The sequence below is a fragment of the Lignipirellula cremea genome (genome assembly GCF_056501455.1).
Window position 1 is genome coordinate 3787844 of sequence record NZ_CM151415.1, and the last position, 57671, is coordinate 3845514.

The 57671-nt window shown below is 64.9% G+C and carries 46 protein-coding genes (2 of these 46 running past the window's edge); 20 read left to right on the forward strand and 26 right to left on the reverse strand.

Annotation, left to right across the window (positions count from 1 at the left end; genetic code table 11):
- From SH602x_RS15005 to SH602x_RS15030, 6 genes are all read left to right on the forward strand, one after another.
- Nucleotides 1-133, forward strand: partial view of a prenyltransferase/squalene oxidase repeat-containing protein gene (locus tag SH602x_RS15005; RefSeq protein WP_479473074.1) — the 3' end only. 989 nt of this gene lie to the left of the window's left edge; 133 of the gene's 1122 nt are visible here — the last part of the coding sequence; its start codon lies off the left edge, out of view; it ends in the stop codon at nt 131-133.
- 163 nt (nt 134-296) lie between these two features.
- Nucleotides 297-1202, forward strand: coding sequence for a site-2 protease family protein (locus SH602x_RS15010; protein ID WP_479473075.1), 906 nt, complete (start codon nt 297-299; stop codon nt 1200-1202).
- 31 nt (nt 1203-1233) lie between these two features.
- The gene (locus tag SH602x_RS15015) at nt 1234-2070 is read left to right on the forward strand and encodes a hypothetical protein (protein ID WP_479473076.1); all 837 of its coding nucleotides are present in this window, start codon (nt 1234-1236) and stop codon (nt 2068-2070) included.
- 97 nt (nt 2071-2167) lie between these two features.
- Nucleotides 2168-5194, forward strand: a complete 3027-nt coding sequence (locus SH602x_RS15020) for a PVC-type heme-binding CxxCH protein (RefSeq protein ID WP_479473077.1) — start codon at nt 2168-2170, stop codon at nt 5192-5194.
- A 497-nt stretch (nt 5195-5691) separates the two neighbouring features.
- Entirely contained in the window at nt 5692-7356 is a 1665-nt protein-coding gene (locus SH602x_RS15025) for a DUF1549 domain-containing protein (protein ID WP_479473078.1), read from the forward strand.
- 35 nt (nt 7357-7391) lie between these two features.
- On the forward strand, nt 7392-8657 hold the full coding sequence (locus tag SH602x_RS15030; protein ID WP_479473079.1) for a DUF1501 domain-containing protein: 1266 nt from the start codon (nt 7392-7394) through the stop codon (nt 8655-8657).
- Between the two features lie 138 nt (nt 8658-8795).
- On the opposite strand, the gene SH602x_RS15035 is transcribed toward SH602x_RS15030, so the two are convergent.
- From SH602x_RS15035 to SH602x_RS15050, 4 genes are all read right to left on the reverse strand, one after another.
- A complete protein-coding gene (locus SH602x_RS15035; RefSeq protein WP_479473080.1) occupies nt 8796-10607 on the reverse strand; it encodes a 30S ribosomal protein S1 in 1812 nt (603 codons plus the stop codon).
- A 264-nt stretch (nt 10608-10871) separates the two neighbouring features.
- Entirely contained in the window at nt 10872-11996 is a 1125-nt protein-coding gene (locus tag SH602x_RS15040; protein ID WP_479473081.1) for a hypothetical protein, read from the reverse strand.
- A 21-nt stretch (nt 11997-12017) separates the two neighbouring features.
- On the reverse strand, nt 12018-13469 hold the full coding sequence (locus SH602x_RS15045) for an ABC transporter substrate-binding protein (RefSeq protein WP_479473082.1): 1452 nt from the start codon (nt 13467-13469) through the stop codon (nt 12018-12020).
- Nucleotides 13466-14404, reverse strand: a complete 939-nt coding sequence (locus SH602x_RS15050; protein ID WP_479473083.1) for a phytanoyl-CoA dioxygenase family protein — start codon at nt 14402-14404, stop codon at nt 13466-13468. Before SH602x_RS15050 ends, SH602x_RS15045 begins: the two co-directional genes overlap by 4 nt.
- Nucleotides 14405-14481: 77 nt before the next feature.
- Between SH602x_RS15050 and SH602x_RS15055 the strand changes: the two genes are divergently transcribed.
- The 5 genes from SH602x_RS15055 to SH602x_RS15075 all read left to right on the forward strand — a co-directional run bounded on the left by SH602x_RS15055 (nt 14482) and on the right by SH602x_RS15075 (nt 19788).
- The gene (locus tag SH602x_RS15055) at nt 14482-15294 is read left to right on the forward strand and encodes a class I SAM-dependent methyltransferase (RefSeq protein ID WP_479473084.1); all 813 of its coding nucleotides are present in this window, start codon (nt 14482-14484) and stop codon (nt 15292-15294) included.
- Nucleotides 15295-15495: 201 nt separating this feature from the next.
- A complete protein-coding gene (locus SH602x_RS15060) occupies nt 15496-17109 on the forward strand; it encodes a hypothetical protein (RefSeq protein WP_479473085.1) in 1614 nt (537 codons plus the stop codon).
- A 195-nt stretch (nt 17110-17304) separates the two neighbouring features.
- Entirely contained in the window at nt 17305-17604 is a 300-nt protein-coding gene (locus SH602x_RS15065) for a Rho termination factor N-terminal domain-containing protein (RefSeq protein ID WP_479473086.1), read from the forward strand.
- 311 nt (nt 17605-17915) lie between these two features.
- Nucleotides 17916-18824: a class I SAM-dependent methyltransferase gene (locus tag SH602x_RS15070; protein ID WP_479473087.1), complete on the forward strand. Its 909-nt coding sequence runs from the start codon at nt 17916-17918 to the stop codon at nt 18822-18824.
- A gap of 37 nt (nt 18825-18861) precedes the next feature.
- Nucleotides 18862-19788 (forward strand): class I SAM-dependent methyltransferase, encoded by a 927-nt coding sequence (locus SH602x_RS15075; protein ID WP_479473088.1) that lies wholly within the window; start codon nt 18862-18864, stop codon nt 19786-19788.
- A 154-nt stretch (nt 19789-19942) separates the two neighbouring features.
- Here SH602x_RS15075 and SH602x_RS15080 read toward each other — a convergent pair whose 3' ends face one another.
- Nucleotides 19943-21481 (reverse strand): DEAD/DEAH box helicase, encoded by a 1539-nt coding sequence (locus tag SH602x_RS15080; protein ID WP_479473089.1) that lies wholly within the window; start codon nt 21479-21481, stop codon nt 19943-19945.
- A gap of 404 nt (nt 21482-21885) precedes the next feature.
- Between SH602x_RS15080 and SH602x_RS15085 the strand changes: the two genes are divergently transcribed.
- Nucleotides 21886-23241, forward strand: a complete 1356-nt coding sequence (locus tag SH602x_RS15085; RefSeq protein WP_479473090.1) for an AI-2E family transporter — start codon at nt 21886-21888, stop codon at nt 23239-23241.
- Between the two features lie 45 nt (nt 23242-23286).
- Here SH602x_RS15085 and SH602x_RS15090 read toward each other — a convergent pair whose 3' ends face one another.
- Nucleotides 23287-23916 carry a DUF7691 family protein gene (locus SH602x_RS15090; RefSeq protein ID WP_479473091.1) on the reverse strand — a complete coding sequence of 210 codons (630 nt, stop codon included), beginning with the start codon at nt 23914-23916 and terminating at the stop codon, nt 23287-23289.
- Between the two features lie 282 nt (nt 23917-24198).
- Between SH602x_RS15090 and ilvD the strand changes: the two genes are divergently transcribed.
- Nucleotides 24199-25881 carry a dihydroxy-acid dehydratase gene (gene ilvD, locus SH602x_RS15095; protein ID WP_479473092.1) on the forward strand — a complete coding sequence of 561 codons (1683 nt, stop codon included), beginning with the start codon at nt 24199-24201 and terminating at the stop codon, nt 25879-25881.
- A gap of 143 nt (nt 25882-26024) precedes the next feature.
- On the opposite strand, the gene SH602x_RS15100 is transcribed toward ilvD, so the two are convergent.
- From SH602x_RS15100 to SH602x_RS15140, 9 genes are all read right to left on the reverse strand, one after another.
- The gene (locus tag SH602x_RS15100; protein WP_479473093.1) at nt 26025-29651 is read right to left on the reverse strand and encodes a toll/interleukin-1 receptor domain-containing protein; all 3627 of its coding nucleotides are present in this window, start codon (nt 29649-29651) and stop codon (nt 26025-26027) included.
- A gap of 141 nt (nt 29652-29792) precedes the next feature.
- Nucleotides 29793-30380, reverse strand: a complete 588-nt coding sequence (locus SH602x_RS15105) for a DUF2513 domain-containing protein (RefSeq protein WP_479473094.1) — start codon at nt 30378-30380, stop codon at nt 29793-29795.
- A 136-nt stretch (nt 30381-30516) separates the two neighbouring features.
- Entirely contained in the window at nt 30517-32247 is a 1731-nt protein-coding gene (locus SH602x_RS15110; protein WP_479473095.1) for a recombinase family protein, read from the reverse strand.
- A 276-nt stretch (nt 32248-32523) separates the two neighbouring features.
- A complete protein-coding gene (locus SH602x_RS15115) occupies nt 32524-33084 on the reverse strand; it encodes a hypothetical protein (protein WP_479473096.1) in 561 nt (186 codons plus the stop codon).
- Between the two features lie 11 nt (nt 33085-33095).
- Nucleotides 33096-33308 (reverse strand): hypothetical protein, encoded by a 213-nt coding sequence (locus SH602x_RS15120; RefSeq protein ID WP_479473097.1) that lies wholly within the window; start codon nt 33306-33308, stop codon nt 33096-33098.
- A gap of 34 nt (nt 33309-33342) precedes the next feature.
- A complete protein-coding gene (locus SH602x_RS15125; protein WP_479473098.1) occupies nt 33343-33801 on the reverse strand; it encodes a hypothetical protein in 459 nt (152 codons plus the stop codon).
- 15 nt (nt 33802-33816) lie between these two features.
- A complete protein-coding gene (locus SH602x_RS15130) occupies nt 33817-35217 on the reverse strand; it encodes a hypothetical protein (protein WP_479473099.1) in 1401 nt (466 codons plus the stop codon).
- Nucleotides 35217-35588, reverse strand: coding sequence for a hypothetical protein (locus SH602x_RS15135; RefSeq protein ID WP_479473100.1), 372 nt, complete (start codon nt 35586-35588; stop codon nt 35217-35219). The genes SH602x_RS15130 and SH602x_RS15135 overlap by 1 nt, the downstream gene beginning before the upstream one ends.
- 380 nt (nt 35589-35968) lie before the next feature.
- Nucleotides 35969-36595 (reverse strand): recombinase family protein, encoded by a 627-nt coding sequence (locus tag SH602x_RS15140; RefSeq protein ID WP_479473101.1) that lies wholly within the window; start codon nt 36593-36595, stop codon nt 35969-35971.
- A gap of 380 nt (nt 36596-36975) precedes the next feature.
- Between SH602x_RS15140 and SH602x_RS15145 the strand changes: the two genes are divergently transcribed.
- Nucleotides 36976-37893, forward strand: coding sequence for a restriction endonuclease (locus SH602x_RS15145; RefSeq protein ID WP_479473102.1), 918 nt, complete (start codon nt 36976-36978; stop codon nt 37891-37893).
- Nucleotides 37894-37907: 14 nt separating this feature from the next.
- Here the strand turns inward: SH602x_RS15145 and SH602x_RS15150 are convergent, their stop codons facing one another.
- Nucleotides 37908-38156 (reverse strand): hypothetical protein, encoded by a 249-nt coding sequence (locus SH602x_RS15150; RefSeq protein ID WP_479473103.1) that lies wholly within the window; start codon nt 38154-38156, stop codon nt 37908-37910.
- A gap of 43 nt (nt 38157-38199) precedes the next feature.
- Between SH602x_RS15150 and SH602x_RS15155 the strand changes: the two genes are divergently transcribed.
- On the forward strand, nt 38200-39234 hold the full coding sequence (locus SH602x_RS15155; RefSeq protein WP_479473104.1) for an AbiTii domain-containing protein: 1035 nt from the start codon (nt 38200-38202) through the stop codon (nt 39232-39234).
- 4 nt (nt 39235-39238) lie between these two features.
- On the opposite strand, the gene SH602x_RS15160 is transcribed toward SH602x_RS15155, so the two are convergent.
- Nucleotides 39239-40606: a transposase gene (locus SH602x_RS15160; RefSeq protein WP_479472661.1), complete on the reverse strand. Its 1368-nt coding sequence runs from the start codon at nt 40604-40606 to the stop codon at nt 39239-39241.
- A gap of 108 nt (nt 40607-40714) precedes the next feature.
- Here SH602x_RS15160 and SH602x_RS15165 point away from each other — a divergent pair, with 108 nt between their 5' ends.
- Nucleotides 40715-41245, forward strand: a complete 531-nt coding sequence (locus tag SH602x_RS15165) for a DUF4145 domain-containing protein (protein WP_479473105.1) — start codon at nt 40715-40717, stop codon at nt 41243-41245.
- Nucleotides 41246-41372: 127 nt separating this feature from the next.
- On the opposite strand, the gene SH602x_RS15170 is transcribed toward SH602x_RS15165, so the two are convergent.
- The 4 genes from SH602x_RS15170 to hemL all read right to left on the reverse strand — a co-directional run bounded on the left by SH602x_RS15170 (nt 41373) and on the right by hemL (nt 47361).
- On the reverse strand, nt 41373-42233 hold the full coding sequence (locus tag SH602x_RS15170; RefSeq protein ID WP_479473106.1) for a hypothetical protein: 861 nt from the start codon (nt 42231-42233) through the stop codon (nt 41373-41375).
- Nucleotides 42234-42568: 335 nt separating this feature from the next.
- On the reverse strand, nt 42569-43387 hold the full coding sequence (locus tag SH602x_RS15175) for a hypothetical protein (protein WP_479473107.1): 819 nt from the start codon (nt 43385-43387) through the stop codon (nt 42569-42571).
- A 676-nt stretch (nt 43388-44063) separates the two neighbouring features.
- Nucleotides 44064-45989, reverse strand: a complete 1926-nt coding sequence (locus SH602x_RS15180; protein WP_479473108.1) for a heavy metal translocating P-type ATPase — start codon at nt 45987-45989, stop codon at nt 44064-44066.
- 70 nt (nt 45990-46059) lie between these two features.
- Entirely contained in the window at nt 46060-47361 is a 1302-nt protein-coding gene (gene hemL / locus SH602x_RS15185; RefSeq protein WP_479473109.1) for a glutamate-1-semialdehyde 2,1-aminomutase, read from the reverse strand.
- 231 nt (nt 47362-47592) lie between these two features.
- Here hemL and SH602x_RS15190 point away from each other — a divergent pair, with 231 nt between their 5' ends.
- Nucleotides 47593-49554, forward strand: a complete 1962-nt coding sequence (locus SH602x_RS15190) for an SHD1 domain-containing protein (RefSeq protein WP_479473110.1) — start codon at nt 47593-47595, stop codon at nt 49552-49554.
- Nucleotides 49555-49683: 129 nt separating this feature from the next.
- Here SH602x_RS15190 and SH602x_RS15195 read toward each other — a convergent pair whose 3' ends face one another.
- The 3 genes from SH602x_RS15195 to SH602x_RS15205 form a co-directional block, all read right to left on the reverse strand.
- The gene (locus SH602x_RS15195) at nt 49684-51600 is read right to left on the reverse strand and encodes an Nramp family divalent metal transporter (protein WP_479473111.1); all 1917 of its coding nucleotides are present in this window, start codon (nt 51598-51600) and stop codon (nt 49684-49686) included.
- Between the two features lie 113 nt (nt 51601-51713).
- On the reverse strand, nt 51714-52067 hold the full coding sequence (locus SH602x_RS15200) for a hypothetical protein (RefSeq protein WP_479473112.1): 354 nt from the start codon (nt 52065-52067) through the stop codon (nt 51714-51716).
- A gap of 223 nt (nt 52068-52290) precedes the next feature.
- The gene (locus SH602x_RS15205; protein WP_479473113.1) at nt 52291-53022 is read right to left on the reverse strand and encodes a hypothetical protein; all 732 of its coding nucleotides are present in this window, start codon (nt 53020-53022) and stop codon (nt 52291-52293) included.
- A gap of 260 nt (nt 53023-53282) precedes the next feature.
- On the opposite strand from SH602x_RS15205, the gene SH602x_RS15210 reads away from it, so the two are divergent.
- Both SH602x_RS15210 and SH602x_RS15215 read left to right on the forward strand, forming a co-directional pair.
- Nucleotides 53283-54563: a hypothetical protein gene (locus tag SH602x_RS15210; RefSeq protein ID WP_479473114.1), complete on the forward strand. Its 1281-nt coding sequence runs from the start codon at nt 53283-53285 to the stop codon at nt 54561-54563.
- A 52-nt stretch (nt 54564-54615) separates the two neighbouring features.
- Nucleotides 54616-55839, forward strand: a complete 1224-nt coding sequence (locus tag SH602x_RS15215; RefSeq protein ID WP_479473115.1) for a PQQ-like beta-propeller repeat protein — start codon at nt 54616-54618, stop codon at nt 55837-55839.
- A 29-nt stretch (nt 55840-55868) separates the two neighbouring features.
- Here the strand turns inward: SH602x_RS15215 and SH602x_RS15220 are convergent, their stop codons facing one another.
- Both SH602x_RS15220 and SH602x_RS15225 read right to left on the reverse strand, forming a co-directional pair.
- Nucleotides 55869-56081, reverse strand: coding sequence for a type II toxin-antitoxin system HicB family antitoxin (locus SH602x_RS15220; protein WP_479473116.1), 213 nt, complete (start codon nt 56079-56081; stop codon nt 55869-55871).
- 136 nt (nt 56082-56217) lie between these two features.
- The gene (locus tag SH602x_RS15225; RefSeq protein WP_479473117.1) at nt 56218-56724 is read right to left on the reverse strand and encodes a hypothetical protein; all 507 of its coding nucleotides are present in this window, start codon (nt 56722-56724) and stop codon (nt 56218-56220) included.
- A gap of 189 nt (nt 56725-56913) precedes the next feature.
- On the opposite strand from SH602x_RS15225, the gene aroA reads away from it, so the two are divergent.
- Nucleotides 56914-57671, forward strand: the 5' portion of a protein-coding gene (gene aroA / locus SH602x_RS15230) for a 3-phosphoshikimate 1-carboxyvinyltransferase (protein ID WP_479473118.1). 550 nt of this gene lie beyond the right edge of the window; only the first 758 of its 1308 coding nucleotides appear in the window; its start codon is at nt 56914-56916; its stop codon lies off the right edge, out of view.

Sequence of the window (57671 nt, forward strand, 5' to 3'; positions counted from 1 at the left end):
CGAACTCGTCGCCGAACTGGCCAAGCGTCAGAAGCCGGACGGCTCCTGGAGCAACGAGGCCGAGCGCTGGTATGAGGGCGATCCGAACCTCGCGACGGCCTATTCGCTGCTCGCGCTGTCGTACGCCGACTGACGTCGCGTACTTCCCGCTGTCGCAGTCCTCTGCCGACGGACTTCGCCCGCTCCCGCCGATGCGACGTATCGGCTAAGTTCTGACAGAGTTAAAAGGCCCCGCCGGTCTGTTCGCGGCGGGGCCTTTTTTCTGGCCGGCTCCCGCTCCACCGCTGTTCCACGCGATGCCCCTCCACGCCGTCCGTACGCTCCGGCTGCCGCTGATCCTGTTCGTAGCGACGTGCGGCCTGACCTTTCTGGCGGGGGCCACGCGATGGAACCTGCACGAGTACCTGTTCGTTCCCTCGACCTGGAGCGGGTTGCCGGTCCGGGCCACGATCCTCGAGAACTGGCAGAACGGGCTCATCTACTCGATCTGCGTGATGACGATCCTGCTCTGCCATGAGATGGGGCATTACGTCACGTCGAAGATCCACCGCGTTCCGGCTTCGCTCCCCTATTTCCTTCCAGTCCCGAACTTCTTCGGCACGATGGGCGCCGTGATCCGCATGGACGGCCTGAAGGCCGACCGGCGGGAGATCTTCGACATCGGCCTGGCGGGACCGATCGCGGGGCTGATCGCGATCGCGCCGGTGGTCTACCTGGGCGTGCGATCGCTCGATCTGACGCTCCCCGCGCAGGGGGCGCTGTCGTTCGATATGCCCCTGCTGCTCCGCGCCTGGTTCTGGATCGAGCCGCCGGTCGGGTATCAGGAGGGGCAGTTCGTCGCGCTCTCGCAGATGAATCCGTACTTCATGGCCGCGTGGATGGGCCTGCTCGTCACGGGGCTGAACATGATCCCGGTCAGCCAACTCGACGGCGGTCACGTCACCCATGCGCTGTTCGGCCCCAAGGCGAAGTGGATCGGCAGGGCGCTTCTCGCGATCGCGCCGATCTACGCCCTCTATTTTCAGTCGACCTGGACGATCTCCTGGATGATCATGATCGGGCTGTTGCTGCTGATCGGCATCGACCATCCGCCGACCCGCGACGACACGGCTAAGATCGGTCCCGTCCGCTGGACGATCGGCTTCCTCTGCCTCGCGATTCCGATTCTCTGCTTCCCGCTGGGCGGCGTGATCGTGAAGTGACTTCTGCCGCTCCGCGGAGCGCACGACGCCCATGCGATTCGGTCCTTTCGAACTTCGCCCGGCACGATCGATCGCTCGCCGGGTGATGGGATTCCTGGCCCTCGCGATCGGAGTGCCGGCCGCGATCCTGTTCTGCTGCGTCTGCGGCCCGATCATCGGGTTCTTCGTCGAGTCGGATCTCGAGCGCGCCGAAAAGCTCTGGAGCGCCGGGAATCAGGCCGAAGCGGTCGAACTCTACTCCGTCGCGCTGCCCAACGCGATGCGTCCGAACGCGCTCGCGCTCAAGCGGACGATCGAATGGCACTGGACTCACGACGACCAGGCCCAGGCGATCCGCTTCTGCGAACTGGCAGCCGAGAAGGAGATCAAGCTCTCGCTCACCCCCGCCGAGCTGCATGAGCGTTACGAAGAGGCCCGCCGGCGCTTCGAGCGGTCGGAAGAAAAACGCGCGGCCGAAGAGGCACGCCTGCGACAGGCTCGTTCCGCCGAATCGACCGCGGACGTCGACTACGTCGGAGCCTGGATCGCGGCGCAGCGCTACGTCGAGGGGCGTATCGAGCGGGGCGCCGTCGCTGATTTCGGCGACGTGGGTCGCGATTATCAGAACCCTGAGGACAATGTCCGATCGATCGGCAAGGATCGCTTCCGGGCCGTCGGATGGGTCGACGTCACCGACGCCGCCGGCGAGACGGTTCGTTCCGACTTCGAGGTCGATCTGAAGTGGGATCGGTTCGATCGCTCCTGGAGTCTCGACGGCGAGCCGCTTCTAATGCCTCGCGATCCGCCGAACGTCGATCAGGCGTCCGCCGCGGAGCAGGGCGGGCAGGAATCGCCGCCCGACGCCGACTCCACGACGACGATCAAGTAATCTAGTAGCTCGGTCGACTAGGGTCTGCGCGCCGACTGCGCGCGCCGGCTCAAATCCGCCGACGGCCCCTTCTCCCTCATCCTCCCGCATTCCCGCCATGAACCTAGCGACTCTGCGCCGCCGGTCGGCTCTGCTTCTGAGCCTCGCTCTCCTCGCGCCTGCTTCGTCCCTTTTCGCGCAGGAGCCGCACGTTCAGGAGACCGAGCCGCTCACCCCGGCGGAGGCGCTCAAGTCGTTTCATCTGCCGGAGGGGTTCACGATCGAACTGGTCGCGTCGGAGCCGCTGATCGCCAAGCCGATCAACCTCCAGTTCGACGCGAAGGGGCGTCTGCTCGTCACGACGACGAGCGACTATCCCTACGCCCAGATCGACAAGCCGGGCGATCAGTTGCAGATCCTGGAGGATCGCGACGCCGACGGCACGTTCGAGGCGGCGGCGGGCGAAGTTCCGGACCTGTCCATTCCGATCGGGGTCACGCCGGTCGGTCGCGACCTCGTCGTGTACGGCATTCCGAACATCTACCGCGCGAGCGATCCCGACGGCGACGTCGTCTTTCAGGAGAAGCAGGTTCTATTCGGCCCGCTCGGTTACGACGACACCCACGGCATGCAGAACGGCTTCGTCCGCTGGTACGACGGCTGGATCTACGCCTGTCACGGCTTTCGAAACGATTCGAAGTTCGTCGCGTCCGACGGCAGCCAGATCGAACTGAACTCCGGCAACACCTATCGCTTCCGCCCCGACGGCTCGCGGGTGGAGGTCGTCTCCCGCGGGCAGGTCAATCCGTTCGGCCTGGCATTCGATGACTGGGGTAACCAGTACACCGCCGACTGCCACAGTCAGCCGCTCTACCAGATCATCCCGGGCGCTCATTACCCCAGCTTCGGCAAGCCGCACGACGGGCTCGGCTTCGGTCCGACGATCGTCGAACATAGCCACGGCTCGACCGGCATCGCGGGCGTCGCGTTCTACGACGATCCGAATGCACCGGAGGAGTTCCGCGGCGACGCGTTCATCTGCAATCCGATCACGCACCGCGTGAACCGCGATAACGTCGTCCGAACGGGCGCGAGCTTCCGCGGCGAAGAAATGCCCGACTTCCTGACGTGCGACGACCCGTGGTTCCGCCCCGTCGACATAAAGCTGGGCCCCGACGGCTGCCTTTACGTCGCCGACTTTTACAACCGGATCATCGGTCATTACGAAGTGCCGCTCGATCACCCGGGCCGCGACAAGACCAGCGGACGGATCTGGCGGATCTCCTACGGCGCTCCGAAGGATCGCCAGCAGACCGACTTCACGCAGCTTTCGCTCGAAGAGCTCTGGAACGAACTCGACTCGGCCAACTCGACCCGCCGACTGATCGCGACGCACGAACTGGTCGACCGGTTCGGCGACGAGGCGGGAGCGATGGTCTCCGAATCGTTCGAGAACGCGAGCGATCGCCAGAAGGTCGCCGCGATCTGGATCCTGCATCGCACGACCGGCATGGACGAGCAACTCGTCTCGGCGGCCGCGAAGCTATCCCCTGTCGTTCGCGGCCACCTGGTCACGGCCCTGCGCGATCGGTCGGAGGAAGACTGGCAGTCGCAGCCCTGGATCGCGGAGTTCGTCGTCGGCGCCCTTGCCGACGAAGAGCCGATGGTCCGGCGCCTCGCCGCGCAGGCCCTCGCGTATCGACCGCGAGGCGAGTGGTTCGATCCGTTGATGGAATGCTGGAAGTCAGCCCAGGAGGACGCGTACTTGGGTCATGCGCTCAAGATCGCTGTCCGTAACTCGCTCGCGGCGCCCGGCGGGTTCGATGCGGCGCGCAGATTTCGCACGACCGCTGCGGCGAGCGAGCTGCCGACGCGACGGTTCCTGATCGACGCGGCGCTCGGCGTCGACGACGCCTCGGCGGCGGAGTTCCTGCTCGAGCATGGTCAGGCGACGCAAATCGACGACGCCCAGATCGGCGCCGTCGGGGTCAAGATCGGTCGCTGGCTGCCGGCTGGCCGCGACGCCGAAACCGAAGCCTGGCTCGCCGGGTTCGACCAGAAGATCCCCCGCGATTGGCCCAACGCCATTCAATCGGTCGCACGCGGCGCCCAGATGCGCGGGCAATCGCTGCCTGATTCGCTGTCGCAGTACGGCAAGGAAGTCTGCGAGACCCGACTCGCGAGCGACGACGGATCGCTCGCGACGCCGTTGCTCGACACGGCGATCCAGTTCGGCTGGAAGCTCGACAGCGCTTCTGTAGCTAAGCTGCTCGCGGATGATCGACCGATCGACGTGCGCGAGAAGGCCTGCACGCTCCTCGCCCGTTCGGATGCGACGGCGTACAAGCTGATGGCGGCGTACGCGCTGTCGAACCCGGATCTCGCTCCCGCGTTGCGGAAGCGATTCGCCGTGACGCTGGCCACGCTCGACGACGCGGAGAGTCGCGAACTGTTCGCCGCCGGCCTGGCCGCCATGCCCTATAGCCTTGCTCACGAGACGATCAGAGAGACCGGCTACTCAGCGGACCGCGTGAAGTTTCTCGTCGCTTCGATGCAGGCGGGCAAGCTGCCGGACGGACTGCTGCGCGAGAAGGACGTGCAGGAAGGGATTCGCCAGAGCGGCGTCGCGGAGGCGATCGCCTTCCTCGACGAGCGCCTGCCGAAGTTGCCGCCGCTCGATCAGGAACTCGACCGCCGAATCGCGACGCTCGCTGAACGGTCGGTCTATGACGGCCAGCCGATCGAGAAGGGGGCGCTTCTGTTCGAGCAGAAGTGCGGCAAGTGCCATCAACTCGCCGGCAAGGGGGAGAAGATCGGGCCGCAGCTCGACGGCGTCGGGCATCGCGGTTCGCTGCGATTGCTCGAGGACATTCTCGACCCCAACCGCAACGTCGACCCCGCTTTCCGTTCGACCACGTTCGTGATGTCCGACGGTCAGGTGAAGTCGGCGCTCGTTCTCAAGGAAGAGGGGGAGACGATCACCCTCGCCGATCCGGAAGGGAAGCTCTCGACGATCTCGGCTGGCGACGTCGAACAGCGTCGCACGTCGACGCTTTCCCCCATGCCCGCGAACTGGCGGGAGGTCCTGAGCGACGACGATCTGGTCGAACTGACGCGGTTCCTCGCGTCGCAGCGCCCGCGTTGAACGTCGCGCTGACGATCGCTCGACGCCCTGAAAAGAAAAGTTTTGGGATCTTCCCGAACTGCCGTTGCGGCGAAATCGCCGCGTCGGCTATCGTCCCCCCACGCGAGCGACGGAACGCCTTCGGGCGAACCAGTCGACTTGGAAGCGGTCGCGCGACCCGCTTCCGAGCCGAACGCTCGCGTGAATCTGGATTGCCGAGCGGCCTTGAATGACAGGATGTCGTTCGCCGTTTCGACAGGGCGGAACGCTTCTTCATGGACGAAGAACGCTTCGCATCATCCAATCGCTCCTGGCGCCGAAACCGAATCTCCAGCCCCCCTGGGATCCGCGGACGCGCCGGAGCTTTTTTTATGCGCTGACGGCTCGAACAGGCGCCCGACCGCGGACCGCCGGTTCGCCTTCACGAAGAATTCTTCGGTCTCCTTCGACACCTTTTCGATCGGGAAAGGTTATCTAGAGAGGACGGAATTCTCATTCGGCGGCGACGAGGGGGAGCGATGGGACGCCTGCTCGCGATTCTGGCTCCAGTTTTTCGTTCGTTCGCGATCGCCGCCGGCGTCGCTGGAGCGGGAGCGAGCGGAGCTTCGCTGCTTGCCCAATCGCCCGCTGAACTCTCCCGTCGCGTCGATCGGACGCTGGCTGACGAACTCGGTCTCTCCGAAGAGGCTCTCGCCCCCTTCGCGGGCGACGCGACGCTGATCCGCCGGCTGCGCCTCGACACGGTCGGCGTTCCGCCGACGCGAGAAGAAATCTCCGCCGACTTGAAACGCCTGCGCGAAGACGACCTGGCGGGGCATGTCCAGGACTTGCTCGCCAGCGACGCCTTCGCGACGAACTGGGCCCGGTACTGGCGCGACGCGATTCTCTACCGCCGCACGGAGGATCGCGCGCTACTCGCTTCGCGGCCCCTCGAAGAGTTTCTGACGAAGCAGTTCGCCGAGAATCGTCCCTGGAGCGAGACGGCGACCGCCTTCATCGTCGCCGAAGGGGACGTCTACGACGACGGACGCACGGCGCTGATTTTCGCGCAGCAGGGCCGGCCGGAAGAGACCGCCGCCGAGGTTTCGCGACTCTTCCTCGGCATACAGATCCAGTGCGCGCAGTGCCACGATCATCCCACCGATTCGTGGAAGCGGGAACAGTTTCACGAACTTGCCGCGTTCTTTCCGCGCGTGTCGGCGCGCCCGAACCTTCGCGGCGAAACGCCCAGCTTCACCGTCTCCGGCGACGACGTTTTCTTCGGCGCGCGAATGAGCGGGGACAACCGCTTCCGGGGCACGGCTGAGCATAAGATGCCCGACCTCGATCGACCGGAGGACCCGGGCACGACGATGACTCCGAAGTTCTTCGTGTCGGGCGACTCGGTGAAGGCCGGCACGAAAGACGACGACCGCCGCGCGGCGCTCGCCGCGTGGGTCGCGTCGCCGAACAACGAATGGTTCGCGAAGGCTTTCGTGAACCGCACCTGGACGGAACTGGTCGGCTGGGGCTTTTACGATTCCGTCGACGACCTCGGGCCGGAACGCGCCTGCGCAGCGCCGGAGACGCTCGATCTGCTCGCCCGGGATTTCGTCGAGTCGGACTACGACGTGCGGCGACTCTTCGAGACGATCCTGCTGACGGAGACGTATCGACGCGAGTCCCGGCCTCTCGCGTCCGGCGACGTCGAGCCCTATGCGTCGACCGCGATCCAGCCCCTCCGCGGCGATCAACTCTACGATTCGATCCTGCAGGCGCTCGCGCTGCCTGACGAGTTCGCACGCGGGCGAGGCCCGGGCATGGGGTCCGAGATGCCGATGATGCAGCGTTTCGCCCGATCGCCGCGTGCCTTCGTGAACGCCGCCTTCGGCTACGATCCGAGCGTGGCGCGAGACGAGGTGCAGACGACGATTCCGCAAGCGCTCGCGCTGATGAACTCCCCGATCGTGAACATGGCCGTCTCAGCCTATCGCCGCCAGGGAACGAGCGCCCTGATCCGCGCGACGCCGGACGACGAGCGCCTGACGAGCGAGCTCTACCTGCGGGCGCTCAACCGCCTGCCGACCGACGACGAACAGGCGCTCGTCGCCGAGTACGTCGCGAGCGTTCGCAGTCGCGACGAAGCTTACGAGGATCTGCTCTGGGCTCTGCTCAACACCGCGGAATTCGCTCAGAAGAAGTGACGACCGGCTCGACCGAGCGGACAGGGAAACGAATCATGAACGCCTTCGATACCGCGCTCCGCCGCCGCGACTTCCTGCGCCTGTCGAGCGTCGGAGTCGCCTCCGCGCTTGGGTGGACGGGCGAACTCGCGCTGCGTGCCGAAGAGATCAAGCGCTCGGGCAAGGCGTGCATCCTGCTCTGGATGGACGGCGGCCCCAGCCAGTTCGAAACCTTCGATCCCAAGCCCGGCACGCGCACGGGAGGACCGACCGAGGCGATCGAGACTTCCGTTCCAGGGATCCGCATATCGCGGAACCTTCCCGAACTCTCGAAACAGGCGGAAAAGCTCTGCGTCGTGCGCTCGATGACGGCCAAGGAAGGGAGCCATCCGCGGGCGACCTACTTTTCGCAGACAGGCTACCTCCCCACGGCGGCGCTGAAGCATCCCGCGCTCGGATCGCACGTCGCCATGCAGATCGGCGACCTGGAGGCCGAACTTCCGAGTTTCGTCTCGATCGGCGGAGGAGGCCGAACGGGCGGAAGCGCCGGCGGCGGCTACCTGGGCGTCGACTATGCCCCGTTCTCCGTCGCGTCCGCGTCGCGGCCTCCCGAGAACGCGACGATTCCGACGCGCAAGGACCGTTTCGAACGTCGCCTGGGCCTGCTCTCCCGACTCGACGGAGAATTCGAGGCGAACGGCGGGGGCGAAGTCGCGGCGGAGCATCGCAAGATTTACGAATCCGCGGCTCGCATGATCCTCAGCCCCGGGATGGAGGCTTTCGACGCGTCGAACGAGCCGGAGTCGATCCGCGAGGCGTACGGCTCGAGCGAGTTCGGCGTCGGATGTCTCGTGGCCAGGCGGCTGCTGGAGGCAGGCGTTTCGTTCGTGCAGGTCAGTCTTCGCGGCTGGGATACGCACGCCGACAATTTCGAGCAGTGCGCTTCGCTCTGCGGGCCGATGGACCGCGCCTACGCGGCGCTTCTGACGGATCTCGACCGTCGCGGGATGCTCGACTCGACTCTCGTGCTCTGGATGGGCGAGTTCGGGCGTACGCCGACGATCAACGCCCGCGACGGACGCGACCACTTTCCGCGTGCCTACAGCGCGGCCCTGTCCGGCTGCGGCGTCAAAGCGGGGCAGGTCATCGGCTCGACCGACGATCGCGGCTCGGAAGTCGACGAGCGCCCGATCACCGTGCCCGACCTCCTGCGCACGGCCATGACGGCGCTCGGCGTCGACCCCGACCTCGAACACGTCGCCGCTGGACGTCCCATCTGGACCGTCGAAGGGGGGAGCGTCGTCGCCGAAGCGCTCAACTGAGCGGAACGGCGGTATTGCCGTTCCCGCAAGCAAGTCAGACGCCGCGGCGACGTTCCGCCGCCCGGCGCGCAACGAAAAAGCCCTCGCGAACAGGCGTTCGCGAGGGCTTTCGATTTCTCAGGAACCGCGTTCAGAGACTCACTCGGACTTGGGAGCGTCTTCCTCGTCCTTGTTCGCGCTGAACGAGGCGCTGAAGAGGGGTCCGCCGCCGCCGAGGCCGCCCTTGAGCTCGACCTTCTGCGAGGCCTTGACCTCTTCTTCGGCCTGGGCCTTCTTCTCGTCCTCTTCCGACCATTCGAGACGACGACGCGACAGGCCGATCTTCCGCTCTTCGGTGTCGACGCGGAGGATCTTCACTTCGATGTCGTCGCCGACCTTCACCAGCTGGTTCGGGTCTTCGATCTTGTCGTCGGAAAGCTCCGAGATGTGGAGCAGGCCCTCGAGGCCTTCGTCGAGACCGACGAAGACGCCGAACGTGGTGATCTTGGTCACCTTGCCCTGCACGACCTGACCCGGGCGATACCGGGCCGGGATGTCCGTGGTCCAGGGATCGTCCTCGAGCTGCTTCAGGCCCAGCGCAATGCGGCGACGTTCCTGATCGACGGCCAGGATCTTGCAGGTGACCTCCTGACCCTTCTCCAGCGCTTCGCTGGGGTGGCTGACCTTGCGGATCCACGACATGTCGCTGACGTGGAGCAGGCCGTCGACCCCTTCGTCGAGCTCGACGAACGCGCCGTAGTTGGTCAGGTTGCGAACCTTGCCCGTGACGGTCAGGCCGACCGGGAAGCGGTCGATGACCTTGTCCCAGGGGTTCTTCTGGGTCTGCTTCATGCCCAGGGAGAGCTGCTGGCCCTCCTTGTCGATGTTCAGGATCATCACGTCGACTTCGTCGCCGATTTCGACCAGTTCGCTCGGATGATTGATCCGGCGGATCCAGGACATCTCGGAGATGTGAACGAGGCCTTCGATGCCCTTTTCGAGCTTCACGAAGGCGCCGTAGGACATGATGTTGACCACCGTGCCCTTGACCGTGTCGTTCACCTTGTACTTGGTGTCGATCTTGTCCCACGGGTTAGGCAGCATCTGCTTCAACCCGAGCGCGATCTTCTGCTTCTCGCGGTCGATGTGCAGGACCATGACCTCGATCTCCTGATCGATGTTGACCATTTCCGACGGGTGCCGGATCCGGTCGTGCGTCATGTCCGTGATGTGCAGCAGGCCGTCGATGCCGCCGAGGTCGACGAACGCGCCGAAGTCGGCGATGTTCTTCACGACGCCCTTGCGGATCTGACCCTCTTCGAGGATCTGGAGGAGCGAAACGCGATCTTCTTCGCGCTGCTTCTCGATCAGCGAACGACGGCTGACGACGATGTTGCGTCGGCCTTCGTCGATCTTCAGCACCTCGCACTGCACGATGCGATTGATGTAGTCGCCGATGTCGCCCGGACGGCGGATGTCGACCTGGCTGGCGGGGAGGAAGACCGACACGCCGATGTCGACCAGCAGACCGCCCTTGATCTTCTTGGTGACCAGGCCGGTGACGACCATCCCTTCGCGGACGGACTCCAGCATCCGTTCCCACTCGATGATCTTGAGCGCCCGCTTGTAGCTCAGGCGGATCATCCCCTGGGGATCTTCGATGCCGGTCTCGTCTTCCAGATCCTCGATCAGGACCTGCAGGATGTCGCCCGGAACCGGCTTGACCGGTTCGTCGTCCCACTCGTTGAGCGGGATCGAGCCTTCGCTCTTGAAGCCGACGTCGATCAGGACGAATTCGTCGTCGACTCGAAGGACCTTGCCCGTAACGATCTTGTTGACGTCGTAGTCGGCCTCTTCGATCGGATACCAGTTTCCGTCGTCGATGAGGTCGTCAGTCTCGGGGAAGAACCCTTCGAACTGCGAAAGAACGTCGTCGTCTTCGAGGCTGCGTAGAAGATTGCGATTGACCATGAAAACCTGATGGTTGCGCTTGAGAGGACCGGGAAGCGCCCCCCGGATTCGCCGCGCGGTCGAACGAGATGACTCGCGCCCTGTCTGCGGGCGGTCGTCAGTCTCGCGAGACGCTGCCGTGCCAGCGAAACAAAACGTTAAAGTTGCCTATGCGCGAACGTCCGATCCCGTCTCGATCGGAATGCGCGCGAAGCTAATGACAGTATCGTTTTTTCCGATACACGGCAAGGGGATCGCGTCGGCAACTCCCGCTGAGGGAGGGCCTTAACACCCCCGCCAGACGCTCCGCTCGCAGACGCCGGCGTCGAGCAGCAGGTCGCGGATCGCTTCGAAGAACCGACGCGCGTCGCCCGGATAGCCGGCGGTCGGTCGCAACTCGGGTCGTCGCGCCAGCCAGTGCGCGTTCCAGGCGGCCATGCAGAGTTCGCGGAGGTACTTCGCCGACATCGACGCGAGCGCCGTCGGAACGTAGGAATCGCCCTCCACGCGGAATTCGCACTCGACCGGGGCCCCGTCGCGAAACCAGCGGTAGCGGCTCAGCGTCGGCGATTCGTCGACCGTCATGACGAGCGAATCGGGGAACGCCTCCTGCAGCGGATCGCGGTACCACTTTCGGCCCCCGTGACGGTCCGCCGACCAGAAGACGCAGGCGCCGGACGGCAATTCCGCGACGATCTCCGCGACGAGCGCCAGCGTCGCCTGCGTGAGGAGGGACGCCTTGTTCCCCGCCTGGGCGACGCCGCCGTTGAACGATTCGGGAAACAGCGCCGTCGCCCGGGCGAACTGAAACGAGACGGTCGGCGCGACAGGCTTCCGCCGGCGCTTCCTGGGAACGGTAGCGACGTTCGACCCTTCGTCCGCCTCTTCCCTGGGCGCTACCGGCAGCGAATCGGCGAACTCCCGCAGCCAGAAGAGTTCGTCCCACGCGTCGACGTCCCCCCGGCGAACGACCGACCGCCAGAACTGGCGGAGCGAAAGCCCCGGCGCTTCCGCCACGGCGACGGACGCCTCGCACGAGTTTCCTTTCTGAGCGGGGGACGACAGTCCCCCGAGGCCGACCTGTACGAACGCTTCATCAGCCGAGGGCGCTTTCCCCGCAAGACCGGACCGCGGATCCGCGACCGGCGCCAGCATGGCCAGCGTCGCACGCTCCAAAGCGCAGAGACCGCCGCGACCGTAAACCGCCTTCGAATCGTCGATCAGCGGTCGGTCATCCGCTGCCTCGGCTGCCCTGCGTGCGAAGCGGCGGAAGGGATCCTCCTTGGTTCGCGGCTTCAGCGGTCCTTCGACCCGCCACACCGTCGCCGCGATCGTCAGCGGACCGAGGTTCGGGCCGTAGCCCGCTTCGTCGGTGCCGATGACGTAGGTCTCCGTCCCCTCGCCGCTCATCGCTGGTCCGTCCCTGGCACGTCAGTTCTTGAGACCGAGGCTCGCGCGATAAGCCTGAATCTGCGACTCCCGTCCGATCTCGTCCGTAATCTTTTCCCAGGCCGCGGCAGCGTCGGCGAGGGCGGCGTCCGGCGCTTTCTCGCCTGTCAGCGCCAGGCGAACCTCTTCGCCCAGCGTCTTCAGATAGCGCTCCCGTCCGGGAAAGCGGGGGAGCAGCAGGTGCTCCGGCGACCCCTGGAGTTCCTCAATCGCCTGGGAGTACTGGGCGTTCGCGGGAAGCGTCTCGGGCAGTCGCGTCCAGGAGGCGTTCGATCCCAACTGCGACTTGCGGAACGGCGCGGTTCCCCTTGCGGAGATAGAGACCGGCGTGCCGATCTCGGCGCCGACGATCGAATCGAGCGCCCGCAGCGCCCGATTCCGATCGGCAACGGAGCGTCCGATGCCGATCATCAATCCGAAATCGCCCCAGACCGGGACGCTTTCCGCCGCCGCGCGACGTTCCCAGGACTCGCCCCGGGGCTGCCAGAACTCGACGGAACCCGGAACGGGAGCGACGGCGACCAGCGCCGCTCGTTCGAGCTCCTCTTCCGTCTCCAAAACGGACGCTTCGAGCAGGAAGGTTACGCCGAGCGCCGTTTCGCCGCTCAGCAGTCGCCGAGATGCCGAGGCGTAATCGACCGGCTCGCCTGCCGACGTCTGCTCGCTGAGCGCGTCGCGATACTCTTCAAGAGCTTTTACGAACGCAGGCGACGTCAGTTCCGGCTTCATGGAAGTGAATTCGAACAGTCCGGAGTAGCGCCCCTGCACGCGGACGTAGGCGGCGGCCCGCACGAGGAACTGTCGCGCCGCGTCCAGCGTTTCGGTCGGTTCCAGAACGGCGTCATCGACCCCGGCCGGCAGCGTTCCCGCCGCGGCGGCTTGGCGGATCTTCTTCGCGGCGGAAGCGTACTCCACCCAGGTTTTCGGCGGAGCGAGCTTTAGCGTCTCGAAGACGTCTGAGCGATAAACCATCGCCGGCATCGCGCTTCCCAGCGGCAGCGCCAGCGTTTCGCCGGCCCAGTTCCCCTCGTATTGGCGGGCGAGCGGCAGCAGATCGGTCTGGTCGAAGGCATCCCGCTCCGACAGTTCTTCGTCCAGCGGGAGGAGTGCGTCGGCCTCCGCGAGTTCGCCCAGCAGACCGGTCGGGAAGAGCACGAGATCGGAGTTCAGCCTCGCCTCGTTCGCCGCCCGCGCCGGTTCGACCGCGCGCACGGTCACTTCCGAATCGGATCGGGCGGACCATTCGCGTTTCAGGACGTCCGCGGTTTCCTGACTGCCGACGACGGTGATCAGCAGCGGCTCGCCGGTCGAAGCGTTCGCCGCGTCGCCATCGACGGGCGGAGGCGCCTCGCTCGTTCCGAAACAGCCGACGAAGAGCGCGACGCAAGCGACGGCGCTGCCGAAGAAACCGAACTGCCAGGATCGACGGTTCACGCGCGCGCTCCGTCGGTCAGGGAGTCGCTGTTCGACGCGTCACGCTTCGACGAGCCGCCGAGAGGGGGACTTTCGGTGAGCAGCGGGAAGAAGCGCCCCTCCATTTTGGTTCCCTTGGGCACGACGATGTCGGGGTCGAGCAGCTTCTCGTCGGAGTCCGACCGCACGCCGTCGGCGAACATGTTCACCACCGTCGCCCGTCGCGGAATGTCAGTGCTGTTTTCGTAGCTGCCGTGAATGAGCAGCGGATGATGGAACGAGCAGCAGCCGCGGGGAAGCTCGATCGCGACGGGCTGCCTGAACGCGGCCCATTGCTCGTCGCTCAGGACTTCCTTAATCGCTTCCATGTTCCCGGCGAGTCCCGTGATCGGCAGCAGGTCCCACGTGTGACTCTTCGGAACGTACTGCAGGCAGCCGTTCTCCCGCGTCGCCGGATCGAGCCCGATCCAGCAGGTCAGGTGGGACATCGGTTTGGTGCGGGTCCAGTACGAATAGTCCTGGTGCCAGGCGACGACGCCGCCATGATGCGCCGGCTTGCAGAAGAGCTGGTCATGCCAGAATCGTACGGGTCCGCCCAGAAGCTGGCTCGCCGGAATCGTCAGCGCCCGATGCCAGAGCAGGTCGTGGAACGCCTTGCCGATGCGCCAGGCGCCGAGGGCGTGAAAGAGCACCCGCGAGGGATCGGCCGACTCGTTCGAGTTGTACTCGTACCAGAGGTCGGCGCCGTGGTGAGCGGGATCGAAAAATGCGGTCAGTTCCTCGCAGAGCGCATCCGCCTGCGTTTCGTCCAGGATGCGGACGCCGCTAAGATAGCCCTGCTCGTGAAAGAAGCTGACCTGCTCGTCCGACAGTCGGTAACGATCCCAGTCGTCCGCGGAGGGCGGGGGAAAGAGGTCCGTCACCAGTTCGTGAATCTTCGACAGATCCTGGGCCATATCGCGACGCCTGCGTCAGAGCGTTCCGTATCGTGAGCGACTGAACGGGACATTCTACTGATTTCGATCCAGAGCGCATGAGCGACCGCGACGAGGCCCTGAAGCAGAACCGCCGCGCGTGGGACGCGCTGGTGTCGAAAAAGGATCGATTCACCCGTCCGGTCAAGGATGAGGACCTGCACGATCCGCTGGCGACGATCGACGGGATCGGCTGGCTGGGCGGATCGCTCGCGGGGAAGGACGTGCTCTGCCTGGCGGCGGGAGGGGGCAAGCACTCCGCGCTCTACGCACAAGCCGGGGCGAACGTCACGGTGGTCGATCTCAGCCCCGCGATGCTGGTGCTCGATCGCGAGGTCGCGGCGGAACGCGGACTTCCCGTTCGTGCCGTCGAAGCGTCAATGGACGACCTGTCGGCGCTCGACAGCGCCTCGTTCGACGTCGTGATTCATCCGGTCAGCACGTGCTACCTGCCGGGCATCGCGGCGACGTATGCGGAAGTCGCCCGCGTCACGCGTCCTGACGGCGTCTACGTCAGCCAGCACAAGCAGCCGACGAGTCTCCAGACGAGCCAGCGTCCCGACGGCGGCGCCTATCGGCTGGAGACGCCGTACTACACGACCGATCCGCTGCCGAACGTCGTGGGAAGTCGCCTGCGGGAGGAGGGGACGCGGGAGTTCCTGCACCGCTGGGAGGACCTGATCGGCGGGCTCTGTCGGGCGGGCTTCTGGATCGAGGATCTGATCGAGCCCCTTCACGCCCGCCCGGACGCAGCGCCGGGGGAGTTCGGCCATCGTTGTCGCTACGCCGCGCCTTACGTCCGGATCAAGGCCCGCCGCCGCTCGGACGTCGCGGCGAAACCGAGTGTCCGGACGCTGTGGCTGCCGGAATGAGCTCCCGTGCCCGCGGATCGCGAGCGATCGGTTCGGCCCCGGCGGCGCCGCGATCTAACCGTCCGCACGGGGGAGAAGCGGCGGGCCGATTTTTCGTCACAAACCGCACAGCCCGTTCTCATTTCCCGCCGCAAAGCCTGTAATAGGTGGAGGCGATCGACGAGCGTCGTCGCCGCCGACCACATCCGGGAGTCGCCGCACATGTTTCCCCCCCGCTTCGCTTCGCTCGCAATCCTGACTGCCGCGACGCTCGCCGTCGGCGCTTCGTCGCGGGCCGACACGTTCCGTCGACTGCCTGGCGACGTCGTCAGCGTCGTCGACTGCGTCTCGTCCGCGGATGTCGTGGTCGGCGACGTGGAATATCCGCAGTCGGTCCGGGCGTATCGCTGGTCCGTCCAGGAAGGCCTCACCGTCGTCGGCACGCGCGGCACGTCGAGCCATGCCGCCGCCGTCAGTGCAGACGGCCTGACCGTCGTCGGTTCGTTCGTGAAGAACGGCCAGACCTCGGCTTTCGTCTGGAAGAAGCCGACGGGTTGTCTGGATATCGGGGGGCTGGGCGGCTCCTACGCGGTCGCGAACGACGTCTCCGCAGCCGGGACCGCGATCGTCGGAACCGCGGAGACGGTCGACGGCGCGCTGCACGCGTTTCGCGCGACGTTCTCGCAGGCGAAGCTGCAGAACCTGACCGATCTCGGAACGCTCGGCGGAGTCGCGTCGGAAGCGCTGCTGGTCTCCGCCGACGGACAGACCGTGATCGGTCGCTCCCAAGTTGTCGGCGGAGCATGGCATCTGTTCGTCTGGACCGAAGCACGCGGCATGATCGACCTGGGAGCGTTCGAGGGCAGGAATCTCAACGTCGAGGACGCGACGGACGACGCTTCCGTCATCGTCGGCAGCGCGCAGAACGCCGACGGCGTCTTCGTGCCGTTCATCGCGACGCCCTCGACTCGCGTCACCCGCATCTACAACGTCGGCGACTTCCCGGGCAGCGCCGATCTGGTCAGCTCCGATGGGGCGTTCATCTTCGGAGAGGTCAGCGTCCGGGGCTTGACGCCTCGCCAGGCGTTCCGCTCGCGACTTCCGAGCCTGTCCGTCCTGAACCTCGGCGGCCTGACCAATGTCCGCAGCTCGTTCGTCAGCTCCGCGAGCGACGACGGGCAAGTCATCGGCGGAGAAGCTCAAAACCGAAAGGGGAGGCTCGAAGGCTTCCTCCGCGTGCAGGGGATGGAGCAGGGCAAGCTCACGTCCGTCGATCGGGCGCTCAACAAGGTCTTCGAGAACGGCGCGCTGCCGAAGCTGCACTTCGTCGACGTTCCCTGCATATCGGCAGACGGAAAGACGATCGTCGCGAAGGCCAGCGTCAAAGGATCGACGAAGGTCTCGTTCGTGCATGCCCAGATCGACGCCTATCCCTCGGTCATCGACGAGCGTTACTTCTACACGCGTCCCTGGAGCGGGGAGATCGCCGCATACGTCGAACTGGCGTTCATCTACGCCGACGCGCTCAATCAGACGTACGGCCCGGTCGGTCCGGTTTATTACTCGTACGTCTACGCCGAGTACGCCCGCCAGTACCAGGCGCTCTGCACCGCGCTGATTGCGGACGGCATCGACGATGCGGCGACCGTCGGTCAGTACATCGAGTACCGCGCGGCCGGGACCGCGTACAGCTACTACAACTTTTACTTCGCCTACTACGACATCTACCTGGCGACGGGCGGGTCCGCGGTTTACTCCGACGAAGCCGCGGCGAACGCCTACGCGGCGTACTACTACCAGCAGGCCGATCTGGACGACCTGACCGACGACGAATAAGCGGATCCGTTCGCTCAGTCGCTATCCATCAACCCACCGAAGAGCCCGAGACGCCGTGCGTCTCGGGCTTTTGCTTGCGCATTGCTTCACACGGGCTTTTCGCGATCCCGTTCGAGACATCGGCGCTCCCTTTGCACGACGATTCAGGCGAAGGGTTCGTCCTCTTCTGGCTCGTATCGTCGAAAGGAGAACGTCATGCCGGCTGCCTGGTCGAAAAAAGATGAACGGATGTACGAACACGTCAAGGAAAGTTCGAGGGACCGCGGCGCCTCGAACGACCGCGCTGAGGAGATCGCCGGGCGCACGGTCAACAAGCATCGCCGCGAAGAGGGCCGCAAGCCGAACAAGACGACGCAGGGGACCGGCAATCCGAACCGTCCGCTCGAGGAGCGATCGAAGCAGGAACTCTACAACCGGGCCAAATCGCTCGACATCGCCGGCCGCAGCAAGATGAGCAAGGGCGAACTGGCCGAGGCGATCCGCGGCAAGCGGTGAGTTCGCTGATTCCCGAGCAAGCGGAAGGTGATAGCCCTCCGAGGCACGTCCGCCCGGTCGTAAATTCTCAGTCGCTTCCTGCCGGTCGTGCTGGTCGTGTCGAACGCGCTGTCGAGGAGGCCTGCCGATCGGGAAGAGAGCGCCGCCTGCGCTTCCGAGGCGCCGCGGAGCGGACTACCTTGAAAGCGACGCTTGCCCCGCCCTGATTCGAGGGGCCCTGATTCGCAGGGCCCCGATTCGAAGGGCCCGGACGGAGAATCCGGACGGTACGGAAGGGGCGAGACGGTTTCGAATCCGCGGAGCGCGTGCCGATGATCTTCCCCTGGCGTCTCCGGCCTCGCCGACCGGTGTGGCTCGACGAGATCGAATCGGCCCCGCTCGAGAATTATCAGAAGACCCAGCTCAAGGTCACTCTCGAAGAGATCGAGCGGCTCTTTCCCGATCCCGTCCAGCGGGCGAAGGTCCGCGTCCTCGACATCGGGTGCAACCCGCTGCAGGATCGCCTGCTGTCGAAGTACGTCGGCCACGTCACCGGCACCAACCTCGGCGGCATGGAGACCGAGGCCTCGGACGAGCGCACCAGCTTCCTCAACAGCGCCGAGCGGGAACTGCCGCTGGTGGAGGGGTCGGTCGACTTCGCCTTCTCGCTCAACATCATGGAGCATCTCGCCGACACCCGGGCGATGATCGCGGAGCATGTCCGCGTCGTGAAGCCTGGCGGCTACGGCTTCATCGACTGGGCCTGCAGTTGGGGAAGCCCCAGCGGCCACCATATCTTCGAAGCGATGGTCCGCTACTGGGAGACCGTTTTCGAGATGCCGCAGACCGCGTTCAAGGACGGCGGCGAATTCGTTCCCGACTGGGGCCATCTGCTCCTGACGCCCGACGAAATGCGGGCGCACGTCCAGAAGCGGCTCGGCCCCGGGACCGAGAAGCTGGTCGATTACATCGTTTTCTCGATCTACGACCGGGTCGATCAGTACGGCCTGTCGCGGCTCTTCCTGGACGACGTGATGGAGATCATCCGTTCGTTCGACGTCGAGATCGTCGAGGTCAAGAACGAATCGATGCCGGCGCCGAAGCCGCTCAAGCTCGCGCTCGAAACGATCCACGGCGAACACGACTTCGAGACGTATCACACCACCGTCACGTTCCGCAAACCGGCCAGCGACGTCGCCGCCGCGCGGAAGGCCGCCGACCGCATGGTCGCGACGTCGTGACGCTCGCCTGACAGACCTCTCGCACGAACGCTTCCCGATGCTGTTTCGCCGTCAACCGAAGAACGTCGCGCCGCCCCGTCCGGTCTGGATGGACCAGATCGACGCCGCGGATCTCTACGAGTTCCAGCGGGTTCAGCTCGCCGGCACGATCAAGGTGCTGGAGGAGCTCTATCCCAAGGCCGGCGATCGCGAGCGCGTGGAAGCCCTCGACATCGGGTGCAATCCGACGCAGGATCGCATCCTGTCGCAGTTCGTCAAGCACGTCACCGGCTGCAACGTCGGCGGGATGGAGAACGTCCCGGGCGACGCCAAAACCGCCTTCGTCAACAGCGGCGAGGTCGAGCTTCCGTTTCCGGACGACACGTTCGACTTCGCTTACTCGCTTTCGGTGATGGAGCACCTCAAGGACACGCGGGCCGTCATGGCCGAGCATGTCCGCGTGCTCAAGCCGGGCGGCTACGGCTACGTCGAGTGGTGCTGCCAGTGGGGCTGCTACGCGGGGCACCACATCTTCGCCATCCTGGTGCGCGACTGGGAAAAGCATCTCAAGCTGCCACAGTCGCCCTTCGAGGACGGCGGCGACTTCGTCCCCGACTGGGGGCATCTCCTGCTGACGCCCGACGAGATGCGCAAGCTGCTCTGCAGGAAGCTCGGCGCCGGGTACGAGAAGCTGGCCGACCTGATCGTGGACGTGATTTACTTCCGCACCGACGAGCATGGCCTGGCGCGACTCTACCTGGGCGAGGTGATGGACATCATCCGCTCCTTCGACGTCGAGATCGTCGAATTCACGCGGCAGGAAGTGAAGGCGCCCAAGGCCGTAAAGGAGATCCTTCGCGCCAAGCACGGCGACCACGACTACGACGCCCACTACGCCAAGGTCATCTTCCGCAAGCGGGGCGGCGGCGAGAAGTCAGGCGAACAGAAGGCTACCGCCCACCGCGTCGCGGAAGTCGCCAACTGATCGTGCGATCGCGAACCTCAGTGGTCGCTCACTATCGAACGAGCAGTACCTAAACGAACATGCCCACGTTGCTGACGCGACGTGGGCATGACGCACTGTTAGGTGGCGCGAACACGGAGGGCTTATACCCTCCGCTCGCCTGTTGCAGACTTGATCACGCGCCCGACGGACGGGGACGATTGCTGCGAGGGCGTCCGCTGTTGGAAGACGCGCCGCCGCCGTATCCGCCCTGAGGCTTCGGGCCGCCGCTGCTCGCGCCGGAGCGCTTGGCGGCCTTCCTGGCCCGGGGACGCGAACTGCCGTAGACGCCGTCCCCCGCAGCGGCAGGAGCGCCGGAGGTCGCCGCGACGGGACGCGGCTTGGCCGCGGGCTTCTTGCCGAAGGCACGCTTGCCGTTGGGAGTCGTCGGTTCGCTGAAGGCACGCGGAGCGCGACCTTCGCCCGACTGACCCGCGGAGGAGCCGCCGTTCATCGTCGCCGCCTGCATTTCGCGACGACCGCCGGTGAAGCCGCTCTTCCGACGGACGCCCTGGAAGTTCTTCGGACGAACCTCGGCCTGGCGAACCTGCACGGCCGGGGCCTCGAAGCCTTCGACCTGCTGCACGAGGACCCGCTTGCCCAGGAAGCGCTCGATGTCCATCAGCGCCTTACGCTCGTCGGGAGCGCAGAAGGCGATCGCCTTGCCCGTCGCTCCGGCCCGGCCCGTGCGTCCGATGCGATGGACGTACGTTTCCGGTTCCGTCGGCAGGTCGTAATTGAAGACGTGCGAAACGTCTTCGACGTCCAGCCCGCGGGCGGCCAGGTCGGTCGCGACCAGAACCGGAGGCCGGTTCGAACGGAACGCGTCGAGCGTCCGCTGCCGGGCGTTCTGGCTCTTGTTACCGTGCATCGCCTCGGCCGGGATGCCGGCTTTGACGAGTTGCTTGGCGACGCGATCGGCGCCGTGCTTGGTGCGGGTGAAGACGACCGCGCGGGAGACCGCCTCGTTCTGGATCATCGAAACGATCAGATCGGGCTTTTCCTGCTGATGGACATGCACGACCGACGTTTCGACCAGCGGCTCGCGATGCTTCTGCGGCTCGATCCGAATCCGGACCGGCTTGTGCAGCAGCGTGTTGGCCAGCTTCTCGATCGGGCCCGGCATCGTGGCCGAGAACATCGCCGTCTGGCGCTGCTCGGGCAGCCAGCTCGCGATCCGCTGCACCTCGGGCAGGAAGCCCATGTCCAGCATGCGGTCGGCCTCGTCGACGACGAAGATTTCGACCCGACTGAAGTCGACCAGGCCCTGATTCTTCAGGTCGGCCAGACGTCCCGGCGTGGCGACGAGGATATCGACGCCCTGTTGCAGGGCGCGAACCTGATTGCCCTGTCCGACGCCGCCCATCACGACCGCGCTGCGCAGGTGAACGCCGCCGCCGTAGGTCGTGAAACTGTCGCGGATCTGGATCGCCAGCTCGCGCGTCGGCGCAAGAATCAGCGCCCGAATGAACCGCTTCCCATGGCGCGGGGGAACGCCCCCCTCGATCAGGCGATGGAGCACCGGCAGCGCGAACGCGGCGGTCTTGCCCGTACCCGTCTGGGCACAGCCCAGCAGGTCGGCGCCTTGCACGAGCGGCAGAATGGCCTGCGCCTGAATCGGCGTGGGCGTTTCGTAACCTTCGGCGGTAACGGCACGAAGGAGAGGCTCGGCCAAGCCGAGCGAAGCGAACGTCGTCAAAATTCTGGTCCTAGAGGTCGCGGCCCCAGGCTTCGGACCGGCTGGGCCTTAGAGGCTGCCGATGCGTCGCAAGTTACGTGGCGACCGAGAGTTCCAGGACCGAATTAGCGGGACGCGACCTCGCGTCCTCCGAAAAAGCCATTGGACCTGGCGATAATCCGCAGGCTCAGACGGCCAGGAGGATCAACGGCGAAATCTTAACCGCAGCGGACAAGTTCGTCCAGCCTGACGTTTTCGGATAGCGCCGCTTCCGAATCTGCAAGATCGCGGAGCGTAAGCCGATTCGCCATGTGTTTAGGCGTCGTCGGGTACCTCTGGCCAGCTTCGCGCCTACCCTGCCTGCGGAGAATGGTTTCCCTTCCGCCCGACCCTGAGGCTCGATGTCGCCCGCTGACGAACCGCTTACCCCGGCTTATTTGAATCGAACGCTCTGGGCGGTCGGCATCGCGACGGCGATTCTCCTGGCAGTCGCGCTGGGGGTTACGTCGTTCGTTTACGCGACCCAGCTTTTCTTTCTGCTCTTCACTTCGATCCTGTTCGCGATCGTGCTGAACCGGATTAGCTTCTGGGTCGCCTCGGTCACCCCGCTCTCGCGCGGCTGGGCGCTCGGCCTGGTTCTGACGATTCTGCTGGCGGCGTTCGTCGGAGGCGGCATCTTCTTCGGGATGCAGATCCGGGAGCAAGTCGTCCAGGCGTCGAAGCAATTCGACGAAGCCGCAGCGAAGGCGGACGAACTGCTCCGAAAGCGGCCCCTGCTTCGCTCCATCGCGACGTCGCTTCCGCTCGTCGGGCCGACGCTCGAACAGGGCCAGGCGGTCCTTCCGCCCTCCCTGGGAGGGACCTCGGCGACGTCGCCTTCAGCGGACGATTCCGGCAATCCGGTCGGCGAAGAGGGCAGCGACGGGGGCGAGGACGAGAACGGCAGGAATCAGAGCGACCCGGTCGAAGAAACCGGCGGACAGCCACGTGAAGGCGCTTCCGCCGACGAAGAGCCTGCCGCCGCAGCGACCGGCGGCCGAGCCGAGGGGGACGGGTCCGACAGAGGCGACGACGAGCAGGCGTCCTCTCCCGAGTGGATGCCGAGCGTAGGCAGAGTGACGGCCGCGGTGATGCAGACGTTCTCGACCGCGTTCGGGATCGGGTTGAACCTGTTGATCGTGCTCGCGGTGACGGTCTTCCTCGCGACCGATCCCAAGCTCTACCGATTCGGCCTGATTCGCCTGTTTCCGAAGTCGCGTCGCCCGCGATTCGGTGACTTACTCGATCGGCTGGAGTCGACGCTCTGGAGTTGGGCGCTGGGGCGAATGGCGACGATGGCGATCACCGGGTCCGCGACCGGGGCCATTCTGTGGATCCTGGGCGTCCCGCTCCCCTTCATGATGGGCCTGATTACCGGGCTGCTGGCGTTCATCCCGAACATCGGCGGCCTGATCGCGGTGACGCTCGCGTCGCTGCTGGCGCTGCCGCAGGGACTTTCGACCGTCGCGTGGGTGATCGGCCTCTACTGCGCGATGCAGCTTGTCGAGAGCTACGTCCTCACGCCGCTGATCCAGAAGCGGCAGGTCTCGCTGCCGCCCGCGCTGCTGATCGCGTTTCAGGCGTTCATGGGCCTGATCTTCGGCTTCCTCGGCCTGATGGTCGCTTCGCCGCTGCTCGCCGTCGGCATGGTCGTCGTGAACCAGCTTTACGTGAAAGACGCCCTCGGCGACGAGGACGCGCCGGAGATTTCGGGTTAGGTGCGCTCGGCGATTCGTCGGGGGCGGACGAGCGTTCGGTCGACCTCAGAAGTGATGAACTCCAACGAGACAGCTGCCGGGATGCCGCACGGCGGTCGCTAACCACCCGCGGATATCTGCGAGAGCTTCGGCGACTTCGGGGTCGGTCTCTCCGGCGAACCAGCGTCGAACGAGGCCGAACCGCGTTTCGAGCGCGTGGTGCGACTGGGCGATCGTGCCGGGCGGCCACCAGCCGGGCGAAGGAAAGCAGTCGACGATCGGTACGGGAAAGACGGGGCCGCCGCAGGTCAGCCGATCGAGGGTCGCGGTCGCGTGATGCGAGGTAAGCGCGGCGTCGAGCTTCGCGAAGTAAGCCTCGGATTCGGCGATCGGCGACCAGTTTCCGCAGCGCTCGAACGCCAGGGCGCCGCAGATCAGTTCGTAAGCGTGGACATAGACCTGCCCGACCTCCCGGTCGAGCGGAGCGCCCTCGACGATCTGCCGCACCGCGTCCGCCGCCGGCAGGAAGTAAGGATAAACCTCGTCCTCGACGCACTGATGCGAGGCCGCGTCGATTTCCGCCATCGCGCGCGAAGATCCGTCCGCGATCCGCTGCAGCAACGCCGCATCGCCCGAGCCGGGAACCCGCTTCAGCGCTTCGAGCGGGACGCAATAAACGTGCAGTGACGTGCTCACCCGAATGACTCCGCCGCCGCTCGCGATCCGACTCCAGCGGCTCGCAGGATAGCGGATCGCGTCGCTCGCATCGACATCGCATCGACAAGGTCCGGCTCTCCCGGCCCGCCAACTTCCGGCGATTGGAGCGTCCGGCTAAAATCGCTCCCTTTCCCCCGGCCCTCCCGCAGGGGGCGCGAACCGCGGGGCGATTCAGGCCGTCCGGTCGAGCGAACCGCTCCCGTGACGACCGCCGTCGCCTCTCCCCGTCGCCCCCTTCAGCGTCAGCACGCTCTCCGCCACATGACCTCCATTCTGAACAAGTACAGCCGTCGGATCACGCAGCCCAAGAGCCAGGGGGCGTCGCAGGCGATGCTCTACGGCACGGGCATGACCGAAGAGGATATGCAGAAGCCGCAGGTCGGCATCGCCAGCGTCTGGTACGAGGGCAACACCTGCAACATGCACCTCAACAAGCTGGCCGAGTACGTCAAGGAGGGCGTCGTCGGCGCCGGCATGGTCGGGATGCGGTTCAACACCGTCGGCGTCAGCGACGGCATCTCGATGGGCACCGAGGGGATGAGTTTCTCCCTGCAGTCCCGCGACCTGATCGCCGACTCGATCGAAACCGTCATGGGAGGGCAGTGGTACGATGCCCTCGTCGCGCTTCCAGGCTGCGACAAGAACATGCCCGGCTGCCTGATGGCGATGGGGCGCCTGAATCGCCCCGCGATCATGGTCTACGGCGGGACGATCCGCGCCGGCAAGCGAGCGGGCGACGACAAGCTCGACATCGTCTCCGCCTTCCAGTGCTACGGTCAGGCTTTGGCCGGGACGATCGACGAAACGACCCGCCAGGCGATCGTGCGGCACTCCTGTCCCGGCGCCGGCGCCTGCGGCGGGATGTATACCGCGAACACCATGGCCAGCGCGATCGAAGCGCTCGGCATGTCGCTGCCCTATAGCTCCTCGATTCCGGCGGAAGATCTCGACAAGATCAAGGAGTGCCGCGAAGCGGGCGCCCAGATCCTGAAGCTGCTGGAAGTGGACCTCAAGCCGCGGGACATCATGACCCGCGCTGCGTTCGAGAACGCGATGGTCACCGTCATGGCGCTGGGCGGTTCGACGAACGCCGTGCTGCACCTGATCGCGATGGCCCGCGCGGTCGACGTCTCGGTCACGATCGACGACTTCCAGTCGGTCAGCGATCGCGTGCCGTTCCTCGCCGATCTCAAGCCGAGCGGCAAGTTCGTGCAGGAAGACCTCCACGCCGTCGGCGGCACGCCCGCGGTGATGAAGTACCTGCTCGAAAAGGGGATGCTCGACGGTTCCTGCATGACCGTCACGGGCAAGACGATCGCCGAGAACCTGGCCGAGCTACCCGGCTTCGCCAAGGGGCAGAAGGTCTTCCACGGGATCGAGAACCCGATCAAGCCGACCGGTCACATCACGATCCTGCGCGGCAATCTCGCCCCCGAGGGCGCCGTCGCGAAGATCACCGGCAAGGAGGGCCTGGTCTTCACCGGTCGCGCCAACGTCTTCGACAGCGAAGAGGATATGCTCCACGCGTTGGAGGACGGCAAGATCCTCAAGGGGGATGTCGTGATCATCCGCTACGAAGGTCCCAAGGGCGGACCCGGCATGCCGGAGATGCTTACGCCCACCTCGGCGATCATGGGCGCGGGCCTGGGCGCCGACGTCGCGCTGCTCACGGACGGGCGCTTCTCGGGCGGTTCGCACGGCTTCATCGTCGGCCACATCGCGCCGGAGGCCCAGGAGGGCGGTCCGATCGCGCTCGTTCAGACGGGCGACAAGATCACGATCGACGCGCAGAAGCTGGCCATCGACGCGGACGTTTCCGCCGACGAGTTCCAGCGCCGCAAGGGCGCTTGGAAAGCGCCCGCCTACAAGGCGACCCGCGGCACGCTCTACAAGTACATCAAGAACGTGAAGAGCGCGTCCGAAGGCTGCGTCACGGACGAGTGACAGGAGACTCGGTTCGTTCGTGTGCATTCCCACAGCTCCGCGGGAACGGTGGGCATGTTACGGGCCGGCCGAACCGAGCATGCCCACGCTGCGTCGCGACGTGGGCATGGTACGCCGGATAAGTACGGAAGCTCCGCGAATCTCTACGCCAGGCGATCCCGCACGGCGTTCATCTTCGCCAGCCAGGCTTCCCGGTCGAGTTCCCACCAGTCGGGCTGCACCGCGAGGCAGGGACTAACCTCGCCGGAGAGCCACTCGCGGAGCAGCGGCTGCATCGCTTTGCGGCCGGGCGAGTCGGGCTCGTCGTCCGATCGCTTGCCTCGCATGATCCCGTGGACGAACTGGAAAACTTCGTCCAGCAGCGTGCAATCCGCCGCGGTCGCGAGCCAGTGCCGGATCGGCCTTTCGTGCCGCGCCACGGCGATGCGAAAGCCATGCTCGTGATAGTCCTCGGGCAACGGCTCCGCGGTCCCTTCGAACATCATTTCGTAGTCGTCGAAGAGATAGAACAAGTCCTCGGCGACGATGAACTGCACGCGCGAGACCGGATCCTCGTAAAGCGCGTCGATGAGAATGTCGAACGTCAGTTCGCCGGTCTGCTTGGTTCGAAGTTCCCGGCGAAGATCGTCACGATCCGTAAGCGATGCGACGTCGTCGAACGCCTCGTCCCCCACCATCGTGCCGCGAGCGTTGAAGGCCGTGTCGACCGCTGCGTACCGCGCTTGCCAATGAGGACTCTTCGCCCACTTCGCGATCAGGCGGGGAAGATCCGAGCGATACTCCAGCAGGATCGCCGCGACCGATGCCGCCGTCTCGACGACCTCCCAGCAGGGATGGAGCACGAACGGGGAGAGATACTCGGCGATCTCTTCGTACGATCTGGGTAGAAGTTCGCTCGTCGTCTTTCTCAGCGCCCGGTTCAGTTCCGCGGGTCGCTGCCACTCCGAGAGCGGAAGGCCGAGCGCCGACTTCCGGTCGTACTTTTCCTTGAGCTGCGCGAGCTGAGACTTCGCGTCGTCCAGTCGCGACTGAACGACGTCGATCTCCGCCCGCAGCTCCGCCGCATCGCCGAGCCACGAAAGGGCTGGGTCGCCCCGTCGCTCGCACTGGGCGGCGAACTCCAGCATGTCGAGCCGCAGGTAGGGCCATCGCGGATCGCGGAACGTCTCGGCGATCGACGCGAGCGGAAGCTTTTTCGGCAGCAGTTCGCCGGTGAGAGCCCCTTCCAGCAGGCACTCCCACAGGATCATGTGGTCGTTGTAGTCAGGGCTTCGGCTGAGCGTGGCCATCCCCTCGGCGAGATGGGCCCTGGCGTCCCGATCGACGCCCGGTTGCGACACGAGAAAGCGCCAGGCGTATCGCGCCCACTGTCGCAGGTTGTACGCGGCCATCGCTGCGTCTTCGTCGCGGTCGGCTTCGTCCGCCGACGCCGCGTCCTCTTCGGCCGAGCTGAAGCAGGAGACGATCTCGTGCCAGAGATCCGACCGACGGGGGTCGCGCGGCCGCGTCTTCAGGTAGGAATCGGCGATCGCGCGGCCCAGGACGTATCGCACGAGCAGATCGTCTGCATCGACTAGTTCCTGCCGGAGCTCGGGCCATAGTTCCAGGCGATGATCGAACAGGATTCGCGCGGGTCCGTAGAAGGCGGGGATCTCGCCGCAGCCGCGCTGCATGATCTTCGCCAGGCGCCGGGGATCGACGTTCAGCGCCATCTCGACGTCGCTCTCGCGCACGCGTTCGAGCGCGTAGAAGACGTTCTTGATCATCTGCTGCAGGCCGAGCGTGGTCTCCTCTTCCTTCTCTTCGTCGACGAACGTCTCGAGCACGTCGATCGCCAGGTCGAGGCGACCGGCGAGCAGCAGGTGCTGCAAACCGAACTCGCGAAGGTAAGGCACGCGGAGCGACTTCGCCCGGTGCAGTTCCGACTGAATCGCGCTGGCGATGCCGGCGTCCCCTTCGCTTTCGTCGATCTGGAACTCGCCCGCCTGGCGGAGCCACTTCCGCACGCCGTTGTGGAAGAAGTCGGTTCGTTCGACGCTGGAGAACGCTCCGCCGGTTCGCTGGGGCGGGATGGTCTGGAGGATGCCTTCGAGATTGCGTTTAATCTCCTGAAGAACCTTCGGCTCGAGCCCGGCCAGCGCCGAAAGCTCCGCATCCGAGAGGGGCCGCTTGGCGGCGGTCAGAACGGCGAGGAACCGCGACGCCGCGCGCCACGCCGGATCCTGCGGATTGCCGAAGCGACGACGCAGACGCTTCACGACGTAGTCGCCGATCGGCGGCGGATTTCGGATCATCTCCCGGAACGCGGCGGGATCGAGAGCCTCCGCTCCGACGTTCTCCGCTCCGGATGCTGATTCGAGGCGCCACGTCTGCCAGCTTTGCGAGAGCGTCCTCAGCATCCAGGCTGCGACCAGGAAGTTGCCTGCCGCGATCTGCATCACCGCATCGGTCGCCTCTTCCGGCGACGCCCCTGTCAGTCGAAAGAGTTCTGCATACGCGGGGTCGTGGAATCCAGGTTCGATGTACGACCTGAGGTCCGCCTGATGAGCCGGATCGCGAGGATCGATTTCCAGTTCGGTCCAACCCTGCAGCTTCAGATCGCTTCTCACGTAGTGCGTCTGCGCGGTCGCGACGACCCGCAGCCAGGGCGGAAAATCGTCGTGGCAGAGCCGAAGCAATTCCGGAATCGTCAGGCGCTCGTCGGAGAATTCCGGCGCCTCGTCCAGACCGTCTACCAGCAGAAACAGCGGCTCGGGCGGAGGGGGAAGAGCGGCCAGCGGCACGAGGACCGCCCGCTTGAAGATGCCGCCCGGATCGTCGATCGCCGCGTCGCGATGCTGAAAGAGCGACTTGATCTCCCGCCGGGAATCGATCGCCTTGCGATACTCGGGCAGTTCGGCGAACAGTTGAATCGCTACCGCGCGGACGAACTGGGCGACGTCCCAGGTCGCAGGAAACTCCCGAACGCAACGCCAGCAGGCCGCGACGCGCCGTCCGCTGTCGCGCACGATCCACTGGAGCAGCGACGTTTTGCCGATGCCGCCGACCCCATGGACGACCAGCCCGCAGTGAGCCGAAGAGCGTTCCTGGATCGTCTGCCACGCGGAGGGACGCGGTTGCAGAGGCGCCCCTTCCGCAGGCAGGAACTGCGACCGGTAAGCCCGCGCGTCCTCGACGATGAAGAGTTCCCGCCGCTCGAACGGCTTTCCTGCGAGCCCCTGCAGGATCTGCGGTCGCAACCGTTCCCACGCCGTGCGAAAGCGATGCTCCGCCTGGACGTCGTCGGGCGCAGGCGGAACGTCGGACCGCGTGCCGCCCTCCGGCGTGGGCCAGCAGGCGGAGAAGTCGACGAAGTCGATTCGCTCCAACTCCCGGACCGCTCGCTTGTGCTCGTTGTCGAACCGGACCTTCGACAACTCGTCGGCGTAGCGATCGTCCGCGACGACGGGGAGAATCTTCAGGCCGTGGGCCTGCGCATGAAGCAATTCCTTGAGGCACGTCCCGTCGAAACGGACCGCCTTCGGCGACAACAGGAAGATCGCGAACTTGCTGCCGTCGATGGCGTCTTCGATGACACGCAGGAAGTTCTCGCCCGGCGCGATGTTGGGGCGCCCCTCCTCGACCTCCTTGTCCCACCAGAGTTCGACGTCCAGCCCCTGCTCGTCGGCCAGTTCGCGAATCGCGTTGCGCAGACGATGCAGCAGCCAGGCGCCGTCGACGCGGGCGTAGCTGAAGAAGACCTTGGAACGGCGTTCCCGGGCGGCGGGCATCACGCAATCTCCCTGCGTTCGACGGACCTCCCATCGACGGAGACGATTGTATACTGCCTCGCGCACGAAAAAACGCCGACGACTGCGGGGAGTCGTCGGCGTTCGTATGTTTCGTGGATCTCGCGAGAACCGCGAGAGCGCCTACGCCACGTGGATCGACACGATGTCGGCAGCCTTTTCCGACTTGCCCAGCCAGGGTTCCCAGGGGCGGTCGAAGCGGGTTTCCCAGCGTGCGTCCGTGACGGTTCGCTTGCCGTTCGATTCGCCGGCAGGGGGCACAGCCACGCGGAACGGATGGGGCGTGCGGAAGTAGGCCCGCTCGTAGCGCTTGTCGTAACGCTGCGGCGCGGTCGCGCGTTCCTGATCCACCACGTGAATCGGACGATCTTCGCCGACGGCCTCCATGGCCCAGCGTCGCAGCAGGGCGGTGATCGCCTCGAAAGGCGTGCCGCCGGTCGCGTCGCGGACGACGTGCTTGGCCCGGCTCCAGATTTCGTCGCTGCGGGTCAGTTCCAGCAGTTCGTGACCCTTCCAGGTCAGACGAATGCAGACGTCTCCGTCGCTGGAGGCGCCGACGCACCGGGCGAGGCCGGCGTCGACGATCAGCCGGAGGTGGTACTGCACCTCGCGGGAGAAGACGTCCAGTTGATGATTCTCGTAGGCCTTGCCCTGGTCGGCGGCCTCGACGACCCGGAGCAGCGTCCGGACCAGATCCATGTCGCGTTTCATGATCGCGTTCCTTCGCGAAAACGGGAGTTCGACTCCTTTGGCAGAATCTTCCCCGAAGCGGCGGTCGGGGGTCAAGCCGAGTTTCGCACCGACTAGACGTCGAGCGCAGTTCGCGGTTCGCGATCGGCACGATGGTTCACGACGCGGCCGACGTGATCTCACCAAGCGGTTCTAGATTCGGCGAACGGCATGGTCTGGGTGGCCCGGATTGCTTGCTATCCCTGAAAGGTTTTAGCTCAGCGAGTGCTTCGTCTCGACGGGCGTCTGCCTCGCGGATCGCCAGGTCGAAGGCGCTCTGCGCGGCGAACGCATCTGCGTTGGCGAACTTCGACAGGTAGTCAGGGACGAAACGCCCGTCGCGAACTGCGCCTCCGAAATCGACGTTCCCGCGAAACGTGACGAGCGTTCGTCCCTTCTCGTCCCCACTGACGAAAAGTCCGGTGTTGGACTTCGGCGTCGTCACCCCGAAAAGGTGAACGAGAAACCGCTTGATCTCGTCGGGAGTCAGTTCCCGCCAGTCGCGTCGCTGTACGCTCAGCAGAAGCAGAAGCCTCGTCCGCTGGGCATCCGCCGCAATGTCCGCTGGCGAAGGCATGTCGGCGATCGACGCGTCGATTGCGCTCAACCGTTCGCTCAGAACAGTTAACTCTCTCTTGAATTCAATCTGCTTGGAGATCAGCAGCGAGGGATCTGCCCCTTCTGCAATTGCGTTGGCGAAGTTGTCGATTTTTCGCCTCATCGCCGAGAGACGATCGGCGACCTTTCTCCGCTCGGTTTGCAGTTCTTCACGACGTTCCGCTGGAGGCATTGCTTTCTCGACCGCTGCGTTGAACGCCGGCTCGTCGAGGAATTGCCCGTAGAGGAAGTCGAGCGTGGCTTGTTCGACGCGATCGGCTCGAACGCTTTTGATCGAGCATGACGTCGGAGTTCTGTGTCGATAGCAGACTCGCCCTCGATCCGTCTGAGCGGTCAGAGCTTTTCCGCAGTCCGAGCAACGGATGAATCCCGAAAGCGGGTACTTCGTGACATCCGAGCGATTGAACGTGCGGTTGTGCGCAAGTTGCTTCTTCGCTTGGGCGAGCAAGCGAGCCGTGACGATGTTCGGGATCGCTTCGACTTCGACGTCCTCGGCGAGACCGATGTCGGGGCTGCGGAACTTGGCGATGTAGGTTCCGGCGAGTTGCCCGTGAAGGACCCACTCGGAGATTCTCTTTCGGTCGCCCAGACCGAGCTCGGTGCAAAGTTCGGTAAGGCCCTCGCCGCCGACGTTTCGCCGGAGAGCTTCGGCGATAGCTCGTCCTTTGTCAGTGACGTACCAACTTCCATTCGCCTTGTCGTAGCCGCGACCGATCGGTCGTTTCGGCGACCACGGCTTGCCCTCTCTGGCTCGGGCAATGCGTCCACGGTTCGTCCGTTCGAGGATACTGAGGCGTTCGTGTTCGGCGACGCCTGCGCCGACGAAGTTCGTCAGCGTGCGCGACCGATCGCCGCTATCGAACATCCCTCGCGTATCGACGACCTGAACGCCGAACGCGCGTTTCAGCGTCTTCGCCGATTCGATGATGTCTCCGCCATCGCGTCCGAACCGCGTAGTGTCGTAGACGACCACGACCGAGAATTCGCCGTTCGCCGCGTCGCGCATCATCAGCTGGAATTCGTCGCGACCCTCGATCTTGCTGCCCGACTTGCATTCGTCGATGTACCAGCGATCGACGGTCCAGCCCCGCGACTTCGCGAACCGTTCGATGTCTTCGCGCTGGCGGGGAATCGACGTGTTATCCCGCTGACCTTCGCTAGACGTGCGGCAGTAGCCCGCGACGTGAATGCTCGTCAGCAGGCCCGTTTGAAGGGCGTTCTCTAGCGCCATAGTCCTGACCTCTCCTGACCGTCGATCGAAGCGAAAAACGGAGGGCGACGCGGCCTATCTCGGTCAGGAGAAAGAACGGCCTGCGGCTCGGGTAGCTACTCCCGATCCGTGTCGCCCTCCGAAAGAATGAGAACGCCCGCTGCGGACGCTCGCAAATCCCCGTACGGACGTTTTCGTCAGCGAAACGCTAAATCCCGCGTCTTGCGTCGTGCCGAATCCGAACGGCCCGATCGTCGTCGGGACCGCTCAGAACGCGGCAACGGCCATTTCTCGCGGTCAGAACGCCATCTCCGGCAGACTGAGCGTGGCGCCCGCGAGCGAGTTACGCAGCAGGCCCGCTCCGTCAGCGATCGAACAGGCTCCGATCTGGTCAGGCAGTACGGCGAGATGATCGGGAACGAGCGACGCGGCGACGACGGAGTAAGGCTTGTTTCCGAACGTTCCTTCCGTCGGCTCACCGTTCACGATGAGCCCGGTGGATACTTCGGTCATGCGATTCGCCCGAATCGCGTCGAGGACTCGCCGATCGACTCGTTCGACGCGAGCCGTCTCGATCCATGCTTCTGCCTTCAGCCGATTTCCATCGAAAATCGTCCCAAAAATCGTCCCGATCTTTTGGCGATTGAAGACTTGCGGATTGCCCGCGAAGCCGTCGCCGTAGAGATCGGGATGGTAGACCACGATCGGCTTCCCGTTCCAAAGTGGAACCGATCGCCGAAGAACGTCAGCAGGGTAATAGATCGGTCCCTGCGAACCGTTCGCGACCCCGGCCGTGATCATGATGACGGGGACCACAATATGCTCGCGTCCCTCAAGCTCGCGAAGCGATACCGACATCGATCGTCTCCTTATTTCCAGAAGTCGAACGACGGAAGCGGCAGGCCGCTAACCCTGCCGCTGTCCGTCGCCGACTCGGCAGCAGACTCCGCCGACGCGCGCACCCTCGCGTCATTGGCGACAGCCTGACTGCCGGAGCCGTCGCGTCGCTCAAAAGTCTCCGGAAGGAACAACGGAGTCTCCTGACGCGGCGCGACGTTGAATACGGTGAGCGTGACCATCATTCGTTCCTCCGGCGACTGCCGGCTATAGCAGGTTCTAAATCTTGAGGTTCACCACGTCGGCGATGAACTTCTCGTCGCCTCCGTCGTCCTCGAACTCCTCCTCGACCTCGAGTTCTTCCTCTGGCGTGACCTTTTCGAGCGCCTTCTGCGCCGCAGCGAGCTTGCGCCGTCGCTTCGTCACCTCGGCCTTCAGGGCCTTCAGTCCGTCGAGCGCGTCCTGGTCTTCGGCGCCGTAGCCCGCGTTCTGCTGCGCAATCGCCCACGCCAGAACTTGATCCTTCTTGTCGACGAACGCCTTCTCCGCTCGCCTGACGTACTCCTCGTGGTATCTCACGACGAGCTTCGCGCATGCGTACTCGTCGTCCGGGGGCTCAACCCACTTCCCGTGCATGGCGTGCTCGCGCAGCGCCCCATTGGAATAGAGGTGCCAATTCCCCAACTTGAGGCAGTCGGCTCCCTGTCGTTCGTGAAATTCCTTCGCCGATTCGACCATCGTTCCTTGCTCCCTTCAAAAGAGACTGCTTGCGACCTTCTTCTTGGTTGCGGTAAGTTCGACCACGCCGGCCAGAACGTTGGCGAGGTCGTCGTGCCCGCCAGTCGGATGATCGATCACGTCCCGTCCGCCGCTTCGCGTTCGGCGTTCAAGGCTCGCCAGTTGGTCGATCAGCTTTGGGTTGTCGAGGAGTTCCACTTCGCCCGAGCAAAGCACCGGAAGAATCTCCGCGTATAGCTGGGCCTTGGGCTTCTTGGCCTTCGCGAAACGGACGCTGAGTGACTGAAAGCCGCGAGCGACGAAGTCCGCCGCGTAGTTGTCACCAGTGACGCGGCTAACCCCGAAACCGTTGAGCACGCCCGACATGTCGCGCAAGACGCGATGCGGGTTGAACGGAGCCTTCCAAAATCGCAGAGCGTCGATAACGGTCGTCCGTCCCTCGCGATGGGCGATAGCGAGAGCCGCGTCGTCTGAGCGACCGCCGCTGAGGTCAGCGAAGGCGAAGTAGCGGAGCTTCGCGCTGGGCGAGAGTTCGGTTCTGCCTTTGACGACGAGTCCTTCGACTAGCTCTCGCGAGACGAACGCCCCGATGTCATCCCTGAATTCGCCGAGATACTCGGACTTCGCAGCTTGGAGATCCTCGGCGATCGCTTCGTCCACGACTGACTGCGGCAGCGTTGGATTCATCGTTCTCGACGGAGCGTTCCAGACGAGAGTTCGCCCGTCGTCGTTCCCGAAGTGCTTTCGATACTGCTCGAAACACCATCCGCGCCGAGCGTAGGGCGACGAGATGCAGACGAGCTTCCCGCCGACTGTCGCGAGACTGGGCTTGATCGCACGCACTAGCTCAGTGTCGCTGCGGATTTTGCTCTCGGCCTCGTAGCCAAAGAAACAAGCCTCATCCACGACAGCGGCGAGCAGCGTAAAACCGCGAACGGTTCGCCAGTCGCCCGCGAGAATCTCGATCCGCGTTCCGTTCGTTAGCTCGAAACCGGCTTGCGTCTCTGCCGCGACTTCCGCCGCAAGCATCGGCGTTTCAAAAATGGCTCGCAGGTAGTCGCGAACGATTCTGCCTTGATGCTTCGTCGGAGCGACGATTGCGACGACGCCGCGCTCGCCCTTCGCGAGCTTCGATTCGTGCCCGGCGAGAGCGGCTTCGTACGCGCCGATGATGGCCGAGATGCGAGACTTCCCGCTGCGGCGTCCGGTCAGGAACAGAGCCGTCTTAAAACCCTTGCTGGGCATTCGCGTCGGATCGCGTCCCGTGCAAGTCCGCACGATCTCCTGCCCACGCGAGACGACGTGCAGACCGTAAAGCGTCCGCAGAGCCGTTAGCCATGGGCGCCACGACGCGAGTTCGTCGCCGAGAAATGGGCGAAAGAGATGCTCGTCAGAAATGGCCGCGAGGATGTCCATCAGGCACGCTCCTCGACGTATGCCTTGAGCGAAGGCGTCCGTTTCGCCTTGCGGTCGAGGCCGATCGTCTTCGCGAGCCCCTGGAGCGAGTTCAGCGCCTGGACCCAGCGGGAGAGCAGTTCAGCGGAGCCCTTGGGATTCGTCGCGATCTCCGCTTCCCACGTTTGCAGAACTGCTTCGAGGAAGACGAAGCGTTCGACGAGCGAGCGTCGCGCGTGGGTGAGATTGTCGATGCCGCCAGCGTCGCTGACGATCGCGTCGAACGCTGCCTTCAGACGCTGGTAAACGTCAGTCCGCCGGTCGAGCGTCCGCAGGAATCCAGCTTCGTAGCGTTCGGGTAGCTGCGTTCGCTTTGCGGGTTTCTTGGGCATCGGACAGACGTCGCGAGGAAAGACCCTTTGGGTCACGTCTCGCGAAATCTCTCGTTAGCACGGTAAGGCGTCAAGATTCGTTTGGAATTGAATCTTCGCGTCAGCAGGCTCGCGAGTAGAGGGCTTGTTTGAAAGTCACGGTTGATCAGGAGTGATTCCGAACCACCAGTTGAATAGCATGATTATCGCGCTGATCGCAAAGAGTATTGCGATCATGATCGACCCGCCGACTATCGGCAGCGCATGACCGCAGTTCGGACACCACAACTGCCACGGCCAGAATCGCGTTCGGCAGCGTTTGCATTCGCTAATCATCCGCAACTCTCCCCTCTTTCTCAGCCGTAGTTTATCGCCTCCGTGTAAAGATCATCGAACTTCCGTTATCGGGCTCGTCGCTTCGCGGGCTTCGCAGCGTCAGCGAGAACGCTGTAGATCGTCGGACGCGAGAGCTTCACGACGCGAGAGATGGCGACGATCTTCTCGCCTGCTGCTTTCATCCTGACGATCGTTCGCTCTTGCTCGGGCGTCACTTTCTTCCTTACGCCCGGCAGCGATCCGCCCCAAGTCTTGCCCGCAGCGCGAGCCGCCGCTTGCCCAGCCGCGACACGCTCGCCGCGTAGCTCGGTCTCGAATTGGGCTGCGCTTGCGAGGACGTTTGCGAGCATACGACCCGCTGGCGTCGAAAGGTCGATACCGTCCTTCACGCTGACGAGCCCGATCTTCTGCTCTCGCAGGAAGTCGAACAATTTGGACAGTCCCGACACCGTTCGCCCGAGTCGATCGATGCGCCAGACGACCACGCGCGAGACTTCGCGACGATTCATCGCGGTCTCTAGCCTGCCCCACGCTGGGCGATCCATCGAAAGCCCGCTCGCTTTGTCCGTGTACCACTTCACGGGCTCGTCCTGCGACGCCTCCCAGCGTTTCAAGTCAGGCTCTTGGGATCGCGTCTTTTGCGACTTGGACGAGACGCGGACATAGATCGCGACGTGCTTGCTCTTGCTCACTTGGGCTCCCCGCTTGCTGATCGTTCCGAACCGAGACGATCGTAAGCGCCGCCGATCGGGACTGTAAAGCGTCGATTTTGCTTCACCCGTGACAACTATTACGCGACGCGGGTAACCGCGAATCCCGCGAGTCGATGGGGTTCGCAGGCTACGTTCGGGCGAATACCGAAACTTTACGATCGCAAGTCGCGGCTATCTGCGGGCGATCGATTCGCGCCAATAACGTGGTCCCATCGTCGCGAGCGGGCGACGAGCTTCGGCGAGCGTCGCCGAGGGTAGCGGTGCAGCGGATGCAGATGCGGGACAAGCGACACAGCCTCGGGTAGAAATACCGATCTGGGAAGCAATCCTCGCGCGGTTTTGGTTCGGGAGAAGCGGCGATGCCCAACGACGATGATCACTTTGGGGAATTCGACGACCCCCATTGGCGCTTGTTCTCAGAACTGTCGGATTACGAGTTCGATGATCGCACGGAGCACGACCGACTTTTCAATGACTCGTACCTCGTTTGCGACGATGCTGCGGAGAATGCGTTGCGGCACGCAATCGACAGTGCTTTTGTCGATAGCCTTCGCGGAACGATCTGCATTCGCACGGACGGACAAGGCCTCTATGAAGACGAATACCCGACGATCAAAGAACTCGCTGCTCGACTAGGCGAAATCTATCGAGAGGCTTGGTTTGCGAACACGATTCGCGGCGAGTCGGCGTTTGAGCCCGACGTTCTCGGCGCAGTCAACGCCGCTTTAGACGGCACTGACTTTGAGCAATTCTTCTACGACAACTGGAGGCCGAGCGAGGCAACGGAGGCGTTGTTCACAACAAAAAACGCCGTGTTGCCGAAGCACTCCCGCGCTCTTCAGATTCGCTTCGCCGACATCAATGACGAGTTGGTCGCGCATTTTCAGACGTACCCGGAAAGACTTCGCAAGATAAAGCCCCGCGAGTTTGAGCTCTTGATGGCAGCCGTTTTCAGGAACCACGGCTTCGACGTCACGTTAACCCCAGAATCAAAAGATGGGGGCTTCGATTTGATTCTCCTTAGGCACAACATCTGGGGGCCGTCGATGACGCTCGTGGAGTGCAAAAGGTACGCTGAGGATCGTCCCGTCGGTGCTGAAATCGTTCGCGGTCTTTACGGGGTAGTCGAGCAGCGACGCGCGACCAGTGGCCTGATCGTCGCGACATCTCGCTTCACGAAGGGAGCGATCGAGGAACGCGACAGATGTCGCTATCGCATCGAGTTAGCCGACTACGAACGCTTGAAGTCCTTCTTGGCGTCGTGGAAGAAAGGCTAGTTCGCGTCCGACGATCACGCTGCGTTCGGATCGTCGGACGTGAGTTCGACGACTTCGCCCGATCGCTTGATTAGCTGGTAGCGTCGGTTCCCGCGAGGACTGACGCTTTCGCCCGCTGGCGTTCGTAGTCGCTTCGTAATCGGCACCCACTCGTCCGACTCGGTGAGCGTTCCTCCCATCCGGTTGTACGGCTGAAGGAGGAGGATTGTGTACGCCTTTCCGTCGGCGTCCTTCCCTACGAACGAACCGATCTGCTTAATCATCTCGCCGCTCCCTCGGAACCCGGTGACGTCGCGAGCGTGCGACTTGCAACGCTCCACGAGCCATTCTCGGCGCGTCGCTGTCACGTTAGGTCAATCGCCGCGCGAAGCAGCCGACTTCCTCGACCCAAAGCTGAATGCGGATAGAATCTCCAAGTTCTCCCCGTCATTTTTTCTGAAGGCGAGCGTTGTGCTAAGAAAGATTCGCGACCTCGTCATCGATCCCAGTGGCGATCTCAGCACAGCCTTGCGGATGTTGAAAGTCTTCACCGCGAGAGCGGGTAGCCGACCGCTCAACGCATGGGTGACGCACGAATTGAATCGATATCCTCCCGATGTCGAGTTGCCCTTCTATCGGCTTTTTCAGCTGTCACTGAAGGGAAACTTCATCGCCTTCACCGGACAACCGCTCCATAACCAGCCCATCCCGCTGGTGCTGATTCCAGAGAACCTCCGAGACTTCTATTCCATCTATCCGTGCCGAGAGAGCGTCGCGACTATTCAGTCCGTCGACACGAGCAAGGGCAGCGTCGATATTCCCTTCAATGACTTGGTGCCGCTAATCGGCTCGCACTCGCTTCAGGGCCTCAACTGCATGACGGCGAAGGGCACGTTCGGAACCCGATGCTACGTCGAAGTCCTTAATCTCGTCAGGAATCGGGTACTCGACCTCGTGCTCGCGCTGGAAGACGAGTACGGGGATCGCGAAGCGGAGGAGTTGGCTGATCGCGTCGACTCGGCTCGCGTAACGTCCATCTTCGTTCATATTCAGGGAAACAATTACGGCGCGATCCAAGCAGGAACGGACGGCAGTACGCAGACGCTGGCGCATCTTGACTCGGAAGTCGAGCGAACAGTCCAGACTCTCAAGGATATGGTGTCGGCGTCGGACTTGGGTGAACTCGACCGTGAGGAACTAGCCCACGCCCTCGACCGGATTCGCGCACTCGATCGGAAGCGTGCGGAGCCTGGGGCGACGGAGCGGATTCACGAGAAAATTGACTTCGTCCGAGAAATGATTCTTACGAGTGACGCTCTCGCGCCTAACAGTCCGTTGATTTCCCTGTTCGCGAGAGCCTGAGCGTTCAAAAGGTCGCTGAGCGTCGAGGCATCAGGAGCGGGAGCCGGACGGCGACCGAGATGCTTAAGATCGCTCGATGCGATCCGACGGCGAAATCAGCGAAGCTGGAGAGCCCAAACGCGGCGGAAAGCGCTGCTCCCAGTTCTCCGAACTGTTTCGGCTTACCGGCGCCGAGGAGTTGGCGCAGGATCCGTCCCAAGTTGTAAGCGACGGCGGCGACGAGGTAGCGCTTGCGGATCTTGGCCAGCCCGCGAAGCCAGGTTCTCCTGCCGCCGCCCGTTTCGAGCACGTGCGCGAACGTCCGCTCGACCTTCTCGCTTCGTAGACGCTGCAGCCTGCGACCGCGACGTCCGCGCGCGTTCCGGCGATTGCGACGATAGGCCGCCTGACGACTCGGCGGCTTGCGTTTTCGCTTCCGAGACTTCGCTCGCTTCGGCTGCGGAATATACGTCCGCACGTGCGTCTCGTGCTGCAGCCGGTCGAGCGACTCTTCGCTGTGATAGCCCTTGTCCGCCGCGACCTCTTCCACGTCGCAGCCCGTGCCCGCCTCGCGCAGGTTCGTTCGCGCGGCGTTCACGGTATCTTCGATCGTCCGGCAGTCGCCGGCGGTCCCTTCGTAGACTTCCGCCGCGACGATCACGTCCGTCTCCAGATCGACGGCGTGTTCGACCTTGTACTTGAGATGCGTGCGACCGTCCTTCATCTTCCCGATCCGAGCGTCGGGATCGTGCGGATTGACCCACTCGTCGTTGGAGACCTTCTTGTCCTTCCGCTTCCTGTCGAAGCGGCGCAGCTCCTCGTCGTCCGGGTCGCTTACGCCCGTTTCGGCTTCGTAGAGCTTGCGAACGTACTCCTGCCAGTCGTCGCCGTTCTCCCGGCGGACGATCGACTTCATCGAAGCGTTCGCTTCGAGATCGCTGGCGTCGACGCCGAGCGTTTTGCCCTTGAGCAGACCCTTCTCGTGGCAGAGGCCGAGAACCAGGTCGAACGCGAGCTGATGGATCTCCAGCGGCAGCCGGTTTCGCGTCAGCGTGAGCGTCGAATGGTCCGGCGTCTCCTCGCCGGGACCGAAGCCCAGGAAACGGGCCAGCGAGCGACTGTCGTCGCAGCGCCAGGCGATGCCGCGCTGGCTGTCGATCCCCTCGAAGTAACCGATGAACAGCATCCGGAAGTAGACGCCCGGCGCCAGGCTCTTTCGCCCCGTCGTTTCGTAGTACGGAGCGGCCGCCTCTTCGAGCCGTCCGTCGAATTCGATCTCGGCCAGCAGCCCGTTCAGACGGTCGTAGAAGACGTTTCGCGGACCGCTCCCCAGCTTGTCCGTCGGAACCCAGAACGTCCCCTGCGTCTCCCGCTTCCGCTTGCCCAAGCCCATCGCGATTCCTCCCCCGCGTCGAGATCACGCGAGGATAGCGCAGGCAGGGCGAAAATCAACGGGCTGCTAGCTCGCTGTACCACATGCGCGCAGCCGACGCTTTTTCGCATGGCGCAAGCGAAGCCGAACGGTTCCGGTTCCGCGTTTTACGGCGGGTCTGGGTACGTTCCGTTGGGTTTCAGCTTCGATGTTTTTGAGTCAGTCTGGCCTGAGTCGGCTGCCCTTCATTCCTCCGTTCCGGATCGAATTCGAGCGAACTACGTAGAAGCGGTGTCGGTCAAGGGGCGGGCACCAAACTTGTTCGCGACTGCGATAGGTCGCTGCCTGGAATCGGTTTGCAAGCAGCAAGGGACATGGACCGGGAACCTTTCGAGGAGCTTGGAAGATCTGAAGTCGCAAGGCGTGCTTCCGCAGAACTTGGCAGGTATGACGGACGTTCTGCGGCAACTACGAAACGCCGGTGCCCATGATGACGACGATGCGCCGATTCGTCCCGAGTACGTCGAGGTAATCGATGAGTTCTTTCGAGCCGTCGTCGAATACGTCTACGTGGCGCCGCATAAGGTCGCCGAGTTCACGGCGCGACTTGCTGCGGCCAAGAAGGCTACCGGCGAAACGGCTGATCCGGCGAGCCCGTAATCCTGCGTCGAACGAACGGAACGTAGCGCCGATTCTGAGCCCGCTGCCGCTCGCGTAGAGGCGATGCCGAACCGCTCCTGAATCCTGAGCGGTTTCGCGTCGGCGTCTGCTCTGCGACCGTCTGTCGCTAGGCCAGTTGCGAATACGCTTCCTCAAGTATCTGTCGCAGCACCTTCCGGTGCTCTTGGATCGACGCGGCGTCGAGCTTGGCCGTGTAGCGTCCGTATCGCTGGTCGTAGTCGAAAAGACCCGGCGCCGCGGCTTCCAGTCCGCCGTTTAGCTCGTCAGTCTGCGGCAGCCAGACTTCGAGGCGAAGCGCCGACTTTTGAGGTTTGAAAGTCGCGAAGTTGCGAGCCCGGCCCTCTAGTTTGAAGCCGATGTAGTGCTTGTTGTAGCTATGCTCGGCGTGAGGGGCGAACTCCTTAACGATACCGACGACGGTATCGACCAGCTTTACCGTCGCCGGCGTGCCCCGCGACTCCCAATAGGCACGATCGACGGGCTCGACTTCCTCTGTATCGTCGTCGAGGCCGAGCCGCACCGTGTCGAGAACGCGCGTGAACTGAAGCCCGATGCCCTCGGGCGTCTCGATAGCCGTCACCTTCACGGCCATCAACGGGATGAAGCCGTTGAATAGGCTGATCACGTTGAGGAAGCGAGAGGTGATGTCTTCGGCGATGATGACGGCGGTGTGGTCGTACTGCGGGTAGCGTCGCCGCTCGATGTCCCAGTATTCGAGCGTTCGGATGATGTGCGTCTCGTCTGTCGCTCCGAGCTGAATCTCGACTTCGTAGCGACTCGGGCCGTCGGCGTCTTGGAGAAGCAGGTCGAGCCGTCCCGCGCCGCGATGAATACGCTCGCGATCCTTCACGACGAGGTCGCCGAGGCCAAGGATCGTCGGATCGTTGCAGATCGCGTCATGGAGCCACTTCTCGTCGAGGCGAGGGTCGAGACGCATACTTACGGGCTGAAGGCGAACGTGCTTCATCGACGAGGACAACCTAAAGAGGCAACGCGAGTCCGACCGCAAGCAGCCACTTTAGCTACGCGATTGCCACGAGCGGACACGATCAGAGAAAAGCAGCGAAAGCGCTCGCCCCGCCACCGACCGAACAGGCGTCTCGGGCAACGTAGGTTCAGCGAACGCGACGGCGACGTTCGCGGACAGACAAGAGAGGGCGGGCCACGTGAGCAAGCTCACGAAAAGCAGGTAGCCGAGAGAGCAGATTCAACGAAACGACGTACTACGCTCGCGCTTCGTCGCGCGACCCACTGTCAACGCCTGAGACCCCGCGTTTATCGAGCCCGGTGGCGTTCGCTCGCCTACTCGACGTCTGAAAAATGCGCGCAGTTGAAATCGGGCCGTTTCAGCCAGCCGCGAATCGTCGAATCGCGGCGCACGCCGAGTGCCTGCGCGATCTTGCGCGGCCCTACGCCGATGCTCGCAAGTCGCATAGCGATCGGCGCGTAATACTCGCGGAAGGCAATCGTGTGTCCTGCTGACTGATCCTTCGCGAGCTTTAGGCGTTTCTTCTCCTCGGCGAAGTCCCACGATGGTGCCGCGTCCGGTTCGTCGATCGTCGCCGCGATGACGCCATCGAGTAGCTCGGCGAACATCTTGAACTCGGCGATCGTCGGGGTTCCGACAAGTTCCGCGTTGCTACGGTCGCCGTCGTCGGATGCTCCGTAGTAAGCCTCGCCTCGGATGAACCGTGACCGATTGGGTGCGACGAGCCATGCGCCCTTCTTCTTCGCGAACTGGACGGCTTTCTCGAATCTGCTCCATCCGTGCTCCCGACGTCCTGATCGACTCCACTGCGGCTCGTCATGGATGCTGGCGTGACCGACGAACTCGAAAGCGCCGACAATCGGAAGCCGTTGCAGGAGTAGCGCGACTCTCAGTTGCCGAACTTGGTCCAGCAGATTCCTCCTTTGACGTTCCGTCGAAACGCGGTTCCACAGCACGACTGGATGTGGGCCGTGCTCGGCGACGAGGTCGCTCAGCTTTCGGATGACATCGCTTGCGAAGCCCGGCGTCCAACGCTGGGCGCAGTATCGGCGTCCGCTCGTAGATTCGACGAACGCCTCGTCGGGATGTCTCGGCGCCTGCGAACGCAGCGGTGTGGAGTTGCTCGTGCTCAACGCGCGAGCGTGGGCGAGCCTTCGTTCCCGGACCCTTCGGTTTCGATTCATTTCGCGCCGCCTCCTGTCGCGGCTGTTCCTGCAAAAGAGACGAGGGGCAGACGGGGCAGGATCACCCGCTTTTCCGGTCGCGACTCCGTAGCCCCTCGTCGTTCGCTTGGCAGCGGCTGTTTGCCGTTGCCCCCTCCTTATTCTTCGTTTCAGCGATCGGGTTTCGGCTGCAACCGCTCGCTTGGCGGCGCCTGCTTGTCGCGGTCGCTTGTCGCCTCGGTCGATAGAAGCACCTAGCGGCCCTTCGCCCCGACGTCGCCATCTGTCGTTCGTTCTGCCGCGTGCCGATGCCCGACTTCGCGTTCCTGTCGGTCTACGAAAAAAGCCCAACGGCGACCGCCGCTGAGCTTTGCGTTCCTTCGCCTACGCCGCGTCGAGGTAGACTTGGCAGACGAACGGGAGCGTTCTAAGACCTTTCTGGGATTGCTTGCCAATTCGGGCGGGCGCAGCCCGCAAGAGCATCGACAGTTCGTTCGCCACGGCTTTCGATCTGGTCGAACGTTCCGGCTGCCGCTGCTCTTGTCGACTTCGTCGACCCGGATTGGCAAGCAATCCGGGCCACCCGGGAGACGTATGCGCAGGCCGCGAACAGCGCTCCGTGACGTTCTACGCGAACTCGCAGGCGTCAAAACTGCGGCTCTTTCGCCCACAACAGGCGGATGCCGTTGAGGATGACGAGGACGGTGCTTCCTTCGTGACCGAGCACGCCGAGCCAGAGGGGGAGATCGAAGAACGACGCCAGGATCAACGTGGCGATCATCCCGAACGCGAAGATCAGGTTCTGCCGTACGCGGCGGCGAGCCAGCCTGCTGATCCAGACCGCGAAGGGGAGGGCACGCAGATCGTCCCGCATCAGCGCGACATCCGCGACCTCCAAAGCGACGTCGACGCCGCCCGAGCCCATGGCGATCCCGACGTGAGCCGCCGCCAGCGCCGGGGCGTCGTTCACGCCGTCGCCGGTCATCGCCGTCCGCTCGACGGTACCGCTCAGGCGCTTGATCTCGCGGACCTTCTGATCGGGCATCAGGCCAGCGAGCGTTTCGTCCGCGCCTACCTGCTTCGCGACCTCGTCCGCGACAAGCTGATTGTCTCCCGTCAGGATCGTGACGCGCGAGATGCCGAGACGCTTCAGCGACGCGATAGCCGATGCGGCCTCGGGACGGATCCGGTCGGCGACGCCGATGGCGCCGCCCCCCTGATCGGTGCGCACGATCAACGCCGTCTTGCCTGCCCGGCGGAGCGCGGCCGCCGCATCGCGCGTCGCCTGCGGCACGGTCAGGTCGTGCGTCTCGAACAGATCCTCCCGCCCCACGCCGATCCAGAGCCCGTCGACCCGGGCATGGACGCCTCTTCCCGTGTGACTGTGAAACTCCTGCAAAGGCGAGTTCGAGAGCGTCACGCCGCGGCGCGTCGCTTCGTCGACCACGGCGCCGGCGAGCGGGTGTTCGCTCGACCGCTCGACGGTCGCCGCCCACCGGAGCAGATCGTTCGCGTCGACGCCCTCGTCCGGGATCAGATCGGTGACGCCTGGCTTTCCGACGGTGATCGTGCCCGTCTTGTCGAGCGCCATGATCGTCGCGTCGCCCAAGTCTTCCAGCGCGGCGCCTCCTTTGAAGAGCACTCCCCCGCGTGCCGCGCGTGCGATCGCCGAGAGTACCACGGCGGGCGAACTGATCACGACTGCACAGGGCGACGCGGCGACCAGCAGCGTCATCGCATGATAGAAGGCGTCGTACCAGTCCTCCGTATGGACGAGTCTCGCCCCGACGAAGACGGCTGCCGAAGCGGCCAGAACTCCGATCACGTAAGGCTGTTGCCAAGACTCGACGAAGCGCTGCGTCGGGGTCTTCTGCGACTGGGCCTCCTCCACCAATCGCACGATTCGCGAGATGGCCGAGTCGGCGGCGACCCGGGAGACCTCCGCGATTACGGCGCCGCTGCCGTTGATGGTGCCGGCGTAGATCTCCGAACCGACGGGCTTAGGCACAGGGACGCTTTCGCCCGTCAGCGTCGATTCGTCCGCCCAGGTCTCGCCTTCGCGGACGACGGCGTCGGCGGGAAAGCGTTCGCCCGGACGAATCCGCAGCCGATCGCCGATCTTCAGCGACTCGACCGCGACGCGGCGTTCGCCCTCGGCGTCGAGGATCGTCGCCTCCAAGGGGCGCAGTCGCATCAGCGCGCGGATGGAGTTCGTCGTCCGCCCCATCGCGAAGGATTCGAGCGCCCCGCTGAGCGAAAACAGGAAGAGCAGGACCGTCCCTTCGCCCCAGTCGCCGATCGAGGCCGCTCCCACCGCCGCGATGATCATCAGCAGATCGACGTTCAGCTTCCCCCGGAACAGCGAGGCGAGGGCCGTCTGCAACGGGAACGCGCCCCCCGCGACGTAAGCCGCGACGAAGCAGCCGATCGACCACGCTTCGGCGCCGGCGAACTCCAGATACGAGAGGCCGAGACCCGCGATCCCGAACGCCGCACAGGCGCCGACCGCCGCGGCCTCCCACGTGGAGAGCGATTCGACGACCGGAGGCGCCGCGGTTGACGATGCTCTCACGGCGATATCGCTCGGAAGGAGATGCGGGATGCGAAAAAACGAGAATGGCTCCGTGCCCGCCTCAGTAGGTCTAAACCTCCCCCATCGCCGCTTCGATCGCGTTCAGCGTGAACGCGACGTCGTCCTCCGACAACGCGTCGGTGACGAACAGGGCTTCGTACTGGCTGCACGGCAGGTAGACGCCGCGGTTCATCATGGCCCAGAAGAACCTTGCGTAGGCGGCCGTGTCGAGGGTCGCGGCGACGTCCCAGTCGGTGACCTTCGCATCGGTGCCGAAGAAAAGCGTCATCATCGAGCCCATCCGCGCGACCGAGTGAGGCAGCCCGCGGTCTGTCGCCGCGCGATCGAGGGCCTCGGCGATCCGGGCGGAGTTCGCTTCCAGTCGCTCGTAGGGCGGATCCTTCTTCAGAGCGGTCAGCGTCGCGCGACCGGCGGCGACGGCGACCGGGTTCCCGCTCAGGGTGCCTGCCTGGAACACCTTCCCCGCGGGCAGCACGCGCTGCATGATCTCGCGGCGGCCGCCGTAAGCCGCCAGCGGGAATCCGCCGCCGACGATCTTACCCAGCGTGGTCAGGTCGGGCGTGATGCCGGACCGCTCCTGCACGCCGCCGTACGCGACGCGGAAGCCGGTCATCACCTCGTCGAACAGCAGGACGGTACCCTCGCGCTCCGTCAGTTCGCGAAGGCCTTCGAGAAATCCGGGCTCGGGCAGGACGCAGCCCATGTTGCCGACGACCGGCTCCAGGATCACGCAGGCGATCTGGCCGGGAAACGCCTCGAACGCCTGCTTCACGTGATCGAGATCGTTGTAGCGGACCACGATCGTGTCCCGCGAAGCGCCGGCGGTCACCCCTGGGGAGTTCGGCGCCCCCAGCGTCGCGGCCGCGCTGCCCGCGGCGACCAGCAGGCTATCGGCGTGACCGTGATAGTTGCCGGCGAACTTGACGATCTTGTCCCTCCCCGTGAAGCCCCGGGCGAGGCGGATCGCGCTCATCGTCGCTTCCGTGCCGGAGTTCACCAGGCGAACCATCTCGATCGACGGCACGGCGTCGATGATCAGTTCCGCCAGCAGGTTCTCCCCCTCGGTCGGAGCGCCGTACGATGTTCCCCGGCGGACCGCTTCGATCGCCGCCTGTTCCACCGCGGGAAAACGATGGCCCAGGATCATGGGTCCCCACGAACCGATGAAATCGACGTAGCGGTTGCCGTCGACGTCGAACAGGTAAGGGCCGTCGGCGTGGGCGATGACGATCGGCTCGCCGCCGACGCCGCCGAAGGCTCGCGCGGGACTGTTCACCCCGCCCGGCATCAGCTCCTGGGCCCGATGAAAGATCTGGCTGCTGCGGCTGCGGTTTACGGCGGCGGAGGACATAGGTACGTCTCTTTCGACGTCGAAATCGGGCTTCGGCGTCGGCGGCTATGGCGATTCGACCTTGGGAAGGTCGAGGAGATTTAAGTAAGCTAGCGATTGTATCGCGATTCCCGGCCGCCGATATTCCGGGGCGAGTCCTTCGCGGCGCCCACCTTCGCCGCTTGTCTTCGCGCGGCCTCTCGCGAACGATGCGGCGACCGCGACCTTTCCACTTCTGCTGACGAGAGTTCCGTGAACGCTTCCTTCCGTTCCCTGCGGCGAGCGTTCGCCGCGGGCGCTCTCGCGACGCTGGCGATCTCCGCTGGCGGTTGCTTCACGGTCGAGGAAGTCGCCGAGAAACCGCAGTCGGGCGAAGGCGCGACCGGCGAGCCGGCGCTCGACATCGCGATGGGCGACGAAGCAGGACCGCTGGACCTGAACGTCGACGCCACGCTGGGCGAAGTCTCGGCTGCCGACGTCGCGAGCAGCTTCGCAAGGAACGACGAAGTCCCCGGCGTTCCCGCGGAACGTTCGCCGAACCAGATCCCGGCGGCGCCGTCATTTCCGCCGGAGCCTGTCGCTTCGTCCCCGATCGAGCCGAAGTCGTCGCCTGCCGAGCCGGAAGCGTTCGAGCCGAGTCCATCCGCGTTCTCGCCGAGCGGCAACGACTTCTCGGCCACGCCTGCGCCCGCCGGCGACCTCTCGGCGCCTGCATTCGAGGGGGCAGAGGGTCCGACCGCTCCTGCGCTCGGGCAAGCCTTCACGCCGCCGGAGAACGCCGGAGAGTTTCAGCCGCCGTCGACTGACGCCGCCGGTCTGAACCCGCTCGCTGACCCGGCCGCTGGGGCCGCCGTCGAGCCGATGAACGATCCGGAGACGGCGTTGGCCGAGAGCGCTCCGCCGCCGCTCGAGTTTTCGCCCTCGCTTTCGCCGGGCGTCGCGGGAGGCGGACCTCAACCCTCGTTCGATTCGGCGCCGTCGGGAGAGCCCGCCCCGTTCTCGGAAGCTGCGCCAGAGATCGCGGCGACTGAATCGCCCGGCCCGGTCGGCGAAGAAATCGTCGGGGCCGAGATCGTCGGAGCGCCCGATCTCGCTGTCCAGCCGCCTGCGCCGCTCGCGAACGCGGATTTCGCTCCGTCCGTCGGCGAACTGACGCCGCCCGAATTCTCGCCCGGGCCGGAGAGCCTCGGCGAAGCGCCTACGCTGCGCGACGCGATCGGAGCGGTCCCGGTCGAAGAGGAAACTTCGCCCGAAGGGACTGATCTCGCCGAAGCGATGCAGCCCGCGGGATCGCCGTTCGCGGAGGAGGACTTCGCGCCTCGCTTCGGACCGGGACGCCACCTGGCCGGCGCCCCGTCTGCCGTCGGCGCTCCGGAGACGATCGCGACGCCGGGAGCCGCGCTGTTCTCCGGCGAAGAGGAGGAACCGCTCTCCGACGTGCTGGCGCAGGAGTCTTCGAGCCCCCGGCCCGACGCGCTCGCGATGCAGATCGTCGACCCCGCGGCGCCTCCCCCCGCGTCGCTTCGTCCGACGGCAGGTCCGAATGCGAACCTTCCCGCGTTCGATCCGACCATCGGCGAACGGCTGAGCCCGCCTGCCGTCGGGGGCGTCGACGACTACACGCCCACGCCCCCGGGCGAAGAGGATCCAGCGACCGGTCCGGGAGCTGCCGCGAGTCCTGCTCCGGAGACGATTTCTCCCGCGCCTCGCGATCTGCCCATGCCAGGCCCCGCTCGCGACGATGCGGAAAATGAGGCGGTTCCCGCGCCGCCCGCGGGAACGCCGTCGGGCGTACGCGACTCGCAGCCGAAGAACGCTTCGACGACAGCGGAGATCGCCGAAGCCTCCCGCGACTGGACCGACGCCAGCGGCTCGCACACGCTGAAGGCGGCGATCCTGGAATACGATCAGGGCGAGGTCCGGCTCGAAACGCCGAAGGGCGAGCGCTACGTCGTCACGCTCTCGGCGCTCTCGCGTTACGACCAGGGGTACGTGAAGGGTCTCGCCGAGGGAACGCTCGGCAAGCCGCCCGTCGAGCGCACCTGGACCGATAAGAGCGAAGAGTTCACGCTCGTCGGCGAATTCGTCGAAGACGCCGGCGACGCCGTTCGCATCGCTCGCGGCGAAGGCAAGACGTTCCGCATCGCGAAGGACGAACTCGCCGACTACGATCGCGGCTACGTCGACGGACTGAACGACGCGAAGCAGCAGTGAGCGTCGCGGCATCCGTCTGAGCGGAGCCTCTTGTAGGGCAGGCGCCCCGCCTGCCACGAACCGGGTAAACGCTGCAGATGGCAGGCGGGGCGCCTGCCCTACGGGAGTCCACTCAGAGAAGCGGTCTGGCTACTTCAGCCAGTGCGAGAACGCGGTCCAGAGACCGGTGATCAGCATCCCGGCGAACGAGAGCCAGAGGAGCGCATCCCAGGCCCGGCTCCTGGGGCGGATCCGCTCGTCGGTCTTGCGATAGCGGAAGTAGACCGCCGCGCCGGCCAGCATCGGCAGCATCAGTCCCTGCACGACGCCGGAGAGCAGCACCAGCGCTCGCGGCTCGGGCAGGAACAGGTAGATCGTCAGACAGAGCAGCGGAAAGAGCCCACTGAACAGTCGGATGAAGTACGTCCGCGTACGGTGCGTGTCGGGCACGAACGACATCACCCGCAGCGCGTCGGAAAAGACCCGCGCGTGGCTGGCATTCGCGACGAAGAAGGTCGAGTAGAGCACGGCGAACGCGCCGAACAGAAACACGCCCTGCGTCAGCTCGCCGAAGACGGGCCGGTACATGGCCGAGAGCTGCCGGATCAGTTCCGATCCCTTCGGATCCAGGCCGAGCGGAAACAGGATCGCGGCGCCCAGCAGGTAGAACGCGATCGTCGCGAAGGTGTAGACGACCGCGGAGCCCCAGGCGTCGAACTGCATCACGCGGATCCAGCCGCGGGCGCGCTCCGCCCACTCGGGCTTGTCGCTGCGAGGACCGGCGAAGCGCCCGTAACCCTTCTCCAGGCACCAGTAGGGATAGGTGACCAGCTCCGACGCGCCGACGCCGATGATGCCGAACGTCGCGAGCGCGGTGAACACCGGGTTCACGCCGGGCGAGCCGGCCGGCAACTGAAACGACAGACCCGCGACGATATCGCTCCAGGAGACGCTCCACGTCGGGTGGAACTGTAACAGGATCACGTTCACCAGCGTCATGAACGTGAAGCCGGCCACCAGCAGCGTCGAAAAGTGCTGGATCAGGGCGTAGCGACCGATCACCAGCAGGATCATGGTGACGACCGTCGTGAGCGCGGCCCAGATCCGGTCGTCGCGATTCACCATGCGACTCTTCACGTCGTCAGGCAGCGTGTCGATCTCGAAGTACGACTCCGCCAGGCCGTCGAAACCTTGCTCGGCGGCCATCCCTTCGAGCCGCGCGATCGCCGGCAGCGCATCGGCCCCGCTCGCGTCCCGCGACATCAGCGCGGACGCCTCCGAGAGTTCCAGCAGATACGCCGCGAGCGCATCGGTTTGCGAGCCGATCCGCTCCCCCAGCACGCGCGTCGTTTCGAGCCGCAGCGTCTCCGACGCTTCGCGCACGTAGACGTACTGGGCGGCGTTCTCTGCGTCGTGCTTTTCGTAGAAGGCGAGCGCAGAGCTCGCGGCGGCGGCCCGGGTCGCTTCCGCTTCGACGAGCTTCTGCAGCAGTTCGCTGCGCTCGGGCGAGTCGGCGTCCGATTTCTTCAGGCGCTGCCGCGCGATCTTGAGTTCGGTCTCGCGGAAGGCGAGTTCGTTCAGCACGCGACCGGTCTCGGTCAGCGGCACGCTGATCGCCAGCGACTGACCGACCGAGCCGACGATGCCGCCGAGCTGCGCGATGCTGGCCACGAACATCGCGAGCCAGTACCAGACGAGCCAGTTGCCCCGGCGGGGGATCGAGGGGCCGGGGACCTCGGCCATCGCCTCCATCGTCGTCTTGCCGGACGAGATGGAGTAACGCCCCAGTTCGACCTGCGCGAAGACCTTGATCACGCAGCCCAGCACGATCAGCCAGAGCAGCGTGAAGCCGGCCTGCGCTCCCGTCGACGTCGTCGCGATCAGCTCGCCCGATCCGACGATCGAGCCCGCGACGATCATGCCCGGCCCCATCCGGGCGGCGATGCCGAGCCAGCTTCGCGGCGGCTGTTCGACCATCGAAACGGTCGATCCGGCTCGCTCGTCAGAAGGAGCGCTCGTCGACGAGTCTTGCGGCTCGAGCGAGCCGTCGTCGGAACTCATCGACATGGAAAGGCCTTTCGCGGGAGAACGAAAGGCATACCTTAATCGGGAGCCGGCAACGAGAAAAGAATGCCGACCGTTCGGTATCGACTAGCGGAGGAGAACCCGCCGTCTTTGGCCTACCGCCGCGGCGCGGACTTGGCGCGGGCTTCTTCCTGGAACGGGCTCGTGCGCCCGCTGGGGGGCGGAGTCGGCACCGAATCCTGGTAGTACTCGTACGGCTGGCCCTGCGGCGAGCCTTCGTAGATCACTTCGCCGGACTGTGCCATGCTGCCGTCGTAAATCACTTCTCCGCTGACGCCCCCCTGCGCGGGGTGGAAGGCGGAACCGACACGTCCGTTGTACATGTCCGCCCGCTGCCACTTCCCGCCGTAAGCGGAGTAGGCGTCGTCGTAGGGGGAACAGCACATCGCGCAGCCGCTTGCGGCGGCGCCGGCGACGACGAGGAACGCTAACGCGAAGCAGCGCTTCATGGCGGCTCTTCCCTTCCCTGGGCAGCGCCCGAACCTGTGGATCTTCGGCTTCATGCCGACGCGCCTGCCCGTTCGGAAAACGGCGTGGACGCGGAAATGCTCTTTTCGTTATCGCCGCCCCCCGCCGGGAACTTCAGCCGAATCGCCCCGCCGTGCGAGACTTTGCCGGTCGCGCGGTCTTTGCGGCTCGTCCGCGCAGCGTCTCGTCGGCGGAAGCGAGCGTCTACCGCCGGTCGGTCGTGCGATGAACCTGCAGCGGCAGGGGCGTTCGTTCTTCGCGGCGAAATGCGGCGAGATCTTCTCGCGCGGGACCGACGCCGAGGGCGACGCGACCCGTCCAGTCGAGCCGCAGCGTCATCGGATCGGGCATCGCTTCGTCGGCGAGCGATCCGGGCGTCGGGACGATTGCCCTGAGCGTCCGGGTCTCGTTCCAGACGAGTCCCTCGAACGATCCGATCCACGCGACGGAGAGCCGGCGACCGGGGCTGTCGAGATCGCCGATCAGCGCCTGCCAGCGCCGACCCGGCTCGAACCGGTAGAGATAATCCCGTAGCGACCAGAGCCGCTCGGCGGGGTCGAGCGCCTCGATATCGACCGACTGGAACCAGCTCAGAATCTGTGCGGCGCCGGGATCGCGAGCGGAACCGTTCTCGTCTCGCAGAAGCAGGAAGCTCCAGACGTCGCTCGCCGACCAGCGCCAGTCCCACGCCACATCGCCGCGCTCGGGCGCCGGAAACTGAAACAGATGATCGTCTAGCCGCGGCCCGTGCTGGGGCAGCCGTGCGGCGAACCAGTCGGCGTCGCCGCTCGTCGGACGTGCGGCATTCGCGGCGGGCTTCTGCGACGAAGTCGTCCGCCGACGCGGAGCGCTCCGTGCAGGACGTTCTTCATCGACGCCTGGAAACGGCAGCGTGAAGCACGATACGGAATCGTCGAGTGTAGCGGCGTCGCTCATCGGTCTCGTCTGCGACGATGCTGGCGGCAGACCCGTTGGAACAGCGGAACGTTCAGGCAGTCAGGATCATCGGCGGGAACTTTGCCGGCGGCGAAGACCTTGCCGAAGATCTCTGTCTCTTTCGGATATGCCCCGGGAACCGGCTTCGCGGATCGTGCCGAAGAAAGCGGATCCGCAGGCGCGCGGAAGGCGCCTCAAACCCGCGATGCGGATCGCTACAATGCGCCGGTCGATGCTGACTGTCATACGGGAGCCGGGTCATGCGGGTCGCCAGGGTCGAGACTGCTTCAGGCCGTTCGCGGGAGTCGCGCGTCGTCTCGACGCAGCGCTGTGCGCTGAAGTTGCACTATGCCGCGTTCGTGCTTCTTGCGACGTCGATTACGGCGAACGTCGCGTTCGCCGACGAGGCGTTCGATCAGGCGCTCGCCAAGGTCGTCGCGGTCGGCAAGCTGGGCGAGGGGCAGGCCGCCGCCGCGGAAGCGGTGGGGGTTCTCAACGAAGCGGGACCCGACCAGATTCTTCCCTTGCTTCAGGCGATGCCGAGCGACAACCCGCTGGCCGAGAACTGGCTCCGCGGCGCGATCGAGAACGCCGCTGCGAAGGCCGAGGGCGGGGCCGTGAAGCTTCCGCTCGACGAACTGGAAGCGTTCGTCGAGGACACGCAGCAGAACCCCCGCGCCCGGCGTCTGGCGTTCGAGCTGCTCGTGAAGGAGAAGCCCGGAGTTCGGGAAGCTCTGCTCGGCAGCATGACCCAGGACCCGAGCCTCGAACTCAGGCGCGACGCGCTGGAACTCGTCATCGGCCGCGCGGACAAGGCGCTGGCCGAGGAACGGAAGGACGAAGCGATCGGCCTCTATCGCCGGACCATCGTGGACGCCCGCGATATCGACCAGATTCAGATGCTGGAGAAGAAGCTCAGCGATCTGGGCCAGAAGGTCGACCTCGCGGAGCTGTTCGGCTTCATCATGCAATGGCAGGTCGCCGGACCGTTCGACAACGTCGGCGAAGCGGGCTTCGTACGAGCCATGGGCCCCGAGCTCGAGGCGACGAAGAACGCCGGAGGCTTCGTCGACGTCGCCGCCGAATATGACGGCAAGCACGGCAGGGTCCGCTGGCAGGCGATCAAAACCGACGACAATTACGGCAAGCTCGACCTGAACGAACCCTTCGCTAAGGAGAAGGGCGTCTGCGTCTACGCCTATGCAGAGTTCGTTTCGCCCGAGGAGCGCGACGCGCAGCTTCGGCTCGGCTGCATCAACGCGAACAAGGCCTGGGTGAACGGCGAGGAAGTCCTCGTCAATGACGTCTACCACACCGGCACGAGCGTCGATCAGTACGTCGGAAAGTTCCGCCTGAAGCAGGGCAAGAACGCGATCCTGCTGAAGATCTGCCAGAACGAGCAGACCGAGAACTGGGCCGAGGCGTTCGCCTTCCAGTGCCGAGTCAGCGATCCCACCGGCGCCGCGATTCACTCGCAGGACCGACCCGCGCCCGACGCCGTCGCGGCCCCGGCGAACGTTCCGGCGGTCGCTTCGCGGTAGAAGCCTCCGGCCTCAGACAAGTCGACAGTCAGTACGAATCGAAGGCGATGCGATGATGCAGAAAACGATGCTCGGCGGCCTGGCGCTCTCGGCGGCCTGCTGCCTGTCGGCGAACGCGGACTGGCCTTCGTTTCGCGGCGGTCCCGATCTGGGAATCGTTCAGGATTCCAAGCTGCCGAAGGAACTGAACGCGGAGAGCAATCCGCTCTGGTCGGCGGAACTTCCGGGGCGCGGACCGTCGAGTCCCATCGTCGTCGGCGACAAGGTCATCGTGACCGCGTCGAGCGGCGCCAAGCAGGATCGCCTGCATGTGCTCGCTTTCGACGCGAAGACTGGCGACCGACTCTGGGAGCGGCAGTTCTGGGCGACGGGCCGCACGGCCACGCATCCGACCAGCGCGGTCGCCGCGAACACCCCGTGCAGCGACGGCGAACGGATCTTCGCGTTCTATTCTTCGAACGATCTGATCTGCCTGGATCTCGACGGGAAGCTGCTGTGGTACCGCGGGCTGGCGTACGATTATCCCCACGTCGGCAACGACGCGGGCATGGCCTCGTCGCCGCTGGTCGTCGGCCCCTGCGTCGTCGTGCAGATCGAATCGCAAGGCGAATCGTTCGTCGCCTCGATCGATCGCGCGACGGGCGAGACGCTCTGGCGGGTCGAGCGCCCGCGAGAGGCGAGCTGGTCCAGTCCGACCGCGATCGTCGACGACCAGGGCGCCGTCGCGGCGGTCCTGGTGCAGTCCAAGAATCGCCTGAGCGCGCTCGATCCCGCGAACGGCGAGGAGTTCTGGTCGCTCGAAGGGGGCGTCGATCTGATTCCCTCAGCCGTTCAGCAGGGGAATCTTCTCGCCGTGCCGTTCGACGGCCTGACCATGTTCCGGCTCGCCTCCGACCGGACCAAGGCGCCGGAGAAACTCTGGTCATCCAACAAGCTCAAGCCGGGCGCCGCCAGCCCGTTGATCGCGGGCGGCAAGGTTCTCGCGCTCAATCGCGGCGGGGTGCTGGCGGCGGGTCTGCCTGATTCGGGCGAGGTCGAGTGGCAGGTGCGCCTGGAAGGCTCGTTCTGGTCCACGCCCGTAATATCCGGCGACCGGCTCTACGGCGCGAGCGACGACGGCGTCCTGCAGATCGTTCCGCTGGAAGGCGACCGGGAGCAGATCAGCTCCCTGCAACTCGGCGAATCGGTGCAGGGCTCGCCCGCGATCGCGGACGGCGCGCTCTACGTCCGCTCCGATCGTCACCTGTTCAAGATCGGCGACCCGGCGGGCAAGTGAGCGCCATTCGCGTCACTTCGCACGTTGCATCACCCGGCCACGTCGACGTAATCGACGCAGCTGCTTGGCGAAGGGGCCGCGAGTCCGTCGTCTCGAAGGCCTTCGAGATGAAAGACGATCGCTTCGCGGATCTGCTCCTCGACCTCGCCCAGCGTGCTGCCGGTCGCGACGCAGCCGGGAAGATCCGGCAGGTAGGCTGAGTAGTTGGCCTCAGCCTGCTCGATGACGATCGCGTATCGCATGCGCGTCACTCCTTAAGAGCGGCCTGCTTGAGGATGCTGTTCAGCGAGCCTGGCGCAAAGTCGTCGGTCTGCTTCCCCGGCCCATTGATCGCCTCGCCGCTCCGACGCCGGGTTGGGTTCGACGGGAGCCGCCGGTCTACATGTAGTCGAAGTAATTGACGATATCCGGCTCCTTGGAATCGTCGAATCCTGCTTTGCGCAATTCTTCCGAAGTTACGATGCGATCGCATTCGCCGTAAATCGCTCTGAACAATGCATACCGGATCTCGCGATGAGCCGCACTACTCGCTCGATTCGCTTCGCCAATCGCAGCGCTGGCGCTTTCGACGACGCGCCCCGGTTCGCCGCTCTGCCGCAGCTTGATGACAAGCAAACCGGCTTCAAGGTATCCGTCCCAGGGACTAGCGATCTGCCCCAACGACCGCACAGTGTTTACGAAGAGACTCCATAAAACTCTTTCGGTGGAGGACATGCCGTCGGACGACAGCCGAATGCCGAAGCGGTTCTGCAGCGCTTCCAGCAGGGCCGCGTAGTACTTCTCGAAGTCCGAATGAACGAAGTCCTTACGCTGGGCGTAAATGTACGCCTCGATAAGCGTGCGATAGTCGTACGGTCGTTTCAGGCGATCGACGTGGTATCCCATTCTCGACTCCGATCGCCGTTCGTCGGGCTCGGTTCGATGCTGTCGCGAAGGCGCTCGTCCCGTCGATGGCCGTCACTTTCGAGCGTAACGTGTTTTACCTTGAAAGGGCGACTGCGTCTCGCGTCGCTCTCGCGCCTGCGAAGTCGATTAAGATGGGCCGCTTCGCTTTTACCTTCCGACGCGGCCGGCATGCACGCTTTTCCGCCTGAACTGACGGTTCCTGTTTCCGGTCCGATGAACGCCCGCGTTCGTCCGCCCGGGTCGAAGAGCGTCACGAATCGTGCGCTGATCTGCGCGGCGATGGCCGAAGGATCGAGCGTCCTGGAAGGCGCTCTGGAATCCGAAGATACGATCGTCATGCAGGAGTCGCTGGCGCGGCTCGGCGTGAAGGTCGAGGCGAAGCGCGACGCCGCGGGGAACGCTTCGACGCTGATCGTCGAGGGCTCGGGCGGCGACTGGCCGGTCCGCGAGGCGGAACTCTATCTCGCCAACAGCGGCACCAGCATCCGCTTTCTGACCGCGGCGCTCGCCGCGGGGCACGGCAAGTTCCGGCTGGACGGCATCGAGCGGATGCGTCAGCGCCCGATCGGCGACCTGCTCGAACCGCTCCGCCGACTCGGCGCGACGGCGACCTGTCCGCTCGGATCGAATTGTCCGCCGGTCGAACTCATCGCGGAGGGACTCTCTGGCGGAGAAGCGCTCGTCTCCGGCGAGATTTCGAGCCAGTACCTGAGCGGCCTGCTGATGGCGGCGCCCTACGCGAAGGGCGACGTCACGATCGCCGTGGAAGGGCGACTGGTTTCGGTCCCCTACGTCGAGATGACCTGCCGCGTGATGGAAGCGTTCGGCGTGATGGTCGAGCGCGGCGATTTCTCCCGCTTCCGCGTGCCGGCGCCGCAGCGGTACCAGGGTACGCGCTACGCCGTCGAGCCCGACGCCTCGGCGGC

What these genes read in the sequence shown, in the direction of transcription:
- SH602x_RS15010 (WP_479473075.1), top strand. Translation starts at nt 297, where the DNA reads ATGCCCCTCCACGCCGTCCGTACGCTCCGGCTGCCGCTGATCCTGTTC.
- SH602x_RS15015 (WP_479473076.1), top strand. Translation starts at nt 1,234, where the DNA reads ATGCGATTCGGTCCTTTCGAACTTCGCCCGGCACGATCGATCGCTCGC.
- SH602x_RS15020 (WP_479473077.1), top strand. Translation starts at nt 2,168, where the DNA reads ATGAACCTAGCGACTCTGCGCCGCCGGTCGGCTCTGCTTCTGAGCCTC.
- SH602x_RS15025 (WP_479473078.1), top strand. Translation starts at nt 5,692, where the DNA reads ATGGGACGCCTGCTCGCGATTCTGGCTCCAGTTTTTCGTTCGTTCGCG.
- SH602x_RS15030 (WP_479473079.1), top strand. Translation starts at nt 7,392, where the DNA reads ATGAACGCCTTCGATACCGCGCTCCGCCGCCGCGACTTCCTGCGCCTG.
- SH602x_RS15035 (WP_479473080.1), bottom strand. Translation starts at nt 10,607, where the DNA reads ATGGTCAATCGCAATCTTCTACGCAGCCTCGAAGACGACGACGTTCTT.
- SH602x_RS15040 (WP_479473081.1), bottom strand. Translation starts at nt 11,996, where the DNA reads ATGAGCGGCGAGGGGACGGAGACCTACGTCATCGGCACCGACGAAGCG.
- SH602x_RS15050 (WP_479473083.1), bottom strand. Translation starts at nt 14,404, where the DNA reads ATGGCCCAGGATCTGTCGAAGATTCACGAACTGGTGACGGACCTCTTT.
- SH602x_RS15055 (WP_479473084.1), top strand. Translation starts at nt 14,482, where the DNA reads ATGAGCGACCGCGACGAGGCCCTGAAGCAGAACCGCCGCGCGTGGGAC.
- SH602x_RS15060 (WP_479473085.1), top strand. Translation starts at nt 15,496, where the DNA reads ATGTTTCCCCCCCGCTTCGCTTCGCTCGCAATCCTGACTGCCGCGACG.
- SH602x_RS15065 (WP_479473086.1), top strand. Translation starts at nt 17,305, where the DNA reads ATGCCGGCTGCCTGGTCGAAAAAAGATGAACGGATGTACGAACACGTC.
- SH602x_RS15070 (WP_479473087.1), top strand. Translation starts at nt 17,916, where the DNA reads ATGATCTTCCCCTGGCGTCTCCGGCCTCGCCGACCGGTGTGGCTCGAC.
- SH602x_RS15075 (WP_479473088.1), top strand. Translation starts at nt 18,862, where the DNA reads ATGCTGTTTCGCCGTCAACCGAAGAACGTCGCGCCGCCCCGTCCGGTC.
- SH602x_RS15085 (WP_479473090.1), top strand. Translation starts at nt 21,886, where the DNA reads ATGTCGCCCGCTGACGAACCGCTTACCCCGGCTTATTTGAATCGAACG.
- ilvD (WP_479473092.1), top strand. Translation starts at nt 24,199, where the DNA reads ATGACCTCCATTCTGAACAAGTACAGCCGTCGGATCACGCAGCCCAAG.
- SH602x_RS15100 (WP_479473093.1), bottom strand. Translation starts at nt 29,651, where the DNA reads ATGCCCGCCGCCCGGGAACGCCGTTCCAAGGTCTTCTTCAGCTACGCC.
- SH602x_RS15105 (WP_479473094.1), bottom strand. Translation starts at nt 30,380, where the DNA reads ATGAAACGCGACATGGATCTGGTCCGGACGCTGCTCCGGGTCGTCGAG.
- SH602x_RS15110 (WP_479473095.1), bottom strand. Translation starts at nt 32,247, where the DNA reads ATGGCGCTAGAGAACGCCCTTCAAACGGGCCTGCTGACGAGCATTCAC.
- SH602x_RS15115 (WP_479473096.1), bottom strand. Translation starts at nt 33,084, where the DNA reads ATGTCGGTATCGCTTCGCGAGCTTGAGGGACGCGAGCATATTGTGGTC.
- SH602x_RS15120 (WP_479473097.1), bottom strand. Translation starts at nt 33,308, where the DNA reads ATGATGGTCACGCTCACCGTATTCAACGTCGCGCCGCGTCAGGAGACT.
- SH602x_RS15125 (WP_479473098.1), bottom strand. Translation starts at nt 33,801, where the DNA reads ATGGTCGAATCGGCGAAGGAATTTCACGAACGACAGGGAGCCGACTGC.
- SH602x_RS15130 (WP_479473099.1), bottom strand. Translation starts at nt 35,217, where the DNA reads ATGGACATCCTCGCGGCCATTTCTGACGAGCATCTCTTTCGCCCATTT.
- SH602x_RS15135 (WP_479473100.1), bottom strand. Translation starts at nt 35,588, where the DNA reads ATGCCCAAGAAACCCGCAAAGCGAACGCAGCTACCCGAACGCTACGAA.
- SH602x_RS15145 (WP_479473102.1), top strand. Translation starts at nt 36,976, where the DNA reads ATGCCCAACGACGATGATCACTTTGGGGAATTCGACGACCCCCATTGG.
- SH602x_RS15150 (WP_479473103.1), bottom strand. Translation starts at nt 38,156, where the DNA reads ATGATTAAGCAGATCGGTTCGTTCGTAGGGAAGGACGCCGACGGAAAG.
- SH602x_RS15160 (WP_479472661.1), bottom strand. Translation starts at nt 40,606, where the DNA reads ATGGGCTTGGGCAAGCGGAAGCGGGAGACGCAGGGGACGTTCTGGGTT.
- SH602x_RS15165 (WP_479473105.1), top strand. Translation starts at nt 40,715, where the DNA reads ATGGCGCAAGCGAAGCCGAACGGTTCCGGTTCCGCGTTTTACGGCGGG.
- SH602x_RS15170 (WP_479473106.1), bottom strand. Translation starts at nt 42,233, where the DNA reads ATGAAGCACGTTCGCCTTCAGCCCGTAAGTATGCGTCTCGACCCTCGC.
- hemL (WP_479473109.1), bottom strand. Translation starts at nt 47,361, where the DNA reads ATGTCCTCCGCCGCCGTAAACCGCAGCCGCAGCAGCCAGATCTTTCAT.
- SH602x_RS15195 (WP_479473111.1), bottom strand. Translation starts at nt 51,600, where the DNA reads ATGTCGATGAGTTCCGACGACGGCTCGCTCGAGCCGCAAGACTCGTCG.
- SH602x_RS15200 (WP_479473112.1), bottom strand. Translation starts at nt 52,067, where the DNA reads ATGAAGCGCTGCTTCGCGTTAGCGTTCCTCGTCGTCGCCGGCGCCGCC.
- SH602x_RS15205 (WP_479473113.1), bottom strand. Translation starts at nt 53,022, where the DNA reads ATGAGCGACGCCGCTACACTCGACGATTCCGTATCGTGCTTCACGCTG.
- SH602x_RS15210 (WP_479473114.1), top strand. Translation starts at nt 53,283, where the DNA reads ATGCGGGTCGCCAGGGTCGAGACTGCTTCAGGCCGTTCGCGGGAGTCG.
- SH602x_RS15215 (WP_479473115.1), top strand. Translation starts at nt 54,616, where the DNA reads ATGATGCAGAAAACGATGCTCGGCGGCCTGGCGCTCTCGGCGGCCTGC.
- SH602x_RS15220 (WP_479473116.1), bottom strand. Translation starts at nt 56,081, where the DNA reads ATGCGATACGCGATCGTCATCGAGCAGGCTGAGGCCAACTACTCAGCC.
- SH602x_RS15225 (WP_479473117.1), bottom strand. Translation starts at nt 56,724, where the DNA reads ATGGGATACCACGTCGATCGCCTGAAACGACCGTACGACTATCGCACG.